At 66.7% G+C, this 55,962-nt stretch carries 59 protein-coding genes and 1 pseudogene (1 of these 60 running past the window's edge); 20 read left to right on the top strand and 40 right to left on the bottom strand.

Annotated features, from left to right (window positions below):
* Positions 1-241: the 3' portion of a PIN domain-containing protein gene (locus C457_RS16680; protein WP_008096507.1), read on the top strand. 236 nt of this gene lie to the left of the window's left edge; only the last 241 of its 477 coding nucleotides appear in the window; the start codon falls outside the window, past its left edge; its stop codon occupies positions 239-241.
* 23 nt (positions 242-264) lie between these two features.
* On the opposite strand, the gene C457_RS20710 is transcribed toward C457_RS16680, so the two are convergent.
* From C457_RS20710 to C457_RS16625, 12 genes are all read right to left on the bottom strand, one after another.
* Positions 265-441: a hypothetical protein gene (locus C457_RS20710; RefSeq protein ID WP_008096505.1), complete on the bottom strand. Its 177-nt coding sequence runs from the start codon at positions 439-441 to the stop codon at positions 265-267.
* A gap of 194 nt (positions 442-635) precedes the next feature.
* Positions 636-1,055 (bottom strand): ACT domain-containing protein, encoded by a 420-nt coding sequence (locus C457_RS16675; protein WP_049913675.1) that lies wholly within the window; start codon positions 1,053-1,055, stop codon positions 636-638.
* Between the two features lie 150 nt (positions 1,056-1,205).
* On the bottom strand, positions 1,206-1,838 hold the full coding sequence (locus C457_RS16670; protein WP_008096502.1) for a non-canonical purine NTP pyrophosphatase: 633 nt from the start codon (positions 1,836-1,838) through the stop codon (positions 1,206-1,208).
* A 54-nt stretch (positions 1,839-1,892) separates the two neighbouring features.
* Positions 1,893-2,171: a DUF5808 domain-containing protein gene (locus C457_RS16665; RefSeq protein ID WP_004976371.1), complete on the bottom strand. Its 279-nt coding sequence runs from the start codon at positions 2,169-2,171 to the stop codon at positions 1,893-1,895.
* A gap of 65 nt (positions 2,172-2,236) precedes the next feature.
* Positions 2,237-3,895 carry a bifunctional N(6)-L-threonylcarbamoyladenine synthase/serine/threonine protein kinase gene (locus C457_RS16660; protein WP_008096499.1) on the bottom strand — a complete coding sequence of 553 codons (1,659 nt, stop codon included), beginning with the start codon at positions 3,893-3,895 and terminating at the stop codon, positions 2,237-2,239.
* A gap of 33 nt (positions 3,896-3,928) precedes the next feature.
* Positions 3,929-4,234 carry a 30S ribosomal protein S24e gene (locus C457_RS16655; protein ID WP_004976369.1) on the bottom strand — a complete coding sequence of 102 codons (306 nt, stop codon included), beginning with the start codon at positions 4,232-4,234 and terminating at the stop codon, positions 3,929-3,931.
* A 68-nt stretch (positions 4,235-4,302) separates the two neighbouring features.
* Positions 4,303-4,842 carry a GTP-dependent dephospho-CoA kinase family protein gene (locus C457_RS16650; RefSeq protein WP_008096497.1) on the bottom strand — a complete coding sequence of 180 codons (540 nt, stop codon included), beginning with the start codon at positions 4,840-4,842 and terminating at the stop codon, positions 4,303-4,305.
* Between the two features lie 2 nt (positions 4,843-4,844).
* On the bottom strand, positions 4,845-5,042 hold the full coding sequence (spt4, locus tag C457_RS16645) for a transcription elongation factor subunit Spt4 (RefSeq protein WP_004041779.1): 198 nt from the start codon (positions 5,040-5,042) through the stop codon (positions 4,845-4,847).
* Positions 5,042-5,614, bottom strand: coding sequence for a DNA-directed RNA polymerase (locus C457_RS16640; RefSeq protein ID WP_008096490.1), 573 nt, complete (start codon positions 5,612-5,614; stop codon positions 5,042-5,044). Before C457_RS16640 ends, spt4 begins: the two co-directional genes overlap by 1 nt.
* 7 nt (positions 5,615-5,621) lie before the next feature.
* Positions 5,622-5,990 carry a hypothetical protein gene (locus tag C457_RS16635; protein ID WP_008096489.1) on the bottom strand — a complete coding sequence of 123 codons (369 nt, stop codon included), beginning with the start codon at positions 5,988-5,990 and terminating at the stop codon, positions 5,622-5,624.
* Positions 5,991-6,012: 22 nt separating this feature from the next.
* Positions 6,013-7,248 carry a translation initiation factor IF-2 subunit gamma gene (locus C457_RS16630; RefSeq protein ID WP_049913674.1) on the bottom strand — a complete coding sequence of 412 codons (1,236 nt, stop codon included), beginning with the start codon at positions 7,246-7,248 and terminating at the stop codon, positions 6,013-6,015.
* A gap of 237 nt (positions 7,249-7,485) precedes the next feature.
* Positions 7,486-8,295: a DUF6517 family protein gene (locus tag C457_RS16625; RefSeq protein ID WP_008096487.1), complete on the bottom strand. Its 810-nt coding sequence runs from the start codon at positions 8,293-8,295 to the stop codon at positions 7,486-7,488.
* A 126-nt stretch (positions 8,296-8,421) separates the two neighbouring features.
* Between C457_RS16625 and C457_RS16620 the strand changes: the two genes are divergently transcribed.
* The gene (locus tag C457_RS16620; protein WP_181950669.1) at positions 8,422-9,405 is read left to right on the top strand and encodes a DUF5787 family protein; all 984 of its coding nucleotides are present in this window, start codon (positions 8,422-8,424) and stop codon (positions 9,403-9,405) included.
* A 24-nt stretch (positions 9,406-9,429) separates the two neighbouring features.
* Here the strand turns inward: C457_RS16620 and C457_RS16615 are convergent, their stop codons facing one another.
* From C457_RS16615 to C457_RS16595, 5 genes are all read right to left on the bottom strand, one after another.
* The gene (locus C457_RS16615) at positions 9,430-9,612 is read right to left on the bottom strand and encodes a hypothetical protein (protein ID WP_239640771.1); all 183 of its coding nucleotides are present in this window, start codon (positions 9,610-9,612) and stop codon (positions 9,430-9,432) included.
* Between the two features lie 62 nt (positions 9,613-9,674).
* The gene (locus C457_RS16610; RefSeq protein WP_008096482.1) at positions 9,675-9,887 is read right to left on the bottom strand and encodes a hypothetical protein; all 213 of its coding nucleotides are present in this window, start codon (positions 9,885-9,887) and stop codon (positions 9,675-9,677) included.
* Positions 9,884-10,708, bottom strand: coding sequence for an MBL fold metallo-hydrolase (locus tag C457_RS16605; protein WP_008096481.1), 825 nt, complete (start codon positions 10,706-10,708; stop codon positions 9,884-9,886). The genes C457_RS16610 and C457_RS16605 overlap by 4 nt, the downstream gene beginning before the upstream one ends.
* Positions 10,709-10,758: 50 nt before the next feature.
* A complete protein-coding gene (locus tag C457_RS20975; RefSeq protein WP_239640770.1) occupies positions 10,759-11,370 on the bottom strand; it encodes a hypothetical protein in 612 nt (203 codons plus the stop codon).
* A gap of 50 nt (positions 11,371-11,420) precedes the next feature.
* Complete coding sequence (locus tag C457_RS16595; protein WP_008096479.1) at positions 11,421-12,848, bottom strand: ATP-binding protein; 1,428 nt, start codon at positions 12,846-12,848, stop codon at positions 11,421-11,423.
* Between the two features lie 348 nt (positions 12,849-13,196).
* Between C457_RS16595 and nasA the strand changes: the two genes are divergently transcribed.
* From nasA to C457_RS20705, 6 genes are all read left to right on the top strand, one after another.
* Positions 13,197-15,311 carry an assimilatory nitrate reductase NasA gene (nasA, locus tag C457_RS16590; protein WP_008096478.1) on the top strand — a complete coding sequence of 705 codons (2,115 nt, stop codon included), beginning with the start codon at positions 13,197-13,199 and terminating at the stop codon, positions 15,309-15,311.
* A 58-nt stretch (positions 15,312-15,369) separates the two neighbouring features.
* On the top strand, positions 15,370-16,002 hold the full coding sequence (locus tag C457_RS16585) for a molybdenum cofactor guanylyltransferase (protein ID WP_008096476.1): 633 nt from the start codon (positions 15,370-15,372) through the stop codon (positions 16,000-16,002).
* Positions 16,003-16,267: 265 nt separating this feature from the next.
* Positions 16,268-18,022 (top strand): nitrite/sulfite reductase, encoded by a 1,755-nt coding sequence (locus tag C457_RS16580; protein ID WP_008096474.1) that lies wholly within the window; start codon positions 16,268-16,270, stop codon positions 18,020-18,022.
* A gap of 2 nt (positions 18,023-18,024) precedes the next feature.
* A complete protein-coding gene (locus tag C457_RS16575; protein WP_008096472.1) occupies positions 18,025-18,204 on the top strand; it encodes a hypothetical protein in 180 nt (59 codons plus the stop codon).
* 130 nt (positions 18,205-18,334) lie between these two features.
* Positions 18,335-19,468: a thiolase family protein gene (locus C457_RS16570; protein WP_008096471.1), complete on the top strand. Its 1,134-nt coding sequence runs from the start codon at positions 18,335-18,337 to the stop codon at positions 19,466-19,468.
* A 160-nt stretch (positions 19,469-19,628) separates the two neighbouring features.
* On the top strand, positions 19,629-19,799 hold the full coding sequence (locus C457_RS20705; RefSeq protein WP_004976349.1) for a hypothetical protein: 171 nt from the start codon (positions 19,629-19,631) through the stop codon (positions 19,797-19,799).
* 50 nt (positions 19,800-19,849) lie between these two features.
* Here the strand turns inward: C457_RS20705 and C457_RS16565 are convergent, their stop codons facing one another.
* The 3 genes from C457_RS16565 to C457_RS16555 form a co-directional block, all read right to left on the bottom strand.
* A complete protein-coding gene (locus C457_RS16565) occupies positions 19,850-21,757 on the bottom strand; it encodes a cation:proton antiporter domain-containing protein (RefSeq protein ID WP_008096470.1) in 1,908 nt (635 codons plus the stop codon).
* Positions 21,758-21,887: 130 nt separating this feature from the next.
* The gene (locus tag C457_RS16560) at positions 21,888-23,888 is read right to left on the bottom strand and encodes an AMP-dependent synthetase/ligase (protein ID WP_008096469.1); all 2,001 of its coding nucleotides are present in this window, start codon (positions 23,886-23,888) and stop codon (positions 21,888-21,890) included.
* 231 nt (positions 23,889-24,119) lie between these two features.
* Positions 24,120-25,028 carry an MBL fold metallo-hydrolase gene (locus C457_RS16555; protein WP_008096468.1) on the bottom strand — a complete coding sequence of 303 codons (909 nt, stop codon included), beginning with the start codon at positions 25,026-25,028 and terminating at the stop codon, positions 24,120-24,122.
* Positions 25,029-25,110: 82 nt separating this feature from the next.
* Between C457_RS16555 and C457_RS16550 the strand changes: the two genes are divergently transcribed.
* The 3 genes from C457_RS16550 (at position 25,111) to serS (ending at position 28,616) form a co-directional block, all read left to right on the top strand.
* Positions 25,111-25,371, top strand: a complete 261-nt coding sequence (locus C457_RS16550; protein ID WP_049913673.1) for a hypothetical protein — start codon at positions 25,111-25,113, stop codon at positions 25,369-25,371.
* Positions 25,372-25,511: 140 nt separating this feature from the next.
* Positions 25,512-27,080 (top strand): SLC13 family permease, encoded by a 1,569-nt coding sequence (locus tag C457_RS16545; RefSeq protein ID WP_008096466.1) that lies wholly within the window; start codon positions 25,512-25,514, stop codon positions 27,078-27,080.
* 153 nt (positions 27,081-27,233) lie between these two features.
* A complete protein-coding gene (serS, locus tag C457_RS16540; RefSeq protein ID WP_008096464.1) occupies positions 27,234-28,616 on the top strand; it encodes a serine--tRNA ligase in 1,383 nt (460 codons plus the stop codon).
* An 86-nt stretch (positions 28,617-28,702) separates the two neighbouring features.
* On the opposite strand, the gene C457_RS16535 is transcribed toward serS, so the two are convergent.
* Positions 28,703-29,056, bottom strand: coding sequence for a nuclear transport factor 2 family protein (locus C457_RS16535; protein WP_008096462.1), 354 nt, complete (start codon positions 29,054-29,056; stop codon positions 28,703-28,705).
* Positions 29,057-29,168: 112 nt separating this feature from the next.
* Between C457_RS16535 and C457_RS16530 the strand changes: the two genes are divergently transcribed.
* A complete protein-coding gene (locus tag C457_RS16530) occupies positions 29,169-29,666 on the top strand; it encodes a DUF367 family protein (RefSeq protein WP_008096460.1) in 498 nt (165 codons plus the stop codon).
* 39 nt (positions 29,667-29,705) lie between these two features.
* On the opposite strand, the gene C457_RS16525 is transcribed toward C457_RS16530, so the two are convergent.
* Positions 29,706-30,482 carry a hypothetical protein gene (locus C457_RS16525; RefSeq protein ID WP_008096458.1) on the bottom strand — a complete coding sequence of 259 codons (777 nt, stop codon included), beginning with the start codon at positions 30,480-30,482 and terminating at the stop codon, positions 29,706-29,708.
* Positions 30,483-30,619: 137 nt separating this feature from the next.
* On the bottom strand, positions 30,620-30,982 hold the full coding sequence (locus tag C457_RS16520) for a DUF5518 domain-containing protein (protein WP_008096456.1): 363 nt from the start codon (positions 30,980-30,982) through the stop codon (positions 30,620-30,622).
* Positions 30,983-31,193: 211 nt separating this feature from the next.
* On the opposite strand from C457_RS16520, the gene C457_RS16515 reads away from it, so the two are divergent.
* The gene (locus C457_RS16515) at positions 31,194-32,171 is read left to right on the top strand and encodes an NOG1 family protein (protein ID WP_008096454.1); all 978 of its coding nucleotides are present in this window, start codon (positions 31,194-31,196) and stop codon (positions 32,169-32,171) included.
* Between the two features lie 145 nt (positions 32,172-32,316).
* Here the strand turns inward: C457_RS16515 and C457_RS16510 are convergent, their stop codons facing one another.
* From C457_RS16510 to C457_RS16495, 4 genes are all read right to left on the bottom strand, one after another.
* On the bottom strand, positions 32,317-33,054 hold the full coding sequence (locus C457_RS16510; RefSeq protein WP_008096453.1) for an SIMPL domain-containing protein: 738 nt from the start codon (positions 33,052-33,054) through the stop codon (positions 32,317-32,319).
* A gap of 90 nt (positions 33,055-33,144) precedes the next feature.
* Positions 33,145-34,449 (bottom strand): TIGR00341 family protein, encoded by a 1,305-nt coding sequence (locus tag C457_RS16505; RefSeq protein WP_004976337.1) that lies wholly within the window; start codon positions 34,447-34,449, stop codon positions 33,145-33,147.
* A gap of 42 nt (positions 34,450-34,491) precedes the next feature.
* Entirely contained in the window at positions 34,492-35,214 is a 723-nt protein-coding gene (locus C457_RS16500) for a 5-formyltetrahydrofolate cyclo-ligase (RefSeq protein WP_008096451.1), read from the bottom strand.
* Between the two features lie 84 nt (positions 35,215-35,298).
* Positions 35,299-35,961 carry a helix-turn-helix domain-containing protein gene (locus C457_RS16495; protein ID WP_008096449.1) on the bottom strand — a complete coding sequence of 221 codons (663 nt, stop codon included), beginning with the start codon at positions 35,959-35,961 and terminating at the stop codon, positions 35,299-35,301.
* A 479-nt stretch (positions 35,962-36,440) separates the two neighbouring features.
* Between C457_RS16495 and C457_RS16490 the strand changes: the two genes are divergently transcribed.
* Both C457_RS16490 and engB read left to right on the top strand, forming a co-directional pair.
* Complete coding sequence (locus C457_RS16490; protein ID WP_008096448.1) at positions 36,441-36,773, top strand: DUF7344 domain-containing protein; 333 nt, start codon at positions 36,441-36,443, stop codon at positions 36,771-36,773.
* A 139-nt stretch (positions 36,774-36,912) separates the two neighbouring features.
* Positions 36,913-37,530 carry a GTP-binding protein EngB gene (gene engB / locus C457_RS16485; RefSeq protein WP_004976333.1) on the top strand — a complete coding sequence of 206 codons (618 nt, stop codon included), beginning with the start codon at positions 36,913-36,915 and terminating at the stop codon, positions 37,528-37,530.
* A gap of 45 nt (positions 37,531-37,575) precedes the next feature.
* On the opposite strand, the gene ddh is transcribed toward engB, so the two are convergent.
* The 11 genes and pseudogenes from ddh to C457_RS16435 form a co-directional block, all read right to left on the bottom strand.
* Positions 37,576-38,502: a D-2-hydroxyacid dehydrogenase gene (ddh, locus tag C457_RS16480; protein ID WP_049913693.1), complete on the bottom strand. Its 927-nt coding sequence runs from the start codon at positions 38,500-38,502 to the stop codon at positions 37,576-37,578.
* 116 nt (positions 38,503-38,618) lie between these two features.
* Entirely contained in the window at positions 38,619-39,251 is a 633-nt protein-coding gene (locus C457_RS16475; protein ID WP_008096446.1) for a DUF3179 domain-containing (seleno)protein, read from the bottom strand.
* 118 nt (positions 39,252-39,369) lie between these two features.
* The gene (locus C457_RS21080; protein ID WP_275039364.1) at positions 39,370-39,714 is read right to left on the bottom strand and encodes a TrmB family transcriptional regulator sugar-binding domain-containing protein; all 345 of its coding nucleotides are present in this window, start codon (positions 39,712-39,714) and stop codon (positions 39,370-39,372) included.
* Positions 39,715-39,790: 76 nt separating this feature from the next.
* Positions 39,791-40,432 (bottom strand): annotated as a pseudogene (locus C457_RS21075) (TrmB family transcriptional regulator); the annotation flags it as partial.
* A 123-nt stretch (positions 40,433-40,555) separates the two neighbouring features.
* Entirely contained in the window at positions 40,556-41,011 is a 456-nt protein-coding gene (locus C457_RS16465) for a universal stress protein (RefSeq protein ID WP_008096445.1), read from the bottom strand.
* A gap of 54 nt (positions 41,012-41,065) precedes the next feature.
* Positions 41,066-41,272: a hypothetical protein gene (locus C457_RS16460; RefSeq protein ID WP_008096444.1), complete on the bottom strand. Its 207-nt coding sequence runs from the start codon at positions 41,270-41,272 to the stop codon at positions 41,066-41,068.
* Positions 41,273-41,317: 45 nt separating this feature from the next.
* Positions 41,318-42,472 (bottom strand): ABC transporter ATP-binding protein, encoded by a 1,155-nt coding sequence (locus tag C457_RS16455; RefSeq protein ID WP_008096443.1) that lies wholly within the window; start codon positions 42,470-42,472, stop codon positions 41,318-41,320.
* Positions 42,469-43,521, bottom strand: coding sequence for an ABC transporter ATP-binding protein (locus C457_RS16450; RefSeq protein ID WP_049913672.1), 1,053 nt, complete (start codon positions 43,519-43,521; stop codon positions 42,469-42,471). Before C457_RS16450 ends, C457_RS16455 begins: the two co-directional genes overlap by 4 nt.
* Before the next feature lies 1 nt (position 43,522).
* Entirely contained in the window at positions 43,523-44,482 is a 960-nt protein-coding gene (locus C457_RS16445) for an ABC transporter permease (protein ID WP_239640769.1), read from the bottom strand.
* 190 nt (positions 44,483-44,672) lie between these two features.
* Entirely contained in the window at positions 44,673-45,773 is a 1,101-nt protein-coding gene (locus tag C457_RS16440) for an ABC transporter permease (RefSeq protein WP_008096440.1), read from the bottom strand.
* 11 nt (positions 45,774-45,784) lie between these two features.
* Positions 45,785-47,662, bottom strand: coding sequence for an ABC transporter substrate-binding protein (locus tag C457_RS16435; RefSeq protein WP_049913670.1), 1,878 nt, complete (start codon positions 47,660-47,662; stop codon positions 45,785-45,787).
* 264 nt (positions 47,663-47,926) lie between these two features.
* On the opposite strand from C457_RS16435, the gene C457_RS16430 reads away from it, so the two are divergent.
* Both C457_RS16430 and C457_RS16425 read left to right on the top strand, forming a co-directional pair.
* Positions 47,927-49,738, top strand: coding sequence for a glycoside hydrolase family 13 protein (locus C457_RS16430; RefSeq protein ID WP_008096438.1), 1,812 nt, complete (start codon positions 47,927-47,929; stop codon positions 49,736-49,738).
* Positions 49,735-51,447, top strand: a complete 1,713-nt coding sequence (locus C457_RS16425) for a glycoside hydrolase family 13 protein (protein ID WP_008096437.1) — start codon at positions 49,735-49,737, stop codon at positions 51,445-51,447. The genes C457_RS16430 and C457_RS16425 overlap by 4 nt, the downstream gene beginning before the upstream one ends.
* Before the next feature lie 534 nt (positions 51,448-51,981).
* On the opposite strand, the gene C457_RS16420 is transcribed toward C457_RS16425, so the two are convergent.
* Entirely contained in the window at positions 51,982-53,214 is a 1,233-nt protein-coding gene (locus C457_RS16420) for an NUDIX domain-containing protein (RefSeq protein ID WP_008096436.1), read from the bottom strand.
* A 60-nt stretch (positions 53,215-53,274) separates the two neighbouring features.
* Between C457_RS16420 and C457_RS16415 the strand changes: the two genes are divergently transcribed.
* The 3 genes from C457_RS16415 to C457_RS16405 all read left to right on the top strand — a co-directional run bounded on the left by C457_RS16415 (position 53,275) and on the right by C457_RS16405 (position 55,664).
* A complete protein-coding gene (locus C457_RS16415) occupies positions 53,275-53,769 on the top strand; it encodes a metallophosphoesterase family protein (RefSeq protein WP_008096435.1) in 495 nt (164 codons plus the stop codon).
* A 119-nt stretch (positions 53,770-53,888) separates the two neighbouring features.
* Complete coding sequence (locus C457_RS16410; protein WP_008096434.1) at positions 53,889-54,644, top strand: coenzyme F420-0:L-glutamate ligase; 756 nt, start codon at positions 53,889-53,891, stop codon at positions 54,642-54,644.
* Between the two features lie 33 nt (positions 54,645-54,677).
* Positions 54,678-55,664: a 5,10-methylenetetrahydromethanopterin reductase gene (locus tag C457_RS16405; RefSeq protein ID WP_008096432.1), complete on the top strand. Its 987-nt coding sequence runs from the start codon at positions 54,678-54,680 to the stop codon at positions 55,662-55,664.
* On the opposite strand, the gene C457_RS16400 is transcribed toward C457_RS16405, so the two are convergent.
* Positions 55,618-55,854: a hypothetical protein gene (locus C457_RS16400; protein WP_008096430.1), complete on the bottom strand. Its 237-nt coding sequence runs from the start codon at positions 55,852-55,854 to the stop codon at positions 55,618-55,620. The two genes, C457_RS16405 and C457_RS16400, sit on opposite strands and share 47 nt — an antisense overlap.
* Between the last annotated feature and the right edge of the window lie 108 nt (positions 55,855-55,962).

The raw sequence follows: 55,962 nt of genomic DNA, 5'->3' as shown, positions 1-55,962 counted from the left end.
CGTCTCCCACCCGGACGGTGACAACCCCGCGCTGGCGTCGGCCTACCGCGGCGGCGCGATGCACCTCCTCACGTTCGACGACCGCCTCAGTTCGGCGCAGGCGGGCGCGGCGCTCGGCGGTCGCTTCCCCGTCAGCGTCCGACACCCGAAGGCGTTCGCGACGCTGTTCGCGCCGGAGAGTCTCTACGTCGAGGTCGAAGGCGGGTCGTACCCCGGTCCGGACCGCGACCCGCGGGCGTAGACGCCGGCCGCCCGCCCGACGGCTCAGTCGCCGTTGACGATTCGAGTCACCGCGAAGATGGCGAGAACGGTCACGAGACCGAAGGCGAGGGCGACGCCGAGGCTCCGGGAGGCGTCGCCGAAGAACACCGCGATGGCGGCGAAGACGGCGATGCCGTAGCCGCTCGCCGCGCCGGCGGCGACGACGTTTGCTCGGTTCATGCGTCTCCGTAGGCGCTCGCCGACCCTGAGTGTGAACCCCCGCGATTGTGGGGAGTGGCGGGAGCGGCTCTCGCGGGGCGTGTGCTGTCGATACCGTTGGAGGGGCCGATGGCGAGCCCGACGGGCTCGTCGTAGTCGGGGAACATCGTGGCTAATGTGTCACCGCCGAACGTATCAACCTGTTTGCTTGCGAACTAGTTTCGACAGTAGTTCCCGTCGTCGGTGGTCCCGGCGCGCTCGACGGTACAGCCGAGCGATTCGAGTTTCGCCGCGGCCGCCGCCACGTCGTCCTCTCGGACGAGCACGTGGTCGGTCGAGTACGCCGACAGCGCGAATATCGAGATGTCCTCTTCGGCGAGCGCGCCCGCCACCTGCGCCAGAAAGCCGACGAGTTCGAACGGCAGGACCATCTCGAAGGTGAGTCGCTTCCAGCCCCGCTCGACTTCGACGGCGGACGCCTCGTCGACGCGCTCTTCCTCGACGACGACGGTCGTCTCGTTCTCGTCTCGAATCGTCGCGAAGGCGTCTGGGTCGCCCCGCTCGGCCTTGACGACCGCGTAGGTCGCCGCCGAGACGATGACGGTCCCGCCCTCGAAGAAGTCGCTCGGGTCCATGCGGTTCGGGGTTGCGCCGGCGAGGTAAACGTAGCGGTCGGTGGGGTGGTCGTGGCGGCTCCCGCTCACTCGGTTCGCCCGATGGCGGACGCCTTACTGACGTTCGGCGAACTTCCGTCGGACGCTTCGCGTCCGACGGCGTTTGCTTCGCTACCGCTCGGCGTACCACGTCGCGAACTTCGCTAACGCCCGCCCGCGGTGGGAGATGCCGTTTTTCTCCTCGGCGCTCAGCTCCGCGAACGTCGCACCGTCGTGCTCGAAGATGGGGTCGTAGCCGAAGCCCCCCTCGCCGCGCGGCGGGACGATGCGGCCGTTGACGCTCCCCGTAAACAACTTCACCGGGAGCGTCTCCGTCTCCTCCGCGTCTTGTTCCGCGCCGCGGGCGGCCGCCACGGTCCGGTCGTCGCGGTCTATCGGGTCCGGACTCGCCTCGAAGGCCTTGCCGTCGCAGTACGCGAGGACGCAGCGGAACGAGGCTCGACGGGGCTCGTCGAGTTCGGCCGCGGCCAGCCGGTGGACTGCCTCGACGCCGAGAGTGTCCTCGACGTACGAGGAGTACGGGCCGGGAAAGCCCTCGAAGCCGTCGATAAAGAGACCGGCGTCGTCCACGAGCACCGGTTCGTCGGCGTAGCGGTAGGCCTCACGCGCGCCGTGCGCCGCGATGGGACCGAGCTCGGACGCCTGTACCTCGGTGTAGTCGAAGTCGAGTTGGGTCACGTCGTCGTCGAGGTACGAGAGCGCCTCGCGGACCTTCCCCGCGTTCGTGGTGACGTATCGGAGCATGCCCGCCCCTCCGCGGGCGGACGTGGAAAAGTCGTCGGTGTCGGTCGCTTCGCCTCAGTCGACGATGACTTCGACGGGGCCGTCGTCGGCCTCGGCCTCTTCTTCGGACTCTTCCGCCTTCTGTCGCTCGTTCCAGAGGAGGCCCCCGGCGACGAGGAGGACGACCCACGACCGCCAACTCGCGAGATTCAGGGTGTAGCCGATGCCGAAGGGCTTCTCGACCAGCATGCCCTTACCGGGCTGCCAGTACGACGAGAGCAGTCGGCCGGCGCTCGGGCGCTCGAAGTTGTACGGGATGCCGAAAAGCGTTCCGCGCTGCGGTTTGTCTGCCATGTGAGACGAATACGCCGGCTCGGGATAAATCGTTTTGGCCTTCCGACGAGTTCGGTCGCGGCGACCTACCGGTACCGACCGCGGGATTCGACCTCTCGCAACCGGGCGATGACCTCCTCGGAGCCGACGGCTTCGTAGCCCGCTTCGAGCGCGTCGATGAGGGGCTCGGCGTCGTCGGCGGTCCCCTCGACGCTCTGGGCGAACACGTGGAGGTCCATCGCGTGGTCCTCGACGTGGCCCGTGTGGAAGCCGAGACCGAAGTCGATGAGGTACACGCGCCGTTCGCCGCCCGGTCCGGTCCCGACTCGGATGTTCCGCGTCGTCGGGTCGCCGTGGACGATACCCGCCTCGTGGAGGCGCGCGAGATACTCGCCGACGATGCGGACGGCCTCGGGGTCGAGTCGCTCCGCGAGGTCCGCGTCGCCGACTCGCTGGAACGCGATGACGCCGTCGACGGGGTCCACGTCGCGGACGACGGGCGTCCGGACGCCGGCGCGCCGGGCGTCGCTCGTCAGCCGCGACTCGGCTTTCGTCCGCTCGCGGCGGAGTTTGTCGTCCAGTTCCGGGTGGCGGTACGTCTTCGGGACGCGCCGCTTGACGACCTCGTCCGCGCCGATGTCGACGGTCGCTTCGGCCCCGCGAATCGCGCCGTCGTCGGTGTAGGCGCGCGCGACCGACTCGTCCGCGCCACGCCACGTCACTTCGACTTGGTCGGGACGGAAGTTCGGGTCCACGGTCGATTTCTCGACCGCGAGCGTGTCGCCCGCGGCGAGCATCCGCGCGCCGAGCACGGCTATCATGCCGGCGTTGTCGCGGAGGAACCGCGGTTCGGGCGCGTGGAACTTCGCGCCGCGCTGGTCGCACATCTCGGCGAGCATCTCGCGCAGGCGGGCGTTCTGGCCCACGCCGCCGCCGAGGACGAGTTCGTCTGTCCCCGTCAGCGACAGGGCGCGCTCGGCCACCTCGGTGAGCATGGCGAAGATGGTCTCCTGCAGGCCGGCGCAGATGTCGGGCACGGGCGTGCCCGCGTCCGCCTCGTCCTTCGCGGCGCTCATGATGCCTGAAAACGAGAAGTCCATCCCCTTGACGACGTACGGCAGTTCGACGTAGTCGCCGCCCTTCGCGGCCTCTTCGACTTTCGGGCCGCCGGGGTGGGTCCAGCCGACGTGACGGGTGAACTTGTCGATGGCGTTGCCGACGCCGGTGTCCATCGTCTCGCCGAGGACGCGGTAGCGGCCGTTGTGGTAGCCCAGCAGGTGGGCGTTCGCACCCGAGGCGTTCAGACAGACCGGCGAGTCGAAGCCGGACTGGTAGCGGCCGATTTCGAGGTGCGCGACCATGTGGTTGACGCCGAGTAGCGGTACGTCGAGCGTCTGTGCGACCGAGCGCGCCGCAGTGCCGACGATGCGGAGACACGGGCCGAGCCCGGGTCCGCGGGAGAACGCGACGCCGTCGACGACGGGGCCGTCGCCGTCGTGTCGCTCCGCGGCGTGCGCGAGCGCGGTCTCGACGACCTCGGGGATGGCGGTTCCCATGTGCTCTGCGGCCTCTCGCGGGTGGATGCCGCCGCTGTCGGGCTGGTACGGGTCAGATTCGATGAAGACGTGGTTGGCCGCGGGGTCCGGCGTCCGCCCGGTTCCGGAGCGGAGCGCGTCGGGGTCGTCGGTCTCGAAAACCGCGGCGCTCGCGGCCCACGCTGTACCTTCGATTCCGAGAATGCGCATCGAGTGTGAAGAAACGGCGGTTCGAAGCCGGGACTACGCCTCTTCGGCTTCGACTTCGGCGTCGGTGATCTTGTTGCGCTCGAGCATGTGCTCCTGCTCGACGTCGCGCGCGAATTCGGGGCTCTCGTAGACCTTCGCGTAGCCCGCGGTCTTGCGCATGCCGAACTTCGTGTCGAGTTCGTGGACGACGACCTCGTCGGAGTCCTTGTTCAGCTTGGCCGCGAGCGAGTCGCGAACCGACAGACGCGAGGGCGTCGCTTCCTCGTGGACGATCTCGAATCGAACGTCCGTCCGGTGCAACATGGGGTTCTCCTCCTCGGAGATGATTTCGATATCCATGGTTCAGTTACCAGTAATTCCCCCCGAAGCAAGTAAAAGGATTTCGAAGGGACGAGCGCGCCCGCGTCTCAGGCGTCGATGGGCGCGACCACGGCGTCGAAGTCGCCGTCGAACTGCGCGAGGAGGTCCCGCATCTCGGTCTTGGCCGCGTCGGTGACGGTCACGCGGACCATTCCCTCGTCGGGCTGGCCGTAGACGACGGTCGAGCCGACGGGCGCGGCGAGCACCGCCGGGAGTGTGGCGAGGTCCTCTTCGCCCTCGACGAGGAGCGTCGTCGGCTCGTCGGCGTCGAGCGCGGCCACGAGCGCGGCCACGAGGTCGACGGAGACGGTTCCCGGTTCGTTTTCGACCTCGACGAGACGGCCGGTCTCGACCGCGCGGCGAATCTCCTCGCCGACGGCCTCGCGCTTCGTCTTGCCGTCGACGACTGCCACGTCCGGCGGGCGACCGGCGCGGCGGAGGTGGAAGGTGACGACGTCGCCGACGGCGACGAGCGGCGCGCCCGCGTCCTCGCTGGATGCGTCTGCGAGGAGGTCGTCGGCCTCGGTGTACACCGGGCCGAACGGCTCTTTGAACGCCGCTCGAAGCGCCGTCGGCAGGGTGAGCATCCTCAGCGGACCTTCAGCGCGTAGCCGCCGGGCTCGGTGACGTTCATCTCGGTGGCGATTTCGCTGTCTTCGGGGTGGGTGATGACGACGTAACCCGCCCAGTCCTCGGTGAGACTGCTCGACCCGCAGTTCTCGCACGTCTGTTTGTCCGGGTCGTTGACGAAGTGGCACTCGCGGCAGGCGAGACGGGGCTTCGCCATCAGTTACCCTCCGCCGAAGCCTCGCTCTGCTGGCGCTTCGATTCGAGCCAGCCGTGCTTGCCGAGCCCCGGCTGTTTGGCCGTGAGGCCGATCTTCGAGTCGCGCGGGTTGCGCTCGTCGATGCTCTTGGTGACGATGCGTGCGCGAACCTCGTCGTCGACGGCGAGCGTCTGGTTGGACTCGGTCGACGCGAGCTGTTGGTTCTCGCCGTCGTAGGCGAGGTATTCGTCGGATATCTGCGAGACGTGGAGCAGCCCGTCGACCGGCCCGATGCCGACGAAGGCACCGAACTCGACGACTTCGACCACGATGCCGTCGACGACCTCCTGCATGTCGGGGTCGTAGGTGATGGCGTCGAAGTCGGCCTCGTAGTAGACGCCGGGGCGGCTGGGCAGCACGGTGCCCTCGCCGATGTCGTTGACGTTCACGACGCTCACGACGCTCCCCACGTCCTCGTCCATCCGTCCTTCCAACTTGTCCTGCAACAGTCGCTTGACCCGCTCGGGCGTCACGTCGCCCAGGTGTCGGGGTGGGACTTCGACTGTATCTTTGAGTCGTACCCGTTTGTACATAGTTTCGTTAAGGTTCCGTGATTGCCAGCGTGGCGTGCCCCCGGATGCCGACGACGGGAATCCCGCAGTCGAGCACCCGGTCACGGAGGGGCTTGTCGTTCGTGACGACGTAGTCGACCTCGCCCGATTCGGCGAGTTCGACGACCGCGTCGTCGGCGTACGATTCCTCGGTTTCGACCGCCCGGCACCGGGTCGCCAGGTCCGCGCCCACGCTCGCCGCGACGCCTTCGGTCCCGCTGCCCGTCGAGAGCTTCTCCAGCTCGTCGAGGACGGCTGTGGGGACCACGAGGTCCGCGTCGGCCGCGAGCAGCCGGTCGAGTTCGTCGAACACGCGAACGTCGAGCTCGACCGGCATCATGAGCGCGTTCGTGTCCATGACGACTACGGTGGCGGTCACGTCACTTGAGCGTCCCGATACCGATGAGCCGCCAGCGGGCGCCCACGCGGCGGTTGATGGCTATCTTCGCGCCTTCGGCGGCACAGACGGGGCGCTTGAGCGAGACTTCCGCCTCGCCGCTTCGCGCGCTCGTCACCGCGCCGACGGTCGTCGCGGTGCCGACGGTGAGCATCAGGGGCTCGCCGGTGGATATCTCGTCGATACCCTCGTCTTCCTCGCCGCCGACGACGCGGTCGAGCAGTTCGACGTCCATGGTGAACTGCTCGCGTGTCGGCGGGAGCGTGCCGGGCTCGCCGGCGACCTGTCCCGCGAGCGCGTCGCCCTTCGTGAAGCTCGGGTCGAGACCGGTCCCGACGCCGCAGAGACCGCCGGGCTGGACTTCGTCGACCATGTTGCCGCCCGCCTGTAGCGAGCGGACCTCGGTCGTGATGGAGCGCCATTCGGTCTGGCCCTCCTCGTCGACCTCACGGCCGGGGCGAAGTTCGAGTTCGTCGCCCTCCTCGAGCTTGCCGGCGACGACGCTGCCGCCGATGACACCGCCCATGAGTCCGTCCCAGGTCGTCCCCGGGCGGTTGATGTCGAAGCTGCGCGCGACGAACATCCGGCTGTCTTCGGTCTCGTCGCGGTCGGGCGTCGGAATCTCCTCCTCGATGGCCTCGATGAGGAGGTCGAGGTTGACCTCCTGCTGGGCGCTGATGGGGACGATGGGCGCGTCTTCGGCCACCGTTCCCTTCACGAACTCCTTGATCTGTTCGTAGTTGTCGAGGGCGCGCTCGCGGTCGACGAGGTCGACCTTGTTCTGCGCGATGACGATGTTCTCGATACCGATGATATCGAGCGCCATCAGGTGCTCTGCTGTCTGGGCCTGCGGCACGTCCTCGGTCGCGCTCACGAGCAGGATGGCGCCGTCCATGATGGCGGCACCAGAGAGCATGGTCGCCATGAGCGTTTCGTGGCCGGGCGCGTCGACGAACGAGACGGTGCGGCGCACTTCGGTCTCTTCGCCGTCTTCTGTCTCCTCTTCGACCGTGTAACACTCCGGCGCGTCAACGCCGGGAATCTGACGGAACGTCGCGTCGGCGTACCCGAGTCGGATGGAGATTCCGCGCTTCATCTCCTCCGAGTGCTGGTCCGTCCACGAGCCGGACAACGCTTGAACGAGCGTCGTCTTTCCGTGGTCGACGTGACCGACGAGTCCGATGTTCACCTCCGGTTGTTGTGGGTTTTTCGTCACCATTGACCTCCTGAGAGTAATCTTGCGTGAACTTGGCTCCGAACGACTGATAAAGGTGCTGTTCTCGGACCGGGGCTGCTGTGGCTACGTCGGGCGGTCACACACCGCGCGCGGCGATTCAGCGGCGTCTCCCGCTCCCGGCGCTGCTTCGGAAAATGGTTCGTCGTGCCCCCCAGCACGACGGTTCGTAGACCGATTCGAGTAACCCCTCGAACGGCTATCGGCTCCGGAATCCGTCGGTTATTCGACGCCCTTGACGAGCGAGCGAAGCTCGTCTCGGTAGGCGTCCGGCGTGAGTCCGAGGTCGATGTCGACCGAGACCTCGATGGCCTCGGTCGGCTCCTTGGTCACGCTGAGTTCGATGTTCTCGCCGGGGTGTGCGCCACCCGCGACGAGAATCGCCCCGTCGTGCTCCCAGACGGCCAGCATCCCGCTGACGTCGAACTCCTGTCCTTCGATTGTGAACTCCTTTTCGTCCGTGAACGGGAACGTAATCGTATCGAAGGAAATCGTCGCCCCGTAGTCGGTAACGCGCGCCGAATCGCCGGTATCGACCGTCGTCGACCGCGTGTCGGTCTGTTCGATGTCCGTGACGCCAACGTCCGATAACTGCGTCTCGTAGTGTTTCCGCGCGTGCTTCTCGACCAAGTCGACGACCGTTCCGCGGACCGTCTCCGGGAGGTTCGACAGGCTCGGGTCGAGCGTCACGCGCGTCGCGAAGAACAGCGAGAACTGCCCCTCGGCCTGCCCGAGCGTCTTCTCTTTCAGCGTCTCGGAGAGGTCCATGTCTTCGTACACGACCGTCTCGAACGCCGCGGAGACGCTCGCCGGGCCGACCGACCGCTCGAACGCCGGGTCGAGAGAGTGTCCCCCGATGTACTCCCAGCCGCCGGCTTCGAGCGCCCCCTTCGGAACCTTCGGCGGTGCCCGCGCGGCGCTCGCGGTCGTTCCGGAACTACAGCCGGCGAGACCGGCGAGCCCCGCGCTGGCCGCGATACCGAGGTACGTTCTCCGTCTGATACTGTGGGTTGCGTTGTCTTCCCCCTTCATCGGTCAGTACTGCCTCGCTCTGTTTCAAATAGGTATCTCCCCGAAAATCAAATGCGAGAACATAGACACGACGGGTCGACCGCTCTGAGAGCGAGCTTTTTGCCGCTCCATCCCCGACCGTACCACGTGCCCGCTCCGGTGTCGTCGCCCTCGGAGTTCGCCTTCGAACTGGCGCTCTGCGCCCAGCTCGAACAGACGACAGACTGGCTGCCCGCGCGCCAACTCGGCGCGTCGGTCGCCTCGCCCGGGAGCCGCATCATCGACGTGTGCGCCGTCGTTCCGGGCCCGGAGTTCGACGAACGCGCCCGCATCACCGACCGCGCGATTCCCGCGGCGGCCATCGAGAGCGACGTGGGGGCCGGAAGCGCCGTCTTCTGGCGCGACGGCTTCGACTGCCACCCCGGCCGCGCCCGCCGCGCCACCGACCGCGCCGTCGAGGTCGGCTTCTTCGAGTCCGAGCGCCGCCGGAGCAGGGAGTACGTCCGCCGCGCCGCCCGCTATCCCGACGACTGGTTCTCCCGGCTCGTCGGCATCGAGAACAAACCCGACCTCGGCAGTCCCGGCGACCTGCTCCGACAGCTCCGCCTCGACGTGAGTCTCGCGGTCTTCGACGAGGTGATTCTCGCGACTGAGAGCTACGTCACCGGCGCGCACCTCAACCGCATCCCCGAGGAAGTCGGCGTCTGGCGCTTCGACCCCGACACCGGCGACCGGGAGGTGGTCCGCGAGCCTCAGCCGCTCTCGCCCGGTTCGACCGGCGTCGAACCCGTCGAGTACCACTCGCTACACACCGACGTGGCGCTCGTCTCGCCCGCGGAAAAGCGAACCGCCCGCCTTCGACTTGCCGAGCGCGCCTACGGGAAGGGGTGGCGCGCCTACGACCTCCCCGCCTGCGCCCACGCCCGCGTCGACGCCGACGGCCGCCCGGTCTGCGCCCACTTCGACCGCGTGGTCGACCCCGGCTCCGAGTGCGGTGCCGACTGCTCGGCGTTCGAGGCGGCCGACCCGCCCGAACTTGACCGCGACGGCCTCCGCGAGTCGCGGACGGGCTGGGTCGCCGACCCGGCCGGGGCGGTTCGCAGACAGTCGGGACTCGACCGGTACTTCTGACTCGGCCGGTCTCTCGCCGGGTCGCTACTCGTTCCGCTCGTCGGAGTAGTGCCAGCCGAGTGTGGCGACGACGCCGAAACCGACGACGAACACCGCACCTTCGACCCAGTTCGGCTCGCCGGACCACGAGGCCACGAGGAACCAGACGACGCCGGCGACGAGCGCCAGCGGCGTGCTGTACCGAAGTGCGTCGACGATATCGGACACGACCGTCCCGACGCGCTCCGGTCGCAAAGTCGCATCGGACCGGCGCGTTCGCCTCCCGACTCTCACTCGGCGTCGGCCCGCCGCTCCATGTAATTCCAGTAGGTGACGAGCCCGACGCCGATGACGACGACGAAGACGAACTGCACGGCGACGGCGAAGAAGTCGAGTCGGCCCGTATCGAGGTAGGTCAGGACGAAGTTGGCTGCGGCCGCGACGGCGCCGGCGACCATGAGATACCTGAACGCCCTGTCCTCGGCGACGGTCCGGAGCTTCACAGGTCGTACACCTCGCCGTCGACCGCCAGCGGCTCTTCGAACGCCTCGTCGGCGGGGTAGTAGTGCGCCACATGGACCAAGCGAGTCTCGTCGGCATTCAGTTCTTCGCCGAGCGCGATGGCTCCCTCGCGGGTCATGTGCTTCGTGCCGAAGGTCCGCGCGACCCCGTTTTCGTCGTAGTCGTCGCCGCCGATGGGGTGGTACTCGCAGACCGACGCGGGGACGATGGCCTCGGCGAGAAGCAGGTCGGGGTTCCGGAGCACGTCGCGGGACTCCTCGGGGATGGCGTAGGTAGAATCGCCGGATAGCGAGAGCTTCGCACCCGTCTCGGGGTCTTCGATGGCAACGCCGTAGCAGACCAGCGGCGGGGGGACGACCGGCACGAACGTCACGTCGAGGCCGCAGGCGCGGAACGACTCGAACGGCGTCTGGTCTTCGACCGAGATTCGGTCGAGGTAGGAGAACTTCGAGCGAATCGCGTCGGCGACGCTCTCGCCCGTGACCGGGTCGACCTCGTCGGCGGCGTGGACCGCGAGGTCGTCGAGGAGGCGGTAGACGTTCCCGAGGCCGTCGAGGTGGTCGAAGTGGATGTGGGTGACTAAGGCCTCGTCCGGCAGCGGCACGTCCTGCGTGAGAAACTGGTGGCGGAAGTCCGGGCTGAAGTCGACGAGGAGCGACTCGCCGGTCCGCTCGTTTTGGACGTGGACCGAAAAGCGCGTCCGCTCGATGCCTCGCTCGCGGGCCGCGAGGCAGGTCTCGCAGTCGCAGCCGACGGTGGGCGTGCCGGTCGTGTCGCCGGTCCCGAGGAGGGTCACGCGCATTGACTCAACCACGGGGGCGGCGAGGTATAAACGTGGCCGACCGCGGCGAGTCAGGACCGGTATATCTGCCGAAATTCGACCAGGGGGTGGAACGTCCCCGAGAGCGCCGCCGCTTCGAACTGGAAGCTCGCAGTAACCGTGCGCGGAACCGCCGAGACGAGCGCCTCGAATTCGACGGACGGCGTTCGCGTTTCACCGCTCCGATTCGGCCACACCTCGTAGCCGAGCATCACTCGCCTCGCCTCCCCGTCGTCGTATCCAATCCCCCGGCTGATGTCAGCTAACGACTTGACGCCGAGTCGCTCTCGCGCCGTCGCCATCGCCTCGGCTCCCGCGACGGTCCCGCCGACTCGCGTCACCCACGATGATGCCGGTTCCCGCTCGTATACCGGCTCTTTCGTCGTTCCCGACTCGTTCACGTGCTTGCGATAGCCGGTGCGTCGTCGAACCTCCGCAGCATCCGGATAGTAGTCGTACTTCGAGGACGCTCGGTAGTCGCGCGAGATTGTAATCGGGTCCCCAGCGGCGGGCGCAGGATTCGGCTCAGGTTCGGGAAGGGGCGTCGCGGTGGACGGGTCGAGGTCCGATGTACACCCGGAGAGCGCCGTGAGAACCCCGCCCGCCGCAATCGCCCGAACGAATCGGCGTCTGCTGGAGGGCATCGGCTCGCCGTTTGCGGCCCACTAGTAAATGCTTTGTCAGAAAGACGGCGTTACTGCGCCGCGCCGGCGTCTTTCTGCGTCTCGCCTTCGTGTTCGTCCGCGTGGCCGTCGTGGTCGTGGTCGTGGCTGTGGTCGTGACCGTCGTCGGACCCCGACCCCGCGACGAGTTCCGACGAGTCGGACATCATGTCGAGGTTCTTCAGGTTGTCGCGCTCTTCGAAGTCGGCGACGGCCTCGAGCAGGTCGTCCTGTGTGAGTTCCATCCGCTCTTCGGTGAGGGCTTCGAGGACGGCCTCGCGGAGGACGAGTCGGAGGTCGGAGCCGGTGAGGCCCTCCGTCACGTCGGCGATGGCCGAGGGGTCGAACTCGTCGATGTCCATCCGGTTCGTGATGACCCGGAGGATGTCGGCGCGCATCCCGCGGTCCGGCTTGGGGAAGTTGACGATTTCGTCGAAGCGCCGCCACGCCGCCGAGTCGAGCTGGTCGGGGTGGTTGGTCGCGCCGATGAGGATGACCTCGTCGCGAATCAGCGAGATGTCGTCGATGCTCTTGAGCAGCGTGTTGACCGCGCGCTTGAGCGCCGCGTGCTCGTCCGACCGGCGGGTCTTCGCCACCGAGTCGAACTCGTCGATAAAGAGGATACACGGCGACAGCCGCTTTGCGACCTCGAAGGTCTTTTCGACGTTCTTGGCCGTCTCGCCGAGGTACTGGCTCGTAATCATCGAGAGCTTCACCTCGACGAACGGGAGGCCGAGCTCGTGGGCGAGCGCCCGCGAGACGGTGGTCTTGCCGGTCCCCGGCGGGCCGACGAAGAGGATTTTCCCGATTTCGCGGAGGCCGATTTCCGCGAGGTACTCGCGGTGCTCGATGGCCTTCATCAGCTTGTGAATCTCGCCTTCCTGGTCCGTCGTGAGCACGAGGTCCTCGAGGGTCATCTCGATTTCCTCGGGCGCGCGGACCTGCACGAGGTCGAGCATCTCGGCGTCGTCCTCGTCGTCGAAGTACTCGTCCAGCAGGCTGTCTATCCACACGCGGTCGGCGTGAATCGGCCGGGTCTGTTCTCTGGCGTCCGCGTGGGTCACGTCCACGTCGTCCCGGTCCTCGACCGACTTCGCGACCGTCGGATTCGTCACGAGCCGGTCGTAGTCGGCTCGTTTGACGAACCACTCCAGCGCCATCTCGGGCTGCGTCAGAGAGAGGCGGCCGGAGAAGTCCTCGCGCTGGGTGAACATGAGGTCGGAAATCGCGTCCCAGGGGTGTTCCACGCCGGTCGCCTTCCGCGCGATGGACTCGGTCACGACGAGCGGTCGCTCGATGCCGCCCATCGACGAGTCGTCCTCGTCGCCGTCGTCCTCGGCGTCCGCCCAAAAGACGCGTCGATACCGCGGGGGAAGGTCGTTTTCGTCAAGCGTTCGGTCGTCGGTGTAGAGGTGGGCCGTCAGCAGAAACTCGACAACCTCGAGCGCCCGTTCACTCATCCTCCAGAAATTGCCCGGGGAGACGCATAAGAGCGTCGGAGCGCCGCCGCTGGTGCGCGCGACCGAACTTCCCCGATGACAAGGAACTCGGCGCGACTCCACCGTACAACGTTAATTTCAGAAAAACAATTCAAAAACATATCCGAAAATGGATTGATTACGCGATTATATTCCTTTTATATGCTTGTATATTGTCTCTTTCTTCAGAATAACCGGGTAAAATAACCTTTCTTAAACGATTAGGGTTTTATGGTTATCTTCCGCCACTGTGAGCCAAGATAGTGAAATGATATTCACGAATGGACCGAGATGCCCGCCCAAATGCGGTACATTCTCGACGAATAGCCGGTGGTGAACCGCGTGGCGAAACAAGTCCCGACGACCTGCATGCGCTGTGCCGTGGGCTGTGGACACGTCCACCTCGGCTCCGACACCTCGTACGGGCTGGACGCGGTTCGGGGGGACCCTTCACACCCAGTGAACAACGGGCTGGCCTGCGGTCGCGGCATCCGCGAATCGGCCGACCCCGACGGGTCGTGGCTCACGCGACCGCTCGTCAGGGAGAACGGGGAGCTCCGGCAGACCTCGTGGTCTGACGCGCTCGCGCGCGTCGGCGACGCCATCACCGACGCGATGGCCGACGACCCCGACGAGGTCGCCGTCCTCGGCAGCGGCCAACAGACGAACGAGGCCGCCTACGCCCTCGGGAAGCTCGCCCGCGGCGGTATCGGCACCCGAAACTACGACGCGAACACGACGCTCTGCATGGCGAGCGCGGTCAAGGCCTACTACCGCGCCTTCGGGAGCGACGCGCCGCCGCCGACCTACGACGACATCCCCGAGGCCGAGACGCACCTCGTCTGGGGGGCGAACCCGGCGGTCGCCCACCCGGTGATGTTCCGGTGGATTCGGCAGTCGGCCGACGACGGCGACCTCGTCGTGGTCGACCCCGTCGAGACGAAGACCGCGGCGGTCGCCGACGACCACGTCGCCATCGACCCCGGCGGCGACCTCGCGCTGGCGCAGGCGGTCCTCGGCCACCTCGTCGAGACCGACCGCGTGGACGACGCGTTCGTCGAGGGGTACACGGAGGGATTCGACCGCGTCGTCGACGAACTCTCCCCGGTCGAAGAGGCGGCGTCCGAGGCCGGCGTCTCGCTCGACGAAGTCGAGAAACTGGCGTCGCTCCTCGACGCCCCCACGCTCGTCTACTGGGGCATGGGCGTCAACCAGAGCGTCCGCGGCACCGCGACCGCCGGCGCGCTCGTGAACCTCTGTCTCGCCTCCGGGAACCTCGGCCCCGGCTCCGGCCCCTTTTCTCTCACCGGACAGGCGAACTCGATGGGCACTCGCGTCGTCTCCTCGAAGGGGACGTGGCCCGGCCACCGACCGTTCGAACACCCGGACCACCGCCGGACCGTCGCCGAGGCGTGGGGCGTGCCCGTCTCCCGCCTCCCGGACGACAACGGACCCGGTCCGGTCGGCATGTTCGAGTCGTCGCCGTCGGTCGTCTGGACCGTCGCCACCAACCCGCTCGCCGGGTTCCCGGACGCGACGGCCGCCCGCGAGGTCCTCGAAGACTCCTTCCTCGTCGTGCAGGACGCCTTCCGGTCCGAGACCGTCGAACTCGCCGACGTGGTGCTCCCCGCGGCGACGTGGGGCGAGTCCGAGGGGACCACGATGAACATGGAGCGGACGGTCTCGCGGGTCCGCCCGGCCACCGAGACGCCGCCGGGCGTCAGGCAGGACCTCGACATCATCGCCGACGTGGCCGCCCGCGTCTCGCCCGGACTGCTCCCGAGACCGTCGGTCTCGCCGAGCGACGTGTTCGACGAGTTCGCCGCCCTCACCGCGGGTACCGACGCCGACTGCTCGGGGCTCTCGTACACGCGACTCGACGGCGAGCGCGCCGTTCGCTGGCCCGCGCCGGACCCGACGAGCGAGGGCGGCTACCGCTACTACGACGACGCCGACGGGGAGGCGGACGACCCGACGTGGTCGTTCCCGACGCCGTCAGGCAAAGCGCAGTTCAGCGCGCTCTCGGGGTCGTCGCTCCCCGAACCCGCCGACGAGTCGTACCCGCTGACGCTTACGACCGGCCGCGAGGCCGACGGGTACAACACCGGGGTCCGCACGCGCAGCGACACGCCGGACGAGCCGGTCGCCCGCGCGCACCCCGACACAATCGACGCGCACCGCGACGCGGTCGCCGACCCCGAGGGCGACCGCCGAACCACCGTCGTCTCCCGTCGGGCGTCGGTCCCGGCGACGCTCGACCCCGACGACGCCGTCCCGCCGGGACTCGTCTGGCTCTCCATCCACCACCCGATGACTAACCGACTCACCAGCCCTGCGGTCGACCCGCAGTCGAACGAACCGAACTTCAAGCAGTGCGCCGTCCGCCTCGAACACCCCGAGACGACCGCGTCCACCGACCTCCTCGCGGCCGAGGTGAGCGACTGATGGCGCTCGTCGCCGCCGGCGGACGGCCCCGCGAACTCGAACGCGCCGCCGCCTGAGAATGGCCGACGAGTCGCACCCACACCTCGACACCGGCCGTGCGGGCATCATTCTCGCCGGCGGTCGGTCGACTCGATTCGGCGGCATCGACAAGGCGACGGCCACCGTCGGCGGCCAGCCCATGATTCATCGGGTCGCCGCCTCGCTCGACCCCGTCGTCGACGAGCTCGTCGTCAACTGCCGCGCCGAACAGCGGGACGCGCTCGCCGGCGCGCTCTTGGACTTCGACGTCCGGTTCGCGGAGGACGCCCATCCCGACCGGGGGCCGGTCTTCGGCCTGCGAACCGCGCTGCGTGCGACGAGCGCCGAGTACGCGGCGGTCCTCCCGTGCGACATGCCGCTCGTCCCGAGCGGGTTCATCTCGCATCTCTTCGGCCGCCTCCAGGGCGGCGCGGGCGTCGTCCCGCGGGTCTCGGAGACGACCCAACCGCTCCCCGCGGTCATCCACTGCCGCGCCGGCGTGGTCGCCTGCACCGACACCATCCGAGCCGGTGACGACCGCCTACAGGCCGTGATGTCCGCGCTCGACGTCACCGTCCTCGACGACCGCGAAGTGGAGGCTCACGCCGGAACGCACGCGTTTCACAACGTGAACTCCTTCGACGACTTGCGCGCGCTCACCGCTCGTCGGTGAACCGCGTTCGAGTCACATACCACATTATCGTCCATTATGGTCTGTTTAGATTATCCAATAATCAACCGATTATCTGCGCAGATTATGACCTTATATTCGGAATATTCGGTTATAGATTGGACGAATCTGTCTATGAGGGTCTATTTCTAAATATTCTCAACGAATACTCTTATCAACCTCTGTCGAGTCGTGTTATCACGAAACATGACCAAGTTCGCAAACAAACGCACAGGAATAGTGGATAATTGCCCACTGGTGGTCGGAAATGGCGAGTAAAAAGGAAGCGTGGAAGTCGGAGCTCTACGGCGACGCGGTCCGCGAGAAGATCGAGGAGTTCGCCGAGCAAGGCGTCGACGCCATCCCCGAAGACGAGCGCGACAAGTGGTTCACGCGCTTCAAGTTCTGGGGCGTCTTCCAGCAGCGGACGGGTCAGGACTCGTACTTCATGATGCGGCTGACGAACGCCAACGGCGTCCTCGAACCGGGGCAGCTCCGGGCCATCGGGGAGGTCGCGCGCGACTACGCATCCGGGCCGGTCGAGAACCCCGAGTTCGGCGACGCCTGGTTGGACCTGACGACGCGCCAGTCGATTCAGCTCCACTGGCTCGAACTCGAGGACATCCCCGAGGTCTGGGAGAAGCTCGAAGCGGCGGGCGTCTCCTCGCGGTCCGCCGGCGGCGACACGATGCGGAACATCACCGGCTGTCCGGTCGCCGGCCGCGACAAACACGAACTCGTCGAGTCCCAGCCGCTTCTCGACCGCTTCCAAGAGGACCTCCGCGGGAACGACGCCCTGTCGAACATGCCGCGGAAGTTCAACATCAGCGTCACCGGCTGCCGGGAGGGCTGCGCGCAGGACTCGATAAACGACGTGGGGCTCGAACCCGCGAAGAAGGAACTCGACGGCGAAACCGTCACCGGCTTCAACGTCCGCGTCGGCGGCGGCCTCGGCTCCCGAAAGCCGCGCGTCGCCCGCGACCTCGACATCTTCGTCGCCGACGAAGAACACGCCTACGAGGTCGTCCGCGGCTTCGTCGAACTCTACCACGAACACGGTAACCGCGACGTTCGAGCCCGCGCCCGCAGTCGCTTCTTCGTGGACGAGTGGGGCACGGAGAAGATTCGCGACCTGCTTCAGGAGGAGTACGTCGACTTCGAACTCCGGTCTGCGGGCGAGAACATCCGCGGCGAGTACACCTACAACGCGGGCCGCTCGGAGTCCGCGGGGAAACACGACCACGTCGGCGTCCACGAGCAGGCCAACGGCGACTACTACGTCGGCCTCAGCGTCGCAGTCGGCCGGCTCACGGCGTCCGACGCCATCGAACTGGCCGACATCGCCGACGAGTACGGCTCCGGCGAGGTCCGGCTCACCCGCCGGCAGAACCCGCTTCTGATTGACGTGCCGGAGGAGAAGCTCGACGACCTGCTCGCCGAGCCACTCCTCGGCAAGCACACGCCCGTCCCGAACCCGTTCCAGCGCGGCACGGTCGCCTGCACCGGCACGGAGTTCTGCTCGCTCGCGCTCACGGAGACGAAAGCCCGGACCGCCCGGATGCTCCGGTGGCTCCGCGACAACGTGGACGTGCCCGACGACGTGAGCCAACTGAAGGTTCACTACTCCGGCTGTACCGCCGACTGCGGGCAGGCGAACACGGCCGATATCGGCCTGTTCGGCATGCGCGCCCAGAAGGACGGCGAGATGGTCGAGGCCATGGACATCGGCGTCGGCGGCGGCATCGGCGAGGAGCCGTCGTTCGTCGAGTGGGTTCGACAGCGCATCCCGGCCGACGAGGTGCCGGGGGCCATCGCGTCGCTCGTGGAGGCGTTCGCGGAGCGCCGCGAGCCCGGACAGACGTTCCGCGAGTGGGTCGAAGCCGAGGGGACCGAGGCAGTCACCGAGTACTGCGTCCCCGAGGAGACGGACTTCGAAGCGCCGTACATGCACGACGCCAAGCAGTCGTGGTACCCGTTCGCCGAAGAGGAAGCGAAGGCCGAACAGCCGGTCACGAGCGACTGAGTATGACCGAACGCATCGCATCCGACGACCCGGCGGACGCCCCCAGCGCCGACGACGCGGGCTTCGAGCACGCCTCGGCGGACGTCGCGCCGGAGCTCTTCCCGGCGGAGCCAACAGTCGCCGACGCGGGTACCGGCGGAATCCCCGGTCGGCCGGACAGCGACTCCGCCACTCGTTCCTGACGCTCCGAGACTCGGTGCCGTCGTCTCCACTTTCACCGTTTTCTCGGCGTTTTTCGACCCGATAAACAACTCGTTACGACAAATAGTGAGTTCTAAACTATTTATGGTGTTCGAACCCCGATGGTGTGCCATGCCAGAGCCAGTCATCGCGGCCGCGTACCGCACGCCGTTCGGCAAGGCGGGCGGCGTGTTCGAAGACGTTCGAAGCGAGGACCTCTCGGTCACGCTCATCGACCACATCCTCGACGAACACGACGTCGACCCCGACGACGTGGAGGACCTGATGTGGGGCGTCGCCCAACAGCGCACCGAACAGGACAACAACGTCGCCCGCGTCATCGCGCTCCTGTCGGAGCTCGGCGAGGGGACGCCCGCGACGAGCATCAACCGCTGGTGCGCCTCCTCCATGCAGGCCATCATCTCCGCGTCCGACGCTATCGCCGCCGGCAACCGCGAGTGTATCGTCGCCGGCGGGGTCGAGAGCATGTCCCGCGTGCCGATGGACGGTGACTCCTACCAGCACCTCCACCCCGAGCTGAGCGAGCAGTACAACATCTTCCAGTTGCAGATGGGGATGACCGCCGAGAAGGTCGCAAACGAGCACGAGGTCTCCCGCGAGGCCCAAGACGAGTTCGCGTTCCGGAGCCACCAGCGCGCCGCCGAGGCCACCGACTCGGGCCGCTTCGACGACGAAATCGTCCCGGTCGAGACGGCCGACGGCGTCGTCACCGAGGACGAGGGCATTCGCCGCGACACCTCGATGGAGATTCTCGGCGGCCTCGACCCCGCCTTCTCGGGCGACGGCTCCGTCACCGCCGGCAACTCCTCGCAGATAACCGACGGCGCGGCCGCGGTCCTCGTCACCAGCCGCGAGTTCGCCGACGAACACGGCCTCGACGTGCTCGCCTCGGTCGGCACGAACAACGTCGCGGGCGTCGACCCGACGGTCATGGGCATCGGCCCGGTCCCGGCCACCCGCGGCCTCCTCGACCGCGCCGGCACCGACATCGACGACTACGGCCTCGTCGAGATCAACGAGGCGTTCGCCAGCCAGTGTGAGTACTCCCGCCGCGAACTCGGCATCGACGCGGACAAACTCAACGTCAACGGCGGCGCAATCGCCCTCGGTCACCCACTCGGAGCCTCCGGCGCGCGCCTGCCGGTGACGCTCATTCACGAGATGCAGAAGCGCGACGTGGACCGCGGCCTCGCGTCGCTCTGTGTCGGCTTCGGCCAAGGTGCGGCAATCGAGTTCAGTCGGTAGTCGGCACCGCGTTTTTTTGGACTGTTTTGACGGGTGAATCGAGGGAAACCGACGCACGACGCGTCGTTCGTCTCTCGCAGGTCTCGGCCCCGCTAACGCTCACGAACGTACATGCGCCTTTCGTCACGTTCATACTCCGGAAGTCGAGAATAACGCGGTGATGAATCTCACGACGACCGTACTGTCGGGGGCATTCGCGGCGCTGGCGGCCGCGGGGGCCGCCTCCGCGGGGTTCGTTCCGAGGCCCGACCTCGGCGCGCCCGTCTGGTACGTCCTCGTCGCGCTCACCGTCGGCTACTGGGCGGTGTTCGTCCGCTGGGCGCGGCGCTGACCGGTCGGAGACGGCGTGAAAATCGAACGGGTCGCGGGCGTCGAGAGCCGCTACTCGGGGTTGACTAACTCTTCTGCGTCCCGGACGGCCTCGCGCTCGCCGATGATGGTGATGCGGTCGCCCTCCTGGAGCGTGAACTCCGCGTTGGGGACCGTCGTGTCGCCGTTCCGCGAGACGAGCGTGACGAGACAGCCGTCGGGCAGTTCGGGTCCGACCTCGCGGATGGTCCGGCCGATGAGCTTCTCGGCGGTGACTTCGACCTCCTGAACGTCGCCGGAGCGGCCGATTTCGCCCATCCAGTTCGACATCGACGGGCGCTCGATGTAGTTGTCGAGCGCCTGCGCCGTGGCGATGGTCGACGAGATGGTCCGGACGCCGAGTTCTTCGAACGCCTCGACGTTGTCGGGGTTGTTCGCCCGCGCGAGGACGCTCTCGGGTTCGAACTTCGAGTTCGCCAACTGCGCGACGAGCAGGTTCACGTCGTCGTCGCCGGTGGCGGCGACCACGAACTTTGCGTTCGCGGCCCCCGCGGAGCGTAAGACGCTCGTGTCGGCTCCGTCGCCGTGATGGACGGTAAAGCCCATGTTCCGGGCCGCCTGAACTACTTCTTGGTCCTGCTCGATGAGGACCACGTTCTCTCCGCGGTCTGCGAGGCGTTCGGCGAGCGCACGGCCCACTTTCCCGCCTCCGATGATGAGTACACGCATTGGGATGACGTCGAGGTATTCTGCGATCTGGCGAGCGAGGCCGGCCTCGAAGACGACGGTCGTCAGGATGACGAGGAAGACCGTGCCGACGAGAATCGAGGCGCTCTGGTTCAGCGCGGCGGCCTGCTGGGTCATTCCCTCGGCCGCAAGCCGCGTCGCCTCCTCCTGTAAGGCGATAGCGAACAGCGAGGCCACGGACGCGGGGATGATGCCGCGCGGGCCGACGAAGCTCATGAAGAGCTTCTCTTCTCTCGTGAACCGGTCGCCGCGCGCCGAGATGAAGACCAACAGCGGTCGAATCACGAGCGCGACGGCAGCGACGACGGCGAGGCCGCCGACGCCGAGGTTCAGGAGGTTCTGGAAGTCCAACAGCGCCGCGAGGGCGATGAAGACGAACGACAGCACGAGCAGCGTGATGTCGCCTTTGAACGCCGAAATCTCCTCTTCGTACGGCACGTCCGCGTTGCCGAGGAGGATGCCAGCGGTCGCCACCGCGGCGATGCCGGCCTCTGTGGCGACGTAGTCGGCTGCCGCGTAGGACACGAGTGCGCCGGCGAGAACGAGCAGGCGCGCGTTCTGCGGCGCGTTACCCGGCGAGAGGTCGACGTACCGAAGCGCGTAGTACAGCGACCCGGCGACGATTGCGCCCACGACGACGCCGACGCCGAGCCGCTCGGCGAACAGGACCACGAGGGCGTCGGGGCTGCTGACGCCTTCGAGGATGGCCTCGAAGATGACGACGGCGACGATGGCCGCCGTCACGTCGTTGACGATGCCCTCCGTGTCGAGCGCCGCGCCGACTCGGTCGCGGACCGGGACGACTTCGAGAATCGGCGCGATGACCGTCGGCCCGGTCGCGACGAGGAGCGCGCCGACGAGGAACGACACCGGCCACGGCGCGCCGAGCGCGTAGTGGACGACGACGCCCGTCGCGACGAACGAGATTATCGCGCCGACGGTGACGAGGCGGAACGTCGCGGCCGGCGCCTCCCGTAGCTTGTCGATTCGAAGGTGGAACGCACCCTCGAAAACGATGATAGCGACCGAGAGACCGACGATGGCCTGTAGTGCGTTCCCGAACGAGTCGGGAGAGATGACGCCGAGGACCTCCGGACCGAGCAGGATGCCCGACGCGATGAGGAACACGACGCTGGGGACCTGAAATCGGTCCGAAAGCACCTGCGAGACCACGCCGATGCCGATTATCGCAGCGACGAGCGGGATGAGGTTCGCCCCCCCTCCTACGGCCAACTTATATCGCCTCCATTGATTCGGTCCATGTGACGACGGAAGATAAGTCCACACATCTCGGGCGGTATTTCCGCGGACCTGTGGATACGTTTGCCCGCAAAACGCTCGGAAAAATTTAGTCTTTCATATTTTACTGGGTGGCGGCCCGTCCGCCGCCCCGCCGCTCTTCGGTCCGGCGGTCCTCGTCGTAGATGAGAGACACCTCGTCGGCGTAGCGGTCGAGGATGTTCCGGCGCTTCTTTTTCATCGTCGGCGTCATCAGGTCGTTGCCCTCCGAGAACTCCTCGGGGACGACGCGGAACTGCTTGATTCGCTCGTAGGACTCGAAGTTCTCGTTGGCCGCTTCCACTTCGGCCTCGATGCGCTCGTACACCCGGTCGTCGCGGCAGATGGCTTTCGGCTCGTCGGGGAGCTCGATGCCCTCCTCGTCGGCCCACTTCCGCAGACCGTCGAAGCTCGGGACGATGAGCGCCGAGACGAACTTGCGGCCGTCGCCGAGGACCATGCACTGTTCGACCACCGGCGAGGAGGCGAACGCGTCCTCGATGGGGCCGGGCGCGACGTTCTTCCCCGTCGAGAGGACGAGAATCTGCTTGGCGCGCTCGCGGAAGGCGATGTAGCCGTCGGGTCGGAGTTCGACCACGTCGCCGGTGCGGAACCAGCGCTCGCCCTCGTCGTCCTCGACGAACGCCGCCTCGGTCTCTTCGGGGTTGTTCCAGTAGCCCGCGGTGACGTTCGGCCCGCGGACGAGCAGTTCGCCGACCTCGCCGCCGGCGTCGCCGAGTTGGTCGCCGACGACGGTCGTGTCGAGTTTCGTCTCGACGTTCCGAAGCGGGTAGCCGATGGTTCCGATTTTCGGCTCCTCTGGGGGGTTGACCGAGATGACCGGCGACGTTTCGGTGAGGCCGTAGCCCTCGTAAATCGGCAGGCCCATCGCGTGGTAGAGCGCGCACAGCTCCGCCGAGAGGCTCCCGCCGCCGCTGATGAAGAAGTCGAGGTTGTCGCCGAGCGCCTCGCGCACCTGTCCGAACACGAGCCGGTCGGCGAGGCGGTGTTTCGCGGTGAGCAGGTAGCCCGGCGCGTCGGTCGTGTGGTACGCCTGCCCGACGCCGACGGCCCACTCGAAGATGCGCTTTTTCGCGGGCGACTCGCTGGCCTGCGCCCGAATCGCGTCGTAGAGCTTCTCGTACACGCGGGGGACGCTCGTCCCGGTCGTCGGCCGGACGAGCTGGAAGTCCTCGCGGAGCGTGTCGGGGCTTTCGGCGTAGGCGACGGCCGCGCCCGCCGCGAACATCATGAAGTGGCCGGCCATGCGCTCGAAGACGTGCGCGAGCGGCAGGAACGACAGCGCCACCGAGTCGGGGCCGATGACCGGCGTGTCGCCTTTGTCCGGGCGCGGGCCGAAGCGTCGATAGCTCTCGTTGACGTTCGACCGGAAGTTCCAGTGGGTGAGTTGGACGCCCTTCGGCTGGCCCGTCGTCCCCGAGGTGTAGATGAGGCTGGCGAGGTCCTCGGGCTCGCGCTCGTCCAGCCACGACTCGTAGGCCGCCTCGTCGTACACTTCCTCGCCGCGGCGGTAGAGTTCGCCGAGCGTCAGCACGTCGTCGCGGTCGTCGTGGCCCTCGTACTCGTCCACGACGACGATGAAGCGCAGGTCGAGTTCGTCCTCGACGGCGAGCACGCGCTCTAACAGCTCTTCGTTCTCGACCACGACGGCGTTCGCGCCGGGGTCGGAAAGCAAGTACTGCACCTGTCGCTCGGACGACGAGGTGTACACCGTGGTGACGACGCCGCCCGCGCCGAGGACGGCGAAGTCGGTCTGGGCCCACTCCATTCGCGTGTGCGAGAGGATACCGACCCGGTCGCCGGTCTCGATGCCGAGGTCGCGGAACCCGGCCGCGAGGCGACGGACGATGCCCCGCATCTCCTCGTAGGTCAGGTCGGCGTAGTCGCCGTCGGGGGCCGCCGGAACGACGCCCTCGGCGACCAGCGACCGACGGTAGACGCCGCCTTTGTACCGCTGTGCGACTCGCGTGGCGTTCCGCGACGCGCTCGATTCGAACATCCGTGGGAGGGTCGTCCGCTCGATGACAGGGTCGTCGAACGCCGCCTCCGCGTCCCGCCAGTCCATGCTCTGTTAGTAATGATTCAACATTTAAAACTATGTACGTTCGGTCTGTTGAAACCCCGCGATACCGCGGGGAAACACCGATTACGAACCCGTTCGCGCCGCTTTTAGATGTCTGATGTCGGTATCAGCGCGCCGCTCGCGCCGGTAGGTCCGTCCAATCCGTCCGAGCCACCTGAATCGCCTGAATCGCCTGAATCGCCTGAATCGCCCGGACCACCCGACCCGCTCGTGTCACTCGTCGTCGCCGATGTAGTCGAGGTAACCGAGCACGCCGCGGGTGTTCAGGCGCTCTTCGTCGTGGGCTTTCCGCTCGCCCCACACCTCGGCCATCTGGGTGTGCTCGACGAAGTGGTCGATGACGGCCTCGTCGTCGCCGAGTTCCGCGCGCTTCTGTCGGATGGCCTCGACCCACTCCACGAGGACGCGCTTGTACTCGCCGGCGAGGTCGCTGTCGTAGGGCTTCGGGCCGAAGTGGCCGAAACAGACCGTCTCCGGGTCGATGTCCTCGATAGTGCGCACGTCGTCGAGCGCCTTCTGGAGGTGGAACTGCGAGGGCGGCGAGGTCTGTCGGAGCGTCCGCGACTTCGGCTCCCAGATGCCCAGTGCGTCGCCGACGAACAGCACATCGTCGCCGTCGTCGTGGAACATCACCTGATGCGGCGCGTGGCCGGGCGCGTGATGGACCGTGAGCGTCCGGTCGCCGAGGTCGATCTCGTCGCCGTCGGTGAGCCCCTCGACGCGGTCCTCGTCGATTGGGTGCGGTTCGTCGTAGAACTGCCACTGGTCTTCGACGGCCGCTTTCGTGCCCTCGATGAGCCGCGACGGGTCCACGAGGTGCGGCGCGCCGATTTCGTGGGTCATGACGGTCGCGTCGGGATAGCGCTCGGCGAGGTAGCCCGCGCCGCCCGCGTGGTCGAGGTGGACGTGCGTCGGCAGGATGTACGCGAGGTCGTCGACGCCGACCTCGTCGAGCATCCCGAAGACGTGTTCTCTGTCGGCGGCGATGCCGGTGTCGACGAGCGCCGGTTTCTCGGCGTCGACGAGGTAGACCGAGCCGTACTTCTCCACCTCGTACATGCCGCTGTCGACGTAGTAGAGGTCCGCGCTGTCCGGGACGGGTTCGACGTCGCCAATAGCCATAGTTGACGGCCGTCTCCGGGGAAGAAAAGCGTTCGGTCGCCCGACCCCTACGTTGATTACGGGCGACCGCAAAGCCGTCTCCATGTCCGAACAGGGTGGCGAACCGCTCCCGGACGTCGACATCACTGACATCTCGCCGATGGCGTGGCGACTGCTCAGAGTGGCCGCCGACTACAACCAGCGGGCCGTCGAGCGCGCCGTCGACGACCTCATGCAGGCGCACATCTCCATGCTCGAATCTGGGAGCCGTGGTCTCTCACGGTCGCGCCGCCGCGCCCTGCTCACGCTGTACACCGCGGAACTCGACGACGAACAGGTCCGAACGCTCGTCGAACACTTTTAAATCGCGTCGGGACGCGACGCTGAGGCTCGCTTCTGTCTACCGATTTCGACGGAACGACGGCTGTCGACGCCGATATACCGCCATTCACTACCGTATTGAAAATAATTAAGTAAGACTATCGTTAGAGATAGCTTGTATCAATGATACGCGGTGTTACAAAGACTGCTCGCGGACGATTCGCCGTCTTCACGCTCGCCCTCGTCGCGTCCCTCGTGCTGGCCTTCGGGCCGTCGCTTGAGGGGCTTTCGACGCGGGGTCAGTACGCATTAGCGACCATGGTGTTCGCCGGCATCCTCTGGGTGTCCGGCGCGCTTCCCCTCGCGGTGACGGCACTGTCGATACCGGTGTTGCTCACGGCCTACGGCGTCTACGGCGACATCGACCCGGCGCTCGCCGGCTTCGCCGACCACCTCATCTTCCTCTTCATCGCCGGCTTCATGCTGGCGAACGCGCTCCAGAAGTACAACATCGACCGCCGCATCGCGCTGTGGCTCATGGCCGTCATGGGGTCGTCGCCGCGGCGGCTCATCCTCGCCATCATGCTCGCTACGGCGTTCCTGTCGATGTGGGTCTCGAACACCGCGACGACGGCGATGATGACGCCCATCGCGCTCGGCGTCCTCGCGCAGGTGCTCGGTCGCGAGGAGGTCTATGAGGCCGACGCTGCTGAGGGCTCCTTCTCGAACATGCAGATAGCGACGCTCCTCGGCACCGCCTACGCCGCGAGCGTCGGCGGGGTCGGCACCCTCATCGGCACGCCGCCGAACGCGGTCGTCGCCACCCAACTCAACGCGCTTCTCGGCTACGACATCGGCTTCGCGGAGTGGCTTCTCGTCGGCCTCCCAATCGTCGCCATCACCCTCCCAATCGTCTGGTACCTCCTCACGTTCCGCTTCTTCCCGCCCGAGATCGACGACGTGGAGGGTGCCCGCGAACAGGCGCGCCAGTACCTCGCTGACGAGGGCGCGCTCTCGACCCGCGGCCGCCGCGTCGCGTACATCTTCGCCGCCACCGCCGGGCTGTGGGTGCTCGGCGGCCTCGACCTCGCGTTCGAGAACGTCCTCTCGGACCCGGTGTTCAACACCCTGTTCGGCACCGGCGAGGGCATGACGCTCCTCGGCGTCGAGGGCCATCAGGGCCTTCTGTACTACGTGATGGTCGGGATGGTCTCCATCCCGGCACTCGTCCTCGCGGACACGATGGAGTGGGACGAACTGGCCGACATCGACTGGGGGACGATTCTCCTCTTCGGCGGCGGTATCTCGCTGGCTGACGCGTTCGCCTCCACGGGCGCGACACGGTGGCTTGCCGAGGCCGTCTTCGGCTCGTTGACCGGCGCGCCTATCGTCCTCGTCGTCGGCGCTATCGTACTTCTGGTCATCTTCCTCACGGAGATGACCTCGAACACCGCGACAGCGACCATCATCGTCCCCGTGCTCATCGGCATCGGGAGCGTCTTCGCGGCGACGCTCGGCCTCTCCGAGGTTTCCGCGGCGGTGTTCCTTGCGGTCAGCGGGGCCATCGCGGCCTCCTTCGCGTTCGCGCTCCCTGTGGCGACGCCCCCGAACGCCATCGTCTTCGGGAGCGGCCACATCAAGCAGTCCCACATGATGCGGGCCGGGACCGTCCTCAACGTCGTGATGACCGGCGTGCTGACCATCCTCATCTGGTTCCTCTTCCAGTTCGTCTGGCCGGCGTTCCTCTGGTAGTCAGTCTGTCGGCTTCCGACCGACGCGGCCGCTCTCCCCGCGGATTCGTGGCGTTCCTCCGACGCTGATCTGTTGCGTTCGCCCGCCGCGTTCTCGTCCCCGTCCCTCGGCGATGCGATACGATTTTCCCGCCCGCCCGGAAACCACAGCCCAATGATTGACAGGCAACTGCTCCGCGACGAACCGGAGCGAGTTCGCGACGCGCTCGCCGCCCGCAACATGGAGGGCGTGGACATCGACCGCGTCCTCGACGTGTACGACGAGTGGCGCTCGCTGAAGGCCGAGGGCGACGACCTCCGCCACGAGCGCAACGAGGTCAGCCAGAAAATCGGCCAGCTGAAGCAAGAAGGGAAAGACGAGGAAGCGCAGGAGGCCATCGACCGCTCGGGCGAACTCAAGACGGAGCTACAGGAGCTCGAAGCCCGCGCCGACGAACTCGAAGCGGAACTCGACGACGCGCTCATGGAACTGCCGAACCTCCCCCACGAGTCGGTTCCCGTCGGGGCCGACGAGGCCGACAACGAGGAGGTCCGCCGCGTCGGCTTCGACGACCTCCGCGAGCTTCCCGACGAGGTGACGCCCCACTACGACCTCGGCGAGGAACTCGACATCATCGACGAGGGTCGCGCGGCCAAGACCACCGGCTCGGGCTTCTACTTCCTGAAAGGCGAGGGCGCGATGCTCGAACACGCGCTCGTCCAGTTCATGCTCGACGTGCACCGCGAACAGGAGTACGTCGACCTCTTCCCGCCGATTCCGGTCAAGACCACCTCGATGGAGGGCACCGGTCAGCTTCCGAAGTTCGCCGAGGACGCCTACCGCATCGGCGGCTCGGAGACCGAGAACTACGAGGACGACGACCTGTGGCTCTGTCCCACCGCGGAGGTCCCGGTCACGAACATGTACCGCGACGAGATTCTCCTGAAGGACGACCTCCCGCTGAAGCACCAGGCGTACACGCCGAACTTCCGCCGCGAGGCGGGCGAACACGGCACCGAGACCCGCGGTATCGTCCGCGTCCACCAGTTCAACAAGGTCGAACTCGTCAACTTCGTCGAGCCCGAGGAGTCGTACGACCGGCTCGAAGCCCTCGTCGACGAGGCCGCCGAAGTGCTCGACCGCCTCGGCCTGCCGTACCGCGTCCTCTCGCTTTGCACCGGCGACCTCACCTTCGCGTCGGCGAAGACCTACGACCTCGAAGTGTGGGCCCCCGGCACGGAGTCGGACGACGCCCCAGAACAGGGCGGCCGCTGGCTCGAGGTCTCGTCGGCCTCGAACTTCGAGGACTTCCAGGCGCGCCGCGCCGGCCTCCGCTACCGTCCCGAGCGCCACGAGTCGGCGGAGTACCTCCACACGCTCAACGCGTCGGGCACGGCCGTCGGCCGCGTCATGGTCGCGCTGCTCGAATACTACCAAAACGAGGACGGCACGGTCGACGTGCCCGAACCGCTCCGGCCCTACATGGGCGGCCGCGAAGTCATCGAGGGCCACGAGCCCGTCGGCGAGGCCGCCGTCGGTGCCGGGAAGAAAGACTGAGCGACTGACGCGCGCCTCACGGCCTTCTGTCCTCTCCTCTCCTCTCCGCCCCTTTCTGTTCTCTCTTCCTCCCGCGACGCACGCCGTCAGTTCGCCGTCGACGACTTGACGAACGTCTTCAGCTCCGAGAGCTTCCCGTCGTGGGCACGGAACCGGTCGAGAAAGACGAACAGTTCGTCGCCGTCGCGGTCTTCGAGGTGGCCGCGGACGACGATTTCGTCGTCGGACTTCGACTGGATGTAGCGCTCGATGACGTGTCGCGTGTCCTTTTGCGGCCTGTCGTCCCGCATGAACGAGACGAACTCCTCACGCCCCGAGAGCGTCATGTCGCCGCGGTGCTGGACGAACCCCGGTTGGAGGATGTTCCGAAGCATGTCGTATCCGTGGTGGTCGAGCGCCGTGTAGTACTGCCGGGCCAGATACGTCGCGTCGGGATGCACGCCCTCTCTTCGTCGGCCGACCGGAAGTATCCGACGCCGGCCCTGCCGTCGGACTCCTCGCGCGCGCCGCCGCGTTCGGGACGCTTTTCTCGGCCAGTCGCGTACCGCGGCTGTGGACCTGCACGTTCGATACGAGGGCGACGACGACCCGAAGAAGTGCACGGCGAAGAAGCTCGAACGCTTCGACATGGCCGCCCTCCACGGCTCCGACCGAGAGACTCCCTACGGCGTCGTGCTCAATCCCCACGCCGACAGGGCGCTGTCGCCCGCCGACGCGGACACCGGCGCGCTCGTCGCGCTCGACTGCTCGTGGGAATCGGCCGGCGAGGCCATGTTCTCGCTCCCCGGCGAGCACCGCGCGCTCCCCTATCTCGTCGCCGCCAACCCCGTGAACTTCGGCCGCCCGATGCAGCTGACGACGGTCGAGGCGATAGCGGCCGCCCTCGTCATCTTCGGCGAGAAGAAGCGGGCCGAAGACATCCTCTCGAAGTTCAACTGGGGCCACACGTTCCTCGAACTCAACGAGGAGCCGCTACGCCGGTACTCGGAGTGTGCGGACTCGACCGAAGTCGTGGAGATTCAGCGGGAGTACCTCGAACGCGGCGAGTAACACTCGACCGCGGAGCGGCGAACCGCGTCGAGTACGCCTTCAGAGTCGACTCGACGTCCAGTTGAGCGCGACGGTCGTCCCGGTGTCGACGCGCTCGGTCGGCGTCACCTGAATCACTCGCGCCCACGTCCCGCCGCTCGGCGCGGTGTAGTTCATCCCGCCGCAGTAACAGTCGACTTCGAGCGCGGGGTCCTCCTCGTCGTGGCCGTCGTACGGATAGCCGGTTCGAGACCACGCGCTCCAGTCGATGGTCTCGCCGTCGTGGCGCGCGACGAGCGTGACTTTCAGCGGTTCTCCGACGGTCGTCGTCCCGTAGTGGATGTCCTCGCGGTCGGTACCGACGGTATCGAGCGCCTGCGGCGACTCGGGGAGCAAGTCGACCTGCGAGAGGTCTTGGGTGTCGTACGTCTTCGTCGCCTGCACCTCGGCGTCGTCCGGCGCGCGGTACACCTCGGTCGTAAACGGGAGCGACGAGTCTTCGAGTCGAAAGCCGAGCAGCACCTCGTCCGAGGGGACCGACGTCGCTTCGACCAGCGTCGGGTGTATCTCCTCGGGGTTCTCGACGAAATCGGCGGCTTCGAGCCCGCTTTCGGTTGTTTCTTCCGCCTGTTCGGTCGTCTCGTCCGTGGTCGTCTCGTTCGCGGTCGTCGTGGTCTGCGTCTCGTTCGCGGTCTGTGTCTGCGCGTCGGTCGTTTGCGTCGTCGGGTCCGAGTCCCCGGACGAGCTACATCCAGCGAGACCGGCGAGACCGGCGACGGCGACGCCGCAAATCGATTGGAGGGTTCTTCGACGGGTGTGCGTTGGCTCCTTACCCATGGCCGTCGGGTGTGGTCCCGCTCCCTTAGAGACCCGCGACCGTTTACGTGAGATAACGGACTTAGCACCATGCTAAACCCCGTTTTTTGGGACTATCGCGTTCGGGGAGAGTCCGAGTCGCGGCCGCGTTCGTCTGACTATCCTTTCACCCACGCGCCGACGGCCCCGGCGATGGCGCTGTCGATTGCGAAGATGAGTGTCAGCACGACGCCCGCGACGAGGACGCCGACGCCGCCGAGGAGTCCGCCCAGCGGCCCGCCGGCGAGTCCGAGAAGGCTCCCGAGCAGGGCCGCGAGGAGCGTCACGACGATACCAGAGATGGACCCCGCGACGAGGCCGTTCCACGCGCCGTTGCCGAGCGTGCCGCCCGCGAGGTAGCCCGCCGCGAACCCCCCGAGCAGGCCCGCCCCGATTTGGCCGATGAGCGGGAGCGCGAGCCCGCCGATGCCGACGACGACGATGACGACGAAACCGACGGCGACAGCTTTCCAGTCAGTCATGGGTCGACGTAGACCTCGGGCGGGCAAGAACTTCGTGGCGGTCGCGGGGGGTGTTCGGCCGCTCGCTCACGTCCGCGTCCGCGCGTCGGTCGCCCGCAACCCCCTCGCTTCCGGTCGAACCGTGCGTGAGACCTGCACGGCGAATCCACCGCTCGAAGCGCCGAGCCCCAAACGGACGCGCTTTTACGGCTTGGCCATGTAGCGGACTGCAATGATTTTCGAGTCTCTCCCGACCACGCCCCGGTCGGACGAACTCATCGACAAGGCCTTCTCGCGGGCCGCGCGCACGGGGCGAGCGAAGCAGAACAAGTTGGAGGCTCAGCAGTCGATGCTCCAGACGGCGTCGAACATCCTTTCCGACAACCTCGAAAACGTCGTCGTCGAGTGGCCCGACTTCGGGACGGTCGACCCCTTCTACTACGAGCTCGCCGACGCCATCGTCGACGTGGACGAGGTCCGAAAGAGCCTCTCGGAAGTGATGTGGGCCTCCCGGCAGGTCGACAACATCGCCCGCGAGTACCAGCCGAAGCTCCGCAAGACCGACGCCGACCTCGCGCGCAAGCACCGAAAGCAGGCGTTCGCCCGCATGGCGAGCGTCGTCGAGGAGGTCGAAGACGACCTGCTCCGCATCGGCGAGGCGCGCGACGCCCTGAAGAACCTCCCCGATATCCGCCCGGACGAACCGGCAATCGTCGTCGCCGGCTACCCGAACGTCGGAAAGTCCTCGTTCGTCAACGACGTGACCCGCGCGTCGAACGAAATCGCCCGCTACCCCTTCACCACGAAGGGCGTCCAAATCGGGCACTTCGACCGCGACCGCATCCGCTACCAGATTATCGACACGCCGGGGCTGCTCGACCGCCCCGAAGACGAGCGAAACGACATCGAGCGACAGGCCGTGAGCGCCCTCGAACACCTCGCGGACGCCGTCATCTTCGTCGCCGACGCCAGCGGGGCGTGCGGCTACCCCATCGAGTCGCAGCTCGAACTCCGCGACGCCGTGAAGGCGCGCTTCGAGGAGCGCGACATCCCCGTCCTCACCGTCTGTAACAAGAGCGACCGCTCGACCGACATGGACGCGGACCTCTACATGAGCGTCGAGACGGGCGAGAACGTCGAGGCCGTCCTCGACGCCGCGGTCGAGGCCATCGGGTTCGAACCCGACATCCCGCCGTCGCGCAACGAGTAAGCGACTCGGGACTTTTCCGGTGCTGTCGTTCTGTCTTGCCGCAACGCCTCGACGAGAGCTGTGGCTACGGGGTAGCTGTCGGAGAAATGGGGGTGCAGGTTGGTCGAAACCGGGAGTTCGGTCTCGGTCCGCGGGGCGCGGTCGCTTACTCGGCTTCGTAGACCATCTGGACGGTCGCCGAGACGGTCACGGGGCCGGGCGAGAGCTCGGTCGAGCCGGACGAGGCGCGGGCCGCGTCCTCGGCGTAGGCGACCGGGTACGGCCCGGGCGAGGCGCTGCCGCCGACGGTGGCGGTGTGGACGCCCGTGACGGTCAGGTCGGCGGCGCTGGCGACCGCGTCGGCGTCGGCCTTCGCGGAGTCGACGGCGCGGGTCAGGGCTTCTTCGCGGAGTTCGGCGCGCTTCTCGTCGGTCAGCGTGAAGGCGACGCCGCGGATTTCGCTGGCACCGGCACCGACCGCGAGGTCGATGACCTCGCCGGCGCGGTCGGGGGCGACCTCGACGCGGAGGGTGTGGGTGGCGCGGTAGCCGAGGAGGTCGCGCTCCTGGCCGCTGTAGTCGTACTCGGGGTAGATGTTGAAGCCGGTCGTCTGGATGGCGTCCTCGGCGACACCGGCGTCGGTGAGGGCGGCGCGGACGGCGGCCACGTCGTCGGCGACGGTGCCGCGGGCTTCGTCGGCCGAGTCGGCGGTGGTCGTCACGGCGATGGAGACCACGGCGAGGTCGGCGTCGGCGGTCACTTCGCCGGTGCCGGTCGTGGAGATAGTCGTCGCGTTCGTCGCGTCTACGCCGCCGTCGGTCGTCGCCTGCAGGGGTGCCGAGAGGCAGCCAGCGAGGAGGACGAGGCCGACGAGGAATATCGGAGCAATCGTGCGTCGTTGCATACCCACCGTACGTCGGTTCAGCTATTCAAGCCGCGCTAGAGACAAAGAGCGACTGTAGCCTTCGAAACGGGGGACGGGACGCCGGTCGCCCTACTCCACGACGGCGACGTAGCGCACTTCGACGTCGATTTCGCCGGTGGCCCACGGCGACAGCGGCTCGGGGGCGACGGCGTTCACCCGCCTCGTGAGTTCGCGTTCGACCATCGGCGGGTCGGAGGCCGGGTCGTAGCCGACGGTCACGACGACGCCGTCGGGCTCCTGTAGCGGCCCGCTGTCGTACTGCAGTTCCATCGACAGTAGTCGGGCGTCGGTTCCCGAGAGTGCGTCCTCGATGGCGTCGCGCGCGTCGCCTTGGAAGTCGGCGTTCCGGTAGGTCGTGTAGGTGACCGCGCCGAGGAACGACGAGAGGACGAGCAGTCCGACCCCGATGACGGCGATGCGGAACAGGGCGGCTCGCCGGGCCTCGTCGCGGCGAATCCAGCGCTCCGGCCGGTAGCCCTGCTGCCAGAGGACGCCGATGGCGACGAAGTTGACGGAGAGGATGTTGACGAGGACGAGGATGGCCGAGCCGACGACGGCCTCGGGCGCGCCCCACGCGATGCCGATGCCGACGACGGCGGTCGGCGGGACCAACGCGGCGGCTATCATGACGCCGACGAGCGCGGTCGAGACGCCGGAGGAGAGCGAAATCGCGCCGGCGGCTCCCGCGCCGAGCGCGATGACGAGCGACAGCACGTCGGGCGCGAGGCGCTCGTCCACCTCGGGAATCGACAGGACCTCCGCGGACGACAGCGGGACCGCCCCGGTCTGTTTGAGCAGGAAGGCGAAGACGGCGGCCGCGCCGACCGCGAGGACGCCGCCGAGCGCCTGCAGGCGAACCCCGCGGCCGAACATCTCGTCATCGTCGACGACGGTGCCGACGCTCGCGGACATCGCGGGGCCGACGAGCGGGGCGATGACCATCGAGCCGACGACCACGGCCGGCGAGTCGAGAAGCAGGCCCGCGGTGGCGACGAGCGCCGAGATAACCGTCATGAGCACGTAGGTCGAAACCGACGGCGCGAGGTCCGCGGCCTTCGAGGCCAGTTCCTCGCGGGCGATGCGGTCGCCGTTCTCGTCGTCTTCCTCGTACTGCTCGCGCAGTTGGTCGAACCGCTTCGACGCGACCGTCTCGGCGGCGACGACGACGGTGTAGGCGTCGCGCTCGACGCCCGCCTCGCGGAGTCGCGCCAACACCGGCTCGACGGCCTCCTTGGGGACCGGGAAGGTGACGACGGCGACGAAGCCGCGCCCGGACGTCTCCTCGGAGACGGCGTAGTCCACGCCCTCCTCGTCGAGCGTCCGCAGGACGGCCTCGCGCTTGCCGGTCGGCACCAACACCTGTACGAGTCGCACGGCCTCACGTCGGCCCGGGCGGTGAAATAAGCAGGGGCTCGGTTACTCGGCTGATTCGTCGCGCAACCGCCGGAGGACGGGCATCTCGTCGAGGCGCTCGTCGGGGAGCGCGTCCCAGTCGATGCCCGTGGGCCTCGGATGCGAGGTCTCGGTTCGGACCAACCGTTCGGGAGTGACGACGAGGTCCATGGGCACGTCGTGGGCGTCCGGCTCCGGCAGGTCGTCGCGGACCTGTCGCTCGTGGACCGTCGTCGCCACGGTCGTCTCGTCGGTGACGGCCCCGAGACCCCGCAACACCGCGTATTCGAGGTCGCTGAACCCCTCGCCCTTCCCGATGCGAGCGCCCGCCTCGGAGACGGCGACCGACCCCGAGACGACGAGGTCGACGGGCGGCAGGGCGTCGGGGCCGACCGTGTCGGCGTAGGTCTCGACGTGGGAGACGGTCGGCGCGCTGTCGAGGTGTTCGTCGTCGATGCGCGCGGGGTCGAGTTCGTAGAAGCACTCCTCGTCGCGGAGTCGCGGGACGGCCATGTAGACGGTCTTGCCCTCGCGGAGCGCCCGTCGCCTGACGGGGAGTTGCGGGGCGTCCGGGTTGGCCTTCACGGCGTCGGCGTCGGCCCACTCGGGCGTCGCCGCGAGTCGCTCGGCGGCCGCGCTCGCGTCGGCGAAGTTCGGGATGCGGCCGTGCGGCGGGAAGGGAAACCGGGCCGCGCCCGACGATTCGAGGTCGTCCCACACCGTCGTTCGGAGCGTCGCTTTGTCCATCGCGTCGCCGTGGCGTACTCGCGGCGGACCAATAGCTCCCCCGTTCGTGTCGCGGGCGAACGGCGTCTCGGCGCGAGCAGTCGCCTACGAGAGGTCCGCCGCCGACTGCGACAACAGCACCTTCCGCAGGACGGTGTCGGCCCCGCGGCGGACGCGCTCGGAGGCGGCCTGCGGGCTGATTCCGAGTCGCTCGGCGACCTCGCTGAGCGTGGTCTGACGGGGGACCTCGAAGTAGCCCTCCGAGACAGCGGTGACGAGCGCCTCCTGTTGTTCGTTGGTGATATCGAAGTTGTAGACGCCCGGTTCGCCCTCCGCGAGGGTGTAGATGCGCTCGACGTGGAATTCGAGGTTCTCCTCCTGACAGCGGTTGTGAAACTCGGTCAGCCCGGTGTGGTCGTTGAACCGGAGGCGGAACATCCACGGGTCGTTGCCGTGGGCTTCGAGAATCGTCGCCTCGCTGTCGGTGAGAATCCGGGTCAGACTCGACGTGGTCCCACCCCAGCTGACTCTGTACAACACGCGGTTTTCGACACGGGCGACCGCGGTCAGCTCGTCGACGATACTGTTGTTTCGGACGGCGCGTTCGAACGCCTCGAAGTCGGTGCCGCGCGCCCAGAAGAACGGCATGACCTCACCGCCGGTCGGGACGACGCGCTCTAGCTCGATGTGGACACCGTTCGACACGGCGGTGACCCTCCCGAGGTCGAAGCTCTCCGAATCGATCGTCAACTCGACGATTACGGCCATTACTGGCTGTCATTTCGCCGCCGCCGTATTGAACTCTCTTGTCGAAATACTGTCAGAAATCGGGTGCTGGGTTGTTCAGGGAGCCGGTATTTGCGCTATTCAGCTCGTACTCCGGGCGAAATACCCCATTCGTGACCAGATTCGGTTCATAACATGTACCGGAGGTTTCCCGAGTGGCTACTTCAATGACCGGACTGTGAAAGCAGAAAGAGAATGCTGACTTGCTAGCTATGCTCTCTCGGGGACGTAGTTGTGAACGCACACAGACATCGACAACCGTACGCCGTCAAACCGCGCCGTGGTGGCGCAGAGGCGTACGGACGTGTGATTGACGGGTCACGCTCTCGACGGTACCGGTATCGGGTGGTGTCCACCGAGTGCCCGGAGCGGGGTCTTCCGGCGACTCGCGGGAGACGCTTTGCCTCGGCGTCTCGCGCCCGTCGCGCGACGCCTGTTCGGATCCAACGGGGGTTGTGCCGATGGTAGCCGCGGCGTCCCCCCGCCTCGACGAGGCGTTCGACGCCCTCGGAAACGTCCATCGGCGACGGTTGCTGATGGGTCTTCGCCGACGGCGGCACGCGCGCCTCGAAGCGGCAACGCGGGACGCGGCCGTTGGTGGCGGCCGCAACCGCGACCGACTGGAGGTGGAGCTGTTCCACGTTCATCTCCCGAAACTCGCCGACGCCGGCTTCGTCGAGTGGAACCGTCATCTCGGTTCCGTCGCGCGCGGCCCTCGATTCGACGAAATCGAGCCGCTGTTGCGATTTCTCGACGAGAACGCGGGCGAGTTATCGGCGGGCGGTTGTGACTGACGCGGCCGCCTCATTCACGCGTCGTCGGCGAGTCGTCGTGGGGGCGACTCGCCCGGAGACGTGATTTTTTCGGCGTCGACGCCCCGGAGCGCGGCGTCCGTACCGTCCTCCTTATCCGTCGCGGCGGCGAACCGCCGGTATGTTCGAAGACCGACCGAACCGCGACGAAATCGTCCTCGTCGGGCGGTCGAACGTGGGGAAGTCGACCCTGATGCGAGAGCTGACGGGTCACAGCAAGTTCACGACGGGTAAGAAGCCCGGCGTCACCCGCAAACCCAACCACTTCGACTGGAACGCGGAGAAATTCATGTTCACCGACCTCCCCGGGTTCGGCTTCATGTCCGGCGTCGACCGCGACACCCGCGAGGCAATCAAGACCGACGTCGTCCAGTACATCGAGGAGAACGCCGACGACATCCTCGCGGCGGTCCTCGTCGTCGACGGGAAGAGCGTCATCGACATCATCGACCGCCACACCACCGAAGACTCCATCCCGCACGACGTGGAGATGTTCTTCTTCCTCGACGAACTCGACATCCCGACCGTGGTCGCGGTCAACAAGATGGACAAGGTCGACGACCGCGACGAGCGCCTGAACGACCTCTGCGACCGCCTCGGCCTCTTCCCGCCGTGGAAGCAGTGGCGGAACGTCATCGCGCCCATCACGGCCAAGCGCGGCGACATCTCGCACCTCGAAGACGCCCTGCGGTCGCACCTCCACGAGCAGGGCCGCGACGACCTGTTCAAGTTCCTCTGAGCGGCTCGCCCTCGCTTCGAACCCCTCGGCTCGACCCCGGCGAACTCACACCACGCGGTTCGTGAGCGGGTCACCGGCGGCCATCTTCTCGACGTTCTCCCGCACGAGCGCCGCGATGTCCTCGTGGTACTTCCCCGTCGCGGCGCTCACGTGCGGCGTGACGAGCACCTCGTCGAAGTTCCACAGCGGCGACTCCGCGGGCAGCGGCTCCTCGGCGAACACGTCGAGCGCCGCACCCGCGACGTCGCCGGCGTCGAGCGCCGCCACGAGGTCGTCCTCGTCGACGACGGGCCCGCGCGCGACGTTCACGAGGTAGGCGTCCTCGCGCATCGCCTCGAACGCCGGCGCGTCGACCATGCCTGCTGTCTCCTCCGTCAACGGCATCGCCAGCACCACGAACCGCGCGTCGGCGATAGCCTCGTGGAATCGGTCGGGCGTGAACACGGTCGAGACGTTCTCGACCGGGTCGCCGGAGCGCCGGACGCCGACGACCTCCATGCCGAGGACGGCCGCGCGGTCGGCGACGCCGCGCCCGAGAGTTCCCAGACCGACGACGCAGACGCGCTCGCCGTCGAGGGTGAACGGCTCTTTGTAGCGGGGCAGGTCCCATTCGCGGTCGCGCTGGGCGTCGCGGTAGGCGTGGAGGCGGCGGGCGAGCGTCAGCATGTAGGCGACGACCGTCTCGCCGACCGTCGTCCCGTGGACGCCGGTGCTGTTCGTGAGCGCCGTCCCGGCCGCCTCGTAGGCGTCCACGGGGAACTCGTCGTAGCCGGCGCGGACGCAGTGGACCCAGTCGGCCTCGACGAACGCGTCTCTGTGGCCGAACGAGACGACCGCGTCGCCCGGGCCGAACGCCTCGCCCTCGTCGACGAGTTCGACCGGAGCGTCGGAGTTCGAAAGCGCCTCCACGAACAGGCCCGGCGGCATCACGCGACCGACCGACTCGTCGACCGCGATGCGTTCGATGTGCATGACTGAGGGGTCACCGCGGCCCACGAAGGAAGTTGCGCCTTCGGCGTCGGTCTCCGGTTTCCGGTGTCCTGCTTTCGGTGTCCCGACTTCCGTCACCCGACTCACGTCGTCTTCGATCACGACGGCGGGAGGAGCACGTCGCTGTCGGGATGCGCGGCGCGCCACTCGGCCCACGTCGTCACCGACGACGGAAGGAACGCCAGCCGCTCACCAGCCCGCGGGCCGCAGATCGCCTTCGCCAGCAGTTGGCTCCAGTAGCTCCCGTTCGCCTCGTCGTAGAGCACGAGATTTCCGGAGTTTCGGACCTCGGCATCGCCCGACGAGGCGGACGCGCCGAACGACCGACCCGCCTGCACGCTGGCGAACCCGTGGACTGCGGGTGGTTGCCAGAGATGCCCCGTGACGCGGAAGACCGCGTCGGTCCCGGAGACGCGCCGGGCCGCGCCGCCGCGCTCGACGCCGATGACGAAGGCGTCGTCGGAGAGCCCCGACCCGATCTCGTAACCGAAGTGGTATCTCTCGGAGACGTTTCGTCCCTCCCAACTCGGACCGACCGCAGGTTCGAGAATCGCCTCGATTCCCACGAACGGTTTCGGCGGGTCGCCGCAGACGGTGCCGGGAAAGCCGTGTTGGACGACCGGGTCGGGATTCTCTGGTGTGGGAAAGCCGGCGACTGGTGGACGGACGCTCCCGACGGTACAGCCCGCGAGTCCGGCGGTACAGACGCCGAGAAATGCCCGTCGGTCCATGCGATACCTCGGGCCGGAGGAACCGAAACATCGCGGGGGTTGTGTGTCAGTGTCGCACGGGACGACGGAGAACGATGCGTCTCGATTCGTCAGTTTTCGCGGGGTGAGGGAACGGCGCTCACGGGTTAGCCCGGAGCGTGACGCTCTCAGCCCGGTGGTCCTCCATGAACGCGCCCGGCCCACCGAAGCTCACCTCGCCATCGAGCGTCTCGAGAACGAGGCTCGTCTCTAACGTGTAGTCGTTCGACGCCGGTTCGACGAACGCCTGTCTGATGTCGATTATCTTTCCGAAGAACTCCTCACCGCTCTCCGTCACGACGTCTGCCCAGAGGTCGGTCCCCGCTTGCCGATGGAGAAACGCGTGGAAGACCGCCTCGCGGAACCAATCGTACGACGCCGGAAGCGGGTCGGGGTCTGTCACGTACTGGGGCTTCGAGGCGGGCCAGTAGGCGCTGAGATACATTCCGAGAACGGACCCCGCGAGATAGATGGTTCTGTGTGACGGTGACCGCGTCCTTGTCGTTGTGTGGCAGTTCGAGGACGTGGGGGTCACCGATCATCGCGGATTTGTCGTCGACGGTGTAGAGGAACGGGAGGCTCGCGTCCCAGTAGCGGACGGCGTCGGCGACATCGGCGAATTCGTAGGTGTCGTCGTCCACCTCGTCCATCTCGCCGAGCAGGAGGAAGACGAACACGCCTCTGGCGGCCGCGTCCTTGAGTTCCGCTTCTATTTCGGGATAGATGTGTTCTGGCACGGCGACTAACGCCTCGACCTCCGCCTCCGAGAGGGCGGTCCGCATCCGTTTGAGCGCAGTCTCGCGGGACTTTATGATCCGTATCTCGGGTGCCTGCTCCGTACTATCGTCGAAACGCTCCTTGAGCGACGGCGTTATCGATTCGATGCGGGTAGAGAGGTTCCGCATCGCCTCCTCGGGCGGCAAGGCGCTGATCGTCGTCGGCGACGCGTGTTTCTTCACCCGGACGAGTCCCCGTCGCTCGAGTCGTTCGGCGATGCCGTATACGCCCCGCTGGCTGACGTCTGCGGCTTCCGCGATGGCACGGGTCGTCGCCTCTCCCAGCGAGAGGAGTGCGAGATACGTGTCGATCTCCGTATCGGACAGGCCGAAGACGCTCAGTTCCTCCCTGAGCGCCGAATCGTTCAGTCCACTGGACCGAGTCATTTTGTTCGTGTGAGATAACTGTTCGTCCATATAGATACCTTCTGCCGTGGTGCGGTGTTCCCGAACCCGACGAGCGATATCGACCGCTACGGTATCGGAAGCGAAACGACCCCGTACTGTTTTTCAGCTCATTGCAACGGTTACGTAGCCCTCGAAGTCGAGGATGACCCGCTGGGTGCGGTCCCCGAAGAGCGCCTTCTTCGTCGGTGATCGACGGGGTCCCGAAAGGAAGACGTGGTCACAGCCGGTCTGGTTCGCGATATCGACGATTGCGGCGGCCTGTTCGCCCGCCTCCGCGACGACGGTTCTGAGCTCGTGGTCGACGGCCGACCCGAGAACCTGGTTCGCAGCGTCTTCGACCTCGCCGGACACGCCTTCGAGGACAGCGTCTTCGTCGTAGTTCGTGTGCTCTACCTGGCCGATGGCATCAAGCGTCCGTTCGACCTCCTCGTACTCGTCCGGCGTCGCGAGTGCGACGACGACGAGGGGCGTCCCAGCGCCGATGGCGAACGTCCGGGCGCGTTCCAGGATGTCTCGGTCACGGTCGATCTGGTCAATTGCGACAAGTGCGCGTGGCATTGTTGTGTATGGTTGGTGGCTCGCGTGCTGTGGTGTGGGTTGGTGGCTCGTGTCTCACCGGCTTAGCTCGATTTCTTCGAAGGGGTCCCAGTCGAAGTATATGAGCGCGGACGAACCGACGACCGTCACGCCGAGCATCCCGAGACTCAAGAGGGTGACGACGAACGTCGCTGTCCCCGGTTCGACGTACGGGAACGAGAGCGCGAGGAAGGCGAGCAGGACGACGCTCGAAACGAAGAACACGCGCCAGACGGCGGTCATCCGTGGTACCCCGCGGACACTGCGGCCTCGGTCGTCTCTACGGCCTCAGTCATCGCTCTCTCCCCGCGGCGCGAATTCGGCTTCGACGCCATCGAGCGGGTCGCTGTCCCAGTACTCGTGGTCCGGGTCCGTCCGGTGACACCCGGCGCAGTGAGTTCCCGGCTGACCCGCCTCGTCGCCAAGTTCGGGCGCTTCGGTCGTACACGCCTCGCGCGCCTCGGGGCAGCGAGTGTGAAAGTGGCACCCTGACGGCGGATTCACCGGGTCGGGGATGTCGATAGACCGGACCGGCGGATCGGTCAGTTCCTGATGGCTCGGATCGAGGTCAGCCGTCGCCCACCGGAGCACCTTCGAGTAGGGGTGCTTCGGGTCGCGAAGTACCTTCTTCGGGGGGCCGATTTCGACGATTTCCCCGAGGTACATAATGGCGACGCGGCCGCCGGCCTTCTCGGTGAGGTACCGGGCGTTCGACAGCGTGTGCGAGATGAAAACGAACGACGTGTTGAACTGCGCTTGGAGTTCGAGCAGCAGGTCCATCGTCTCGACGCGGAGCGAGACGTCGAGCGCGCTGACGGCCTCGTCGGCGAGGATGACGTCCGGATTCATCAGCAGCGCACGCACGAGTGCGACGCGCTGTTGCTCTCCGCCGCTCAGTTGGTGTGGGTACCTGTGTGCGTATTCCTGGGGTGGCTGCATCCCGACTCGGTCCAGAAGCGCGAAGATTCGCGCGCGCCGGTCCTCGGGAGACATCTCGGAGTTCCACCGCTTGAGCGGCGCTTCGAGCGAGGTCAGCACCTTCCGATTTGGATTGAGCGCCGCGCCGGGGTCCTGATGGATTATCTGGAGCGCCTTGCGGATGTCACCGTACGGGATGCGTACGTCTCCGTTTCCGTCTTTGGCGTTCCACACGTCCTGGCCGCGGTAGGTCACCGTCCCGCTCGTGGGGCGCTGAACGCCGATTATCGTCTTCCCGAGGGTCGTCTTTCCGCACCCGGACTCTCCGACGAGCGCGAGGACTTCGTTCTCGGGAATGTCGATTGAGACGCCGTCGACCGCCCTTACTCGCTGCGCGTCGTTGAAAAGCGAGTCGACGAACCCCTGTTCTTTCTCGAAGTTCACGGAGACGTCTTCGAGCGAGACGACGGTCTCGTTGTCTCGGTCGGCCGTTTGACTCTCCGTCGAGTTGCGTTGGTCGCTCATGACTCGACCACCTCCAGTTCCAGCGGAACCGCATCGCCGGCGTCGTCGTGGTTGAAACACGCCGTCCGCTGGTCGTCCGCGGTGTCGAACCACGGCGGGGCCTCCTCGTAGCACTCGTCGGTCGCGAGGGGACACCGCGGCGCGTAGTGACAGCCGTCCGGCGTATTCGCCGGGTTCGGCGCGCTTCCCGGTATCGGTCGCATCGTCTCCAACGGGGCATCGAGACTCGGGACCGCTCTCAGGAGCGCTCGCGTGTACGGGTGTTGAGAGTTTCGAACGACCTGTTCGCTCGGTCCGACCTCGGCCAGTTCGAACGCGTACAGGATGGCGAGACGGTCGGCCAGTCCGGACACGAGCGGGAGGTCGTGCGTGATAAAGAGGATCGACAGGTCGTACTTCTCCTTGATGTCGTCGAGCAGGCTCAGGATGGACCGCTGCATCAGCAGGTCCAGGGCCGCCGTCGGCTCGTCCATCAGGAGGACCTGCGGCTCCAAGACGAGCGAGAGCGCGATGAGCGCTCGCTGGCTCATTCCGCCGGAGAGTTCGTGTGAATACGAGTCCAGCACCCGGTCGGGGTCCAGATACAGGTCTGCGAGGAGTTCCCGCGCTCGATCCATTCCCTCCTCGACGTCGTAGTCATGGGCGTCGAGGGTCTCCTCGAAATGCCCGCGGATAGTCATCGTGGGGTTGAACGAGGAGAGTGCTCCCTGGAACACCATCGATATCTCTTCCCAACGGAGTGACCGCAGTTCCTCGTCCGACAGGTCGAGGATGTTCACGGGCTCGCTTCCGCGCTCGGGGTAGTACCGAATCTCGCCGGTGGTGACCCCGGGTTCTTCGACCGCGTCCATCATCGCGTTGGCGAGCATCGACTTGCCCGACCCAGATTCGCCGACGACGCCGAGTATCTCCCCGCGTCTGAGGTCGATACTCACGTCGTCGAGTACCATTGCGTCTCTGTGTTCTAAGTCGTAGGTGACGCTCGCGTTGCGGACCTCTATGATAGGATCGCGCGCGCCGCGTCCCGCTGTAGTTCTGTCTCGTGGCATGTTAGATCTCTCCCGAGTTCGCGGCGTCGCCGTCGCTGGCGACGGATTTCGCGTGTCGGGCACGGACCCGCGGGTTGAAGATGCGGTCCGCTCCCTGTGCGAGGAGGGTCAGGCCGAGTGCGAGGACGATGATAGTCAGCATCGGCATCAGCAGCCAGTGGAAGGCCGACGGCGAGGAGGTCGCCCCGGCGCGGTTGACCGCCGCGTTCATCATGACGCCCCAGTTGACGTTGTTGTACGGGAGCACGCCGAGGAAGTACAGCCCCACGGAACCGAAGATGACCGCGCGGGCCTGCTGGACGAAGTTCATCGTGATGTACGGCATCAGATTCGGGATGATGTCGCCGGCGACGATGGTCGGCGTGCTCATCCCCATGATGCGCGAGGCCTCGACGTACTCGTCGTCTCTGATGGTGAGCACCTGCGAGCGAATCGCGCGGGCTAACCCGGCCCAGGCGTTTATTGTAATGAGGACGCCGATGACGGCCGGGTTCCCTTTGATCTGCAGCGCCGTCGCGAGGACGATGGTCAGTGGGAGCCCCGGAACCGTCATCATGATGTCCGTGACCGTCATCAGGGCGCTGTCGATCTGGCCGCCTTTGTAGCCGGCAAGCGTGCCGATGGCCGTGCCGAGGACGACTGTGAACACCGCACCCGCGGTGATCATGACGAGCATCGACGGCGTGGCGTGGACCAGCTGCGAGAGGATACTTGTTCCCGACGCGGTCGTTCCCAGCGGGTAGTCGAGCGTCCGAAATGCGCCGACGAGAAGCGGCCCCTGGTTCGGTCGCGGCTCGCTGACGAGCAGCGGCCCGACCGTTCCCAGCAGCAGGTAGGTGACGACGACGAGCAGCCCTGCTCTGGCGCGCCAGTCCTCCCACACGATTCGCGCGGGCGCGAGCACCGCTTCGTCGAGCCACTGGCGGCGACGCTCGCGGTCGGTCATCGAGACGTCCGCCATCCGCTCGAACTCGGAGACGGTCTTTCCGCCGTCCGCGACTGTTCGTCCCGCTCCGTCGTGTCCGGTGACGGCAGCTCGCCGGTCCCTCTCACGCGAAGCGGAACTTGTGTCGGAGTCACAACCGAGTGCCTCGACGAGCGGGTCCGCAGTCTCGTCGCCCAACGAACCGTCGGACACACCGTCTGTCGGCTCAGTAGGACTCACGCGAAGCACCTCCTTTCGCGCGGGGATCGAGCCATCCGTACGTCAGGTCGGCGACGGTGATGCCGATGACCATCGCGACGGTGATGAGGATGAACGCGCCCATCATCAGCGGCGAGTCCCGCGCGTTGATGGCCTGGATGAGGTAGAAGCCGATACCGGGGTACGCGAAGATGTTCTCGATGATGACCGCGCCGCCGAAGACCGTCCCGATGGCGATCATCAGCCCGGTGTACATCGGCAGAATCGCGTTCCGAGCGACGTACCGGAGTGCGATGCGACGGGTGGGAAGCCCACGGAGTCTGGCGACTCTGAGGTAGTCCTCGCCGAGGACGCGGATGCTGTTTCCGCGCATGCTCAGCGCCCACCCACCGANGGGAAGCCCACGGAGTCTGGCGACTCTGAGGTAGTCCTCGCCGAGGACGCGGATGCTGTTTCCGCGCATGCTCAGCGCCCACCCACCGAACGCCACAATCGCCATCGACAGAATCGGGAGCACGCCGTGATACAGCACGCTCGCGAGGAAGGGGACGTTGAGTCCGGGCGTCAGCTCCGAGGCGTACCGCCCGCCCGTCGGGAACAACTGAAGACGGTAGCCGAGGAAGGCGATGAACAGCAAGGCGACGACGTAACCCGGCGTCGAGTTGAGCACGAGCCCGACGCCCGTGCTGCCGATGTCGAACGTCGAACCCTCCTTGTAGGCCATGAACGCGCCCAGCGACACCCCGACAGTGAACGCGAGGAAGAGCGCGGTCGCCGTCAAGAAGACGGTCCATGGGATGGCCGGCCCGATCACGCTTGCGACCGATTGGTCGTACCAGATCGACTGACCGAAGTCTCCCCGGAAGATAGCGGTCATGTAGTCGATGTACTGAACGTACACCGGTTCGTCGACCGCGATGTTGGTCTGGGCCGCGATTCGTCGGTTGATCTCCGCCGTCGACAGGTCGCTTCCGCCCTGTTGAATCATCTGCGCCCGGAGGTAGTCCAGCGGTCCGCCAGGGAGGAGCCTGATGAGGCCGAAGCTCGCCGATATCACCACGAAAATGGTGAGAAACGAGCGCCCGAGTCGCTTGAGTACGTAGCTCATCGGTTCGTCCCTCACTCACCAGCCGTGGATAGTTCCGTCACGAGCTCGGCGGGCGTGACCGCCTCGCCGTCCCGAAGTTGGTCGTGGAGAACCGGCGAGTCGATCTGTTCGGGCATGTTCCAGTAGTCGGCCGCGTCGGAGCTGTCGTACAGGAATTTGAAGTGGAAGTACGGGTGCGAGTTGTCGTACGACGCCCACCCTTGGAGGGCGACCACGAAGTCACCGTTCACGTAGTCCTGTCCCCAGTAGGCGGAGTTATCCTTCATCACGGACTCCGATTTGATACCGAACTGGTTGAGTTGGGAGACGGCGGTCTGCGCACCGGCGACCCAGTCAGAGAACCCCGCCGGTCCCTTGATGGGAATACGGAGCGGTTCACCGTCCTTCCGCCACGTCTCGTTCTGTTTCTCGTAGCCCGCCTCTTCGAGGAGTGCGGCGGCTTTGTCGGTCTGGGATTCCCCGCGACCGTACGTCTCGAACTGGTCGACGACGCCGTCGAGCCAAGTACCCTCGACCTGTCCGCTCAGTTCGCTCGTCAGACCGCTCGGATACGTGACTGCGATCTTCGAGTTGGTCCCCGCGCCGGAGTTCATCGCGACGGCCTCCCGGTCGATGGCGTGGGCGATCGCCTTGCGAACGCGCGGGTCGGACACCGGCTCTCGCTCGTGGTTGAACAGCAGGCCAAGCCCCCAGTGCCGCGGGATAAGCGACGTCTGGACAGAGTCGGGAAGCTGGTTCAGCTTGTTTTTAGGCATGAACAGTGTCGCCGACCCGTCGGTCTCCCCGTTGATGAGGGAGTTCCACCGACTCTGGTTCGACGGCTTGTAGAGGTACTCGATTTCGTCGAAGTTGACGTTCCCCGCGTCTGGGTGGTCTTCGTACTTCGACAGCAACGTCCGCTGGGTATCGGCGTCCTCGAATTTGAACGGCCCCGAACCGACCGGTTCGGAGACGACTTTGCTCGTGAGTTCGCCGAGTATCGTCGACCGCTCGTCCGACGAATCGGCCTCGTCGAGTCGCGTCACGAACTCGCCGTACGTCTCCTCGTGTGCGACGAGGTACTTCGGCTGGAGATACGCCAGCAGGATGTCCTCGTTGACCGTGGTCGCCAACGATATCTCGGCCGTCGACTCGTCGGGCGCGGTCACCCGGCCGGCGACGTTGCCCTCGTCGTCCGGCGCGACGAACCGACGGAGACTGCCGCCGTTGTAGATGTCGAGTTTGATCTGATTCACCACGTCCGTCGCGGTGACCGGCGTCCCGTCGTGCCAGGTCTGCCCCTCGCGCACGGTCAGCGTCAACGTTTCCCCGTCGAGCTCCCATTCGGAGACGAGGTAGCCGGAGTACTCCTGCGATTCGAGGTTGTAGTTCATGAACCGGTCGAACAGCGTCCGACGCGGCTCGGCGAAGTTCTTGGCGTTCCACGTGTTGTACTGCGAGTCCTTCGGGACGGCCCACTGCGCCAGCGTCATCCGCTCGTCCGGACTCGCGTCCGTGGCCGTCCACTCACCGTACCGTGGAAGCCAGTCGGTCGGCCAGTACGTCTGTATCTTCTCGCTGTCTTTCGACGGAACGTTCCAATCGTCGGTCGTCTGGAACGACTGTGCCAGTTTCTCCTGCAGCGGGAGCACGGGAAGCGTCTGATTGGTGACGTACGCCAACTCTTGGATGAGCGCGAGCGACTCGCTGTCGACTTCGATTGGCGTCGCCGTTTCGGTCGCGGCGTCCGCTCCACCGCCCCCGTCCTCGCTTTCAGTCGTCCTTTGAGTCGCTTGCTGTCCACCACAGCCCGCGAGCCCCGCAGTTACCCCTGCTGCGCCGAGTGCCTGCACGAATCGACGCCGCGAAACCGGCGAACGCTCCGTGCTTCCCATGTCATCATTGGTCATGGTTCATCTACGATTGTTACACACTAGAGTAAATAATTTCGGGTAGAATCCGTTCTTCGCGATTTTACTCTCCTTTAAGTGTGTGCTCGGCTACCGTCTGAGGTAGCGACGGGAGAGCATCCCGCAGACACGAACAATGAACGCAATAGAACCACGCTACGGCCCCTACGCAGCGGCGAACGAACTCGCGCACCGAACGTTCACGAAGGCGACGCGGGACACGCGCAGTTCGCGGGATGACCCGAACGACAGCGGTGAGGAGCGATGAGTTCCATCGAGGCGAAAGCGGTACCAGAACGTCAGTGGTGGAAGGAGGCGGTCGTCTACCAAATATATCCCAAGAGCTTCGACGACGCCGACGATGACGGTATCGGCGACCTTCGGGGTATCGAGCGTCGAGTCGAATACCTCGATGAACTCGGGGTCGACGCCGTCTGGCTCTGTCCCGTCTACGAGTCGCCGCAGGCGGACAACGGCTACGACATCAGCGACTACCGCTCGATACACGAGGCTTACGGGGACCTCGACGACTGGAACCGACTCCTCGACGCGCTCCACGAGCGAGACATCCGTCTCGTCATGGACCTCGTCGTCAACCACACGTCCGACGAACACGAGTGGTTCCGGCGCTCTCGGCAGCGAGATGGGGAGTACGAGGACTACTACATCTGGCGCGACGGGAGTCCGGACGAACCCCCGAACAACTGGGAATCGTGCTTCGGCGGTCCCGCGTGGACCTACGACGACGAACGCGAGCAGTGGTACCTTCACCTGTTCGACGAGCGACAGCCGGACCTGAACTGGCGCAACCCCGACGTCCGCGAGTCCGTCTACGAGATGATGAACTGGTGGGTGTCGCGGGGAATCGACGGCTTCCGCATGGACGTTATCAACCTCATCTCGAAGACCGAAAGCCTTCCCGACGGCGACGCGGGAGCGGGACAAACCGGCACGGAGCACTTCTTCAACGGGCCGAACGTCCACGACTACATCCGAGAGATGCACGACGAGGTCTGCTCGGACGAATCCTTCTTGACGATTGGAGAGACGCCTGGCGTCACCGTCGAGGACGCCAAAGAGTACGTCGGCTCGGACGGCGACGGCCTCTCGATGGTGTTCCAGTTCGAACACGTCACGTTCGACCACGACGAGCACAAGTGGGACGCCGGTGACTGGTCGCTCGTCGAGTTCAAAGAGATTCTCTCGAAGTGGCAGACCGGCCTCGAAGCCGACGGATGGAACAGCGTCTATCTGAACAACCACGACCAACCGCGGCTGGTCTCCCGATTCGGTAACGACGGCGACTACCGCCGCGAGTCGGCGAAACTCCTCGGAACGCTCACCCACACACTCCAGGGGACGCCCTTCATCTATCAGGGCGAGGAGATCGGGATGACGAACGCCTCGTTCGCGTCTCCGGACGACCTCCGAGACGTCGAGTCGCTGAACTTCATCGAGGAATCCCTCGAACGAAGTGACGTCGAATCCTACGAGGACGTTCGGGACGCCATCGAGTACGTCGGACGGGACAACGCCCGCACGCCGATGCAGTGGTCGAACGCTCCGAATGCCGGATTCACTGAGGGCGAGCCGTGGATACCGTGCAACACGAACTACGAGACGGTCAACGTGGAGCGGGCCCGCGCGGACGAGGACTCGGTCTTACACTACTACCGCGACCTCATCGAACTGCGTGACGAGCGCGACGTCTTGGTGCACGGCGAGTTCGAACTCCTTCTCCCCGACCACCCCGCCGTCTTCGCGTACACGCGAACGCTTGGCGATGAACGCGGTCTGGTGGTCCTCAATTTCGAATCGAAACCAGTCGAGTTCGTGGTGCCAGNCCCCGCCGTCTTCGCGTACACGCGAACGCTTGGCGATGAACGCGGTCTGGTGGTCCTCAATTTCGAATCGAAACCAGTCGAGTTCGTGGTGCCAGCGGGTGTCGCCCTTGACGGGCTCGAACTCGCCATCGCGAACGCCGACGCACCGACCGTGCCGAGCGATTCGTTCGAACTCGGTCCGTACGAAGCACGGGTCTACCTCACGCCGACACAGCACACTCCGGCACGATGACGAGACACGACTCACACGCGACCCGACTGAACCGCGAGGCGAATATCGATCGAGCGTGGTGGAAGGAGTCGGTCGTCTACCAGATCTACCCGCGAAGCTTCAACGACAGCGACGGGACTGGTGTCGGCGACATCTCTGGTATCACCGAAAAAGCGGGGTACCTCGACGAGTTAGGCGTCGACGTCGTCTGGCTCTGTCCGGTGTACGGCTCGCCGAACGCCGACAACGGCTACGACATCCGCGACTACCGCTCGATAATGGGCGAGTTCGGGACCATGGCGGACTGGGAAGCGCTCCGTGACGCCCTCCACGAACGAGACATCCGCCTCATCATGGACCTCGTGGTCAACCACACCTCGAAGCAACACGAGTGGTTTCAGCGGTCTCGACGTCGCGAGGACGGATACGAAGACTACTACCACTGGCAGGACGGCGACCCCGACGAACCGCCGAACAACTGGCAGTCGATTTTCGGCGGTCCCGCCTGGTCCTACGACGAGGAACGTGGTCAGTGGTATCTCCACCTCTTCGACCCCGAACAACCGGACCTGAACTGGCGCAACCCCGCCGTCCGAGACGCTGTCGCGGACGTGGTCACGTGGTGGCTCGAGAAGGGTATCGACGGCTTTCGCCTCGATGCCATCGACCACCTCTCGAAGGCCGACGGGTTCCCCGACGGAGACCCCGACGAACCGATTACCGGTCTGGACCACTTCAGCCACGGCCCTCGCCTTCGCGAGTATCTCGACGAACTCGCGACGGCGTTCGAGGGATACGACACGATGACCGTCGGTGAGATGGGGGGCGCAGACATCGAGCAAGTGGACGATTACACCGATGCAGAGGGGCTCAACACGGTCTTCCAGTTCGAGCACATGGGGGTCACCGCCGGGCCGGACGGCCCGTGGGACCCGGAACAGGCCGGCGAGTGGGCGCTCACTGACCTCAAGGAGATCATCGATCGGCAGCAGGACGAAATCGACTGGCCCGCGCTCTTCTTCGGGAACCACGACCAGCCCCGACTCGTTTCCCACTTCGGCGACGACGAGGCTCACCGCGAAGAGAGCGCGAAACTCGTCGCGACGTTCCTCTTGACACTTCGCGGAACGCCGTACATCTATCAGGGCGAGGAGATCGGAATGACGAACGACGAGTTTTCGAGTCTCGACGAGCTCGACGACCCGATGACTGTCGGTATCGTCGAGGAACTCCTCGAAGCGGGAGCTATCGACTCCTACGACGACGCCGCGGATCTCGTTAACCGCCGAAGTCGGGACCACGCGCGGACGCCGATGCACTGGTCGGACGAACCGAACGCGGGGTTCACCGACGGTAATCCGTGGTTCGCCATCAACGAGAACTACACCGACATCAACGTCGAATCGTCGCTCACCGACCCGGACTCCGTCTGGAACCACTACCGGCGGCTTATCGACCTCCGTCACGACGAAGACGCGTTAGTCTACGGTGAGTACGAGGACCTGCTTCCGGACGACGAGCAGCTATACGCGTACACGCGGACGCTCGGCGACGAGCGGATGCTGGTCGTTCTCAACTGGTCCGACGACACCGCGACCGTCGACAGCCCTGTGGTGGACACGAACCACGCGGAGGTGGTGCTCAGCAACTACGACGGCGTTTCTGACGACCCGTCTGCCGGGTCGCTCGAACCCTACGAAGCGACGGTCTACCGAATCGATTCCGCCTGAGAGGAATTGACTCTCTCCGCGCGCCTAACGGCGTCCCCAGAACGCTTTGCGTTCTGATGTCTCGGAATCCGTCGGACTCAGACGCGTCCGCAGCCCTGTGGTCTTGCGAGATTCGGGCGAGACGCAACGCCTCTCGTCAACGCGGAACCCCTCGCACCCGGTGTCTAGCATGAGGCCCCGACGTGAGCGACTTTCTCCTATCCGCGGAGACGTGGACCACGTCGCTCTGTAGTCGCTTGACCTCTGCCTGATGTCGGGAGAATGCGCTTGATTATCTGTCAAATTCGATGGTGACGTCCCTCTGCCCTCGTTCGCTCTGCGAACGGGCTGTATGATATCGACTCGGTGTGTCAGTAGTTGGTGGCTCGGATGAAATCTATCATCACAAGGGGCTGAGTGGGGGTAACCTTCGTCATCGCCACCGAGTCGGAGTCCGGGGCGGACGGTCAAGAATCCACCCTTTTCGGCCCACTGGGTGGCGATGGGACGGTGACAACGGTGCCGGTGGTCTCCAGATGGGTTAGCGCCTCCACCTCAGTCGTCCCACGCCGCCAGCGCGGCGTGTTCGGCCGCCACCGCACCGATTCCGTCCGCGTCCAGCACGCCGGATTCGGTGACGACGCCCGAGACCAGGTCCGCGGGGACGACCTCGAAAAGCGGATTCTCGGTTCCTATCGCGGCCTTTCCGTCGTACAGCGCGCCCGCGCTCTCGCCGACGAAGCGGTCGTCGCCGCGAACCTTGTCGCGGGCGCAGACGGCCAAGACGGGGACGTCGGCGCGGGCGGCCGCGAGCGCCACGGGGAGGCTTCCGGCCTTGTTGACGACGTCGCCGGACGCGAGCACCGAGTCGGCCCCGAGGAGGACGGCGTCTGCTCCCCCGCCCGCGACGAGTCCGGGGAGCGCCGCGTCGGTCGTCAGCGTCACGCTGACCCCGCGACGGGCGAGTCGCTCCGCGACGCCGACGCCCTCGCCGCCCGGTCGGGACTCGGAGACGAGGGCACTCGCCTCGGCGGCTTCGAGCGCCGCGAGGACCGTCCCCGACCGCGAGAGCGTGGCGATTCGGTCGAACCCGCGCTCTCGGACGAGTTCGGCGGCGCGGGCGGCCGCCGAGTCGTCCGCCTTTGCCGCGGTGTCGATGGCCCCCTCGGCCCGTCGGCGAACCGATTCGGGGTCAGTCTCCGAGTCGGCCATGACGCGGTTGACGCGGTTCTCGACGGCGGCCATGCTCGGGCGGGCGTCGCGAAGTCGCCGGGCGACCGACGCGACCGCGTCCCGCGAGTCAGCCTCGGCGGCGGCGTCGCGCAGGACTTCGAGCGCCCGGAGCGAAATCCACGCCGACCCGTGGGTCTCGTCGTCGGCGACAGTCTCGACCGCGGGTGCGACCCGGCGGTAGGCCGTCCACAGTCCGGGGACCGTCTCGCGGTCCCGAATCGCGGTCGGGTGGACCCACTCGACCGCGGCGAGTTCCTCGCTCGGGTCGGCGTCGCGGCTCCGCGCGTCGAACAGGAACGGGTGGACGGTCCACTCGCGGCCCTCGTCGGCGACGGAGACGGGCGCTCCCGCGCGGACGAGGTCGGCGTCGGCCTCGCGGACGCCGAGTTCCTCGTCGAGTTCGCGTCGGGCGTCGCGCTCGGCGTCGTCGGGGTCACCCTCGACGTAGCCCGAGACGCCGGCCCAGCGGCCCTGGTACGTTCCGACCGCCTCGCTCCGGCGGGCGAGGAGGACGCGGCCGCCGTTTCGGAGGAAGACGGTGACGACGTGTGGCATATCCAGACTTACGTCCGCGACTGACAAAACGACTATTCTGGCAGGTCGCGTGGTGTCGGTATGCGACTCGCTATCCTGAGCGACACGCACGTTCCGGGGCGAGCCGACGGACTTCCGGGCTGGGTCGAAGACCGGGTCCGCACGGCCGACCTCGTGATTCACGCGGGCGACTTCGACTCGCCGGACACGCTCGACCGCCTCCGCGACCTCTCGGCGCGGTTCGTCGGCGTCCGCGGGAACATCGACCCGCCGGCCATCGACCTCCCGTTCGTCGAGGTCGCGGAGGTCGACGGACTCACGTTTGTCGTCACCCACGGCACGGGCACGAGAACGGGCTACGAGTCCCGCGTCGCCGACGTGGTCAGGGACGCCGCGGGCGACGGCGCGGTCGGCGTCGCGGGCCACATCCACGAGGTAGTCGACGAAGTGGTCGACGGCATCCGCGTCCTCAACCCCGGCACGGCCACGGCGGCCAACCCCGGCGACGACGCCACGATGATGGTCGGCTCGGTCGTCGACGGCTCGCTGTCGGTCGAGGTCGTCCGCGACGACTGAACCCGGCGCAGTCGGCGTGTCGTCGCGTCCCCGAACCGCTTTCCGGTCGACCGCCTGCGATACCGGCCCGGTTCGCCAGCATCCCGTCGTTTTTCACCGCCCTCGCCTTCCGACTCGGTATGGAGCTGTTTCCCGTCCCCGACGTGCCCGAGGTCCGCGAGGGCGACGACCTCGCCGCCCTCGTCTCGGAGCGCGTCGACCTCCGGCCCGACGACGTGGTCTGTGTCGCCTCCACGGTCGTCTCGAAGGCCGAAGGGCGGTTCGCCGACCTCGACGACTTCCCGGCCGGCCCGCGGGCGAGAGAACTCGCCGCCCGCCTCGCCGAACTGACCGGCGACGAGAAGGACCCGCGGTTCGCGCAGGCGGTCCTCGAAGAGAGCGTCGACCTCGTCATGTCGGAGCCGTTTCTCCTGACCGAGACGCGGTTCGGCCACGTCGGCGTCAACGCCGGTATCGACCGCTCGAACGTCCCCGACCACGACCTGCTGTTGCTCCCGAAGCGACCGACCGAGTCGGCCGAGCGCATCCGCGCCGGCGTCGACGCCGATCGGGTAATCGTCACGGACACCTGCGGCCGGCCGTTCCGACACGGTCAGCGCGGCGTCGCCATCGGCTGGGCGGGGCTGAGCGCCTCGCGCGACTGGCGCGGCGAGACCGACCGCGACGGCCGCGAACTCGGCGTTACCGTCGAGAGCGTCGTGGACGAACTCGCCGCGGCCGCGAACCTCGTGCAGGGCGAGGGCGACGGCGGCACGCCCGTCGTCGTCGTCCGCGGCTTCGAGTGGGGCGACCACGGCGAGAGCGACGCCCACTTCCGCGACATCGACGGCGACTTCGTGCGACAGGCGCTCCGCGAGTGGCGCTACGACCCCTGACGACTCGACCCCCTAACATCTCACGCTCACACCATGCTCGGACTCGAACTCACCCCGGAACATCCCGTCGACGACCTCGTCGAACTGGGCACGCAGGCGGAACGCGAGGGCTACGACTCCCTGTTCGTCTCGTGTCACTACAACAACCGCGACCCCTTCGCGGTCCTCGCGCGGCTCGCGGCCGAGACCGACGACATCCGCCTCGGCCCCGGCGTCGCCAACCCCTACGAGCTACACCCCGTAACGCTCGCCGGCAAGGTGGCGACCGTCGCCGAGGCATCCGGCGGCCGCGGCCTCCTCGGCATCGGCCCCGGCGACCCCTCGACGCTCCGCAACCTCGGCCTCGAAGACGAGCGCGGCCTCCGCTCCGTGCTGGAGGCGTTCAAGGTCGCACAGCGGCTCTGGGACGGCGAGCGCGTCACCCACGACGGCACGTTCGAGGCGACCGACGCCGGCCTCAACTTCGAGGTGCCCGGCGAGGTGCCGGTGTACGTCGGCGGCGAGGGCCCGCACATGTGTCGCATGGCCGGCAAGCACGCCGACGGCCTGCTGTTCAACGGCTCGCACCCCGACGACCTCGCGTGGGCCAGAGAACAGGTCGATATCGGCGTCGAGGACCGCCCCGACTCGCGCGGCGAGTTCTCCCTCGCCGCCTACGCCAGCGTCTCCGTCTCGGAGGACGAGGCGGCGGCCCGCGAGGCCGCGCGCCCGCCGGTCGCCTTTATCACTGCGGGGGCGGCCCCGCCGGTCCTCGACAGACACGGCATCGACGCCGACCTCGCGGGTGACATCGGCGAAAAGATTTCCGCCGGCGCGTTCTCCGAGGCGTTCGGCCTCGTCACGCCGGCGATGATAGACGCCTTCTCGATGGCCGGCACGCCGGACGACGTGGCCGACCGGATGGACGCGGTGCTCGAACACGCCGAGGGCGTCGTGGTCGGGTCGCCGGTCGGCCCCGACCTCGAAGAAGCGATTACTCTCGCTGCGGCGGCCTACCGGTCGACGAGCCGACGCCGATAATGCCGAGTTCCGCGCCGATTGCGCCGAGGGCGAGGTAGGCGAACATGCCGACAGCGAAGAGGATGAAGACGTTGCCGAAGAGGAAACTCACCGTCGAAAGCGGGTCGCTCAGCGCCACGTCGGCGAAGGTCACCACCAGTTCGAGGACGCTCGTGAGGAGCGCGATGACGAAGTCCGTGAGTGTTGCCATGCGCGACTCTCGGGATTCGGGGGTATTGATTGTGTGGGTTTCGCACGGCGCTCGCTCGGTCCGGCGAGCCTCTCGCCACCCCGCGGTTCGTGGCGGCCGTCTGCGGCG

The sequence above is a fragment of the Haloferax prahovense DSM 18310 genome (assembly GCF_000336815.1).
GTDB lineage: Archaea > Halobacteriota > Halobacteria > Halobacteriales > Haloferacaceae > Haloferax > Haloferax prahovense.
The sequence above is the reverse complement of the archived record's forward strand: the minus strand, read 5'-3'. Positions and strand labels throughout refer to the sequence as shown.

Coding starts and splice junctions, on each gene's coding strand:
- C457_RS20710 (WP_008096505.1), bottom strand. CDS start 441: ATGAACCGAGCAAACGTCGTCGCCGCCGGCGCGGCGAGCGGCTACGGC.
- C457_RS16675 (WP_049913675.1), bottom strand. CDS start 1,055: ATGGACCCGAGCGACTTCTTCGAGGGCGGGACCGTCATCGTCTCGGCG.
- C457_RS16670 (WP_008096502.1), bottom strand. CDS start 1,838: ATGCTCCGATACGTCACCACGAACGCGGGGAAGGTCCGCGAGGCGCTC.
- C457_RS16665 (WP_004976371.1), bottom strand. CDS start 2,171: ATGGCAGACAAACCGCAGCGCGGAACGCTTTTCGGCATCCCGTACAAC.
- C457_RS16660 (WP_008096499.1), bottom strand. CDS start 3,895: ATGCGCATTCTCGGAATCGAAGGTACAGCGTGGGCCGCGAGCGCCGCG.
- C457_RS16655 (WP_004976369.1), bottom strand. CDS start 4,234: ATGGATATCGAAATCATCTCCGAGGAGGAGAACCCCATGTTGCACCGG.
- C457_RS16650 (WP_008096497.1), bottom strand. CDS start 4,842: ATGCTCACCCTGCCGACGGCGCTTCGAGCGGCGTTCAAAGAGCCGTTC.
- spt4 (WP_004041779.1), bottom strand. CDS start 5,042: ATGGCGAAGCCCCGTCTCGCCTGCCGCGAGTGCCACTTCGTCAACGAC.
- C457_RS16640 (WP_008096490.1), bottom strand. CDS start 5,614: ATGTACAAACGGGTACGACTCAAAGATACAGTCGAAGTCCCACCCCGA.
- C457_RS16635 (WP_008096489.1), bottom strand. CDS start 5,990: ATGGACACGAACGCGCTCATGATGCCGGTCGAGCTCGACGTTCGCGTG.
- C457_RS16630 (WP_049913674.1), bottom strand. CDS start 7,248: ATGGTGACGAAAAACCCACAACAACCGGAGGTGAACATCGGACTCGTC.
- C457_RS16625 (WP_008096487.1), bottom strand. CDS start 8,295: ATGAAGGGGGAAGACAACGCAACCCACAGTATCAGACGGAGAACGTAC.
- C457_RS16605 (WP_008096481.1), bottom strand. CDS start 10,708: ATGCGCGTGACCCTCCTCGGGACCGGCGACACGACCGGCACGCCCACC.
- C457_RS20975 (WP_239640770.1), bottom strand. CDS start 11,370: ATGCCCTCCAGCAGACGCCGATTCGTTCGGGCGATTGCGGCGGGCGGG.
- C457_RS16595 (WP_008096479.1), bottom strand. CDS start 12,848: ATGAGTGAACGGGCGCTCGAGGTTGTCGAGTTTCTGCTGACGGCCCAC.
- C457_RS16585 (WP_008096476.1), top strand. CDS start 15,370: ATGGCCGACGAGTCGCACCCACACCTCGACACCGGCCGTGCGGGCATC.
- C457_RS16580 (WP_008096474.1), top strand. CDS start 16,268: ATGGCGAGTAAAAAGGAAGCGTGGAAGTCGGAGCTCTACGGCGACGCG.
- C457_RS16575 (WP_008096472.1), top strand. CDS start 18,025: ATGACCGAACGCATCGCATCCGACGACCCGGCGGACGCCCCCAGCGCC.
- C457_RS16570 (WP_008096471.1), top strand. CDS start 18,335: ATGCCAGAGCCAGTCATCGCGGCCGCGTACCGCACGCCGTTCGGCAAG.
- C457_RS20705 (WP_004976349.1), top strand. CDS start 19,629: ATGAATCTCACGACGACCGTACTGTCGGGGGCATTCGCGGCGCTGGCG.
- C457_RS16560 (WP_008096469.1), bottom strand. CDS start 23,888: ATGGACTGGCGGGACGCGGAGGCGGCGTTCGACGACCCTGTCATCGAG.
- C457_RS16555 (WP_008096468.1), bottom strand. CDS start 25,028: ATGGCTATTGGCGACGTCGAACCCGTCCCGGACAGCGCGGACCTCTAC.
- C457_RS16550 (WP_049913673.1), top strand. CDS start 25,111: ATGTCCGAACAGGGTGGCGAACCGCTCCCGGACGTCGACATCACTGAC.
- C457_RS16545 (WP_008096466.1), top strand. CDS start 25,512: ATGATACGCGGTGTTACAAAGACTGCTCGCGGACGATTCGCCGTCTTC.
- serS (WP_008096464.1), top strand. CDS start 27,234: ATGATTGACAGGCAACTGCTCCGCGACGAACCGGAGCGAGTTCGCGAC.
- C457_RS16525 (WP_008096458.1), bottom strand. CDS start 30,482: ATGGGTAAGGAGCCAACGCACACCCGTCGAAGAACCCTCCAATCGATT.
- C457_RS16520 (WP_008096456.1), bottom strand. CDS start 30,982: ATGACTGACTGGAAAGCTGTCGCCGTCGGTTTCGTCGTCATCGTCGTC.
- C457_RS16515 (WP_008096454.1), top strand. CDS start 31,194: ATGATTTTCGAGTCTCTCCCGACCACGCCCCGGTCGGACGAACTCATC.
- C457_RS16510 (WP_008096453.1), bottom strand. CDS start 33,054: ATGCAACGACGCACGATTGCTCCGATATTCCTCGTCGGCCTCGTCCTC.
- C457_RS16500 (WP_008096451.1), bottom strand. CDS start 35,214: ATGGACAAAGCGACGCTCCGAACGACGGTGTGGGACGACCTCGAATCG.
- C457_RS16495 (WP_008096449.1), bottom strand. CDS start 35,961: ATGGCCGTAATCGTCGAGTTGACGATCGATTCGGAGAGCTTCGACCTC.
- C457_RS16490 (WP_008096448.1), top strand. CDS start 36,441: ATGGTAGCCGCGGCGTCCCCCCGCCTCGACGAGGCGTTCGACGCCCTC.
- engB (WP_004976333.1), top strand. CDS start 36,913: ATGTTCGAAGACCGACCGAACCGCGACGAAATCGTCCTCGTCGGGCGG.
- ddh (WP_049913693.1), bottom strand. CDS start 38,502: ATGCACATCGAACGCATCGCGGTCGACGAGTCGGTCGGTCGCGTGATG.
- C457_RS16475 (WP_008096446.1), bottom strand. CDS start 39,251: ATGGACCGACGGGCATTTCTCGGCGTCTGTACCGCCGGACTCGCGGGC.
- C457_RS21080 (WP_275039364.1), bottom strand. CDS start 39,714: ATGTATCTCAGCGCCTACTGGCCCGCCTCGAAGCCCCAGTACGTGACA.
- C457_RS16465 (WP_008096445.1), bottom strand. CDS start 41,011: ATGCCACGCGCACTTGTCGCAATTGACCAGATCGACCGTGACCGAGAC.
- C457_RS16460 (WP_008096444.1), bottom strand. CDS start 41,272: ATGACCGCCGTCTGGCGCGTGTTCTTCGTTTCGAGCGTCGTCCTGCTC.
- C457_RS16455 (WP_008096443.1), bottom strand. CDS start 42,472: ATGAGCGACCAACGCAACTCGACGGAGAGTCAAACGGCCGACCGAGAC.
- C457_RS16450 (WP_049913672.1), bottom strand. CDS start 43,521: ATGCCACGAGACAGAACTACAGCGGGACGCGGCGCGCGCGATCCTATC.
- C457_RS16445 (WP_239640769.1), bottom strand. CDS start 44,482: ATGGCGGACGTCTCGATGACCGACCGCGAGCGTCGCCGCCAGTGGCTC.
- C457_RS16435 (WP_049913670.1), bottom strand. CDS start 47,662: ATGACCAATGATGACATGGGAAGCACGGAGCGTTCGCCGGTTTCGCGG.
- C457_RS16425 (WP_008096437.1), top strand. CDS start 49,735: ATGACGAGACACGACTCACACGCGACCCGACTGAACCGCGAGGCGAAT.
- C457_RS16420 (WP_008096436.1), bottom strand. CDS start 53,214: ATGCCACACGTCGTCACCGTCTTCCTCCGAAACGGCGGCCGCGTCCTC.
- C457_RS16415 (WP_008096435.1), top strand. CDS start 53,275: ATGCGACTCGCTATCCTGAGCGACACGCACGTTCCGGGGCGAGCCGAC.
- C457_RS16410 (WP_008096434.1), top strand. CDS start 53,889: ATGGAGCTGTTTCCCGTCCCCGACGTGCCCGAGGTCCGCGAGGGCGAC.
- C457_RS16405 (WP_008096432.1), top strand. CDS start 54,678: ATGCTCGGACTCGAACTCACCCCGGAACATCCCGTCGACGACCTCGTC.
- C457_RS16400 (WP_008096430.1), bottom strand. CDS start 55,854: ATGGCAACACTCACGGACTTCGTCATCGCGCTCCTCACGAGCGTCCTC.